Origin of the sequence: Pseudomonas sp. CCNWLW23 (assembly GCF_037095675.1) — a bacterium.
Lineage (GTDB): Bacteria > Pseudomonadota > Gammaproteobacteria > Pseudomonadales > Pseudomonadaceae > Aquipseudomonas > Aquipseudomonas atacamensis.
This window is the reverse complement of record NZ_JBAWKM010000005.1, coordinates 227,912-277,628: the sequence shown is the minus strand read 5'-3', so window position 1 is coordinate 277,628 and position 49,717 is coordinate 227,912. Positions and strand designations below refer to the sequence as shown.

The 49,717-nt window shown below is 60.9% G+C and carries 46 protein-coding genes, 4 tRNA genes and 1 pseudogene (1 of these 51 only partly in view); 38 read left to right on the top strand and 13 right to left on the bottom strand.

Features of this window, described 5'->3' with window-relative positions; genetic code table 11:
- Positions 1 to 364: 364 nt before the first annotated feature.
- The gene (locus V8J63_RS10115; RefSeq protein ID WP_125927963.1) at positions 365 to 1,426 is read right to left on the bottom strand and encodes an ATP-binding protein; all 1,062 of its coding nucleotides are present in this window, start codon (positions 1,424 to 1,426) and stop codon (positions 365 to 367) included.
- The gene (locus tag V8J63_RS10110) at positions 1,426 to 2,175 is read right to left on the bottom strand and encodes a response regulator (protein WP_024013950.1); all 750 of its coding nucleotides are present in this window, start codon (positions 2,173 to 2,175) and stop codon (positions 1,426 to 1,428) included. The genes V8J63_RS10115 and V8J63_RS10110 overlap by 1 nt, the downstream gene beginning before the upstream one ends.
- A 262-nt stretch (positions 2,176 to 2,437) precedes the next feature.
- On the opposite strand from V8J63_RS10110, the gene pyrF reads away from it, so the two are divergent.
- Positions 2,438 to 3,136, top strand: a complete 699-nt coding sequence (gene pyrF, locus V8J63_RS10105) for an orotidine-5'-phosphate decarboxylase (RefSeq protein WP_110601737.1) — start codon at positions 2,438 to 2,440, stop codon at positions 3,134 to 3,136.
- A gap of 125 nt (positions 3,137 to 3,261) precedes the next feature.
- On the opposite strand, the gene V8J63_RS10100 is transcribed toward pyrF, so the two are convergent.
- A complete protein-coding gene (locus V8J63_RS10100; protein ID WP_016773662.1) occupies positions 3,262 to 4,266 on the bottom strand; it encodes an NADP-dependent oxidoreductase in 1,005 nt (334 codons plus the stop codon).
- A gap of 237 nt (positions 4,267 to 4,503) precedes the next feature.
- On the opposite strand from V8J63_RS10100, the gene V8J63_RS10095 reads away from it, so the two are divergent.
- From V8J63_RS10095 to V8J63_RS27765, 4 genes and pseudogenes are all read left to right on the top strand, one after another.
- Positions 4,504 to 5,265 carry an SDR family oxidoreductase gene (locus V8J63_RS10095; protein WP_016773663.1) on the top strand — a complete coding sequence of 254 codons (762 nt, stop codon included), beginning with the start codon at positions 4,504 to 4,506 and terminating at the stop codon, positions 5,263 to 5,265.
- A 191-nt stretch (positions 5,266 to 5,456) separates the two neighbouring features.
- Positions 5,457 to 6,857, top strand: coding sequence for an aminotransferase-like domain-containing protein (locus V8J63_RS10090; RefSeq protein ID WP_336463959.1), 1,401 nt, complete (start codon positions 5,457 to 5,459; stop codon positions 6,855 to 6,857).
- 108 nt (positions 6,858 to 6,965) lie between these two features.
- A pseudogene (locus tag V8J63_RS27770) lies at positions 6,966 to 8,072 on the top strand (HAMP domain-containing protein); the annotation flags it as partial.
- Positions 8,052 to 8,933 (top strand): methyl-accepting chemotaxis protein, encoded by an 882-nt coding sequence (locus V8J63_RS27765; protein ID WP_442963516.1) that lies wholly within the window; start codon positions 8,052 to 8,054, stop codon positions 8,931 to 8,933. The pseudogene V8J63_RS27770 and the gene V8J63_RS27765, both read left to right, overlap by 21 nt.
- Before the next feature lie 255 nt (positions 8,934 to 9,188).
- On the opposite strand, the gene V8J63_RS10080 is transcribed toward V8J63_RS27765, so the two are convergent.
- Positions 9,189 to 9,947, bottom strand: a complete 759-nt coding sequence (locus tag V8J63_RS10080) for a hypothetical protein (RefSeq protein WP_039764159.1) — start codon at positions 9,945 to 9,947, stop codon at positions 9,189 to 9,191.
- A gap of 383 nt (positions 9,948 to 10,330) precedes the next feature.
- On the opposite strand from V8J63_RS10080, the gene V8J63_RS10075 reads away from it, so the two are divergent.
- From V8J63_RS10075 to V8J63_RS10060, 4 genes are all read left to right on the top strand, one after another.
- Positions 10,331 to 10,406 (top strand) — tRNA-Glu (locus V8J63_RS10075).
- Between the two features lie 2 nt (positions 10,407 to 10,408).
- A tRNA-Gly gene (locus tag V8J63_RS10070) sits at positions 10,409 to 10,484 on the top strand.
- A 104-nt stretch (positions 10,485 to 10,588) separates the two neighbouring features.
- A tRNA-Glu gene (locus tag V8J63_RS10065) sits at positions 10,589 to 10,664 on the top strand.
- A gap of 3 nt (positions 10,665 to 10,667) precedes the next feature.
- Positions 10,668 to 10,743 (top strand) — tRNA-Gly (locus tag V8J63_RS10060).
- Between the two features lie 137 nt (positions 10,744 to 10,880).
- Here the strand turns inward: V8J63_RS10060 and V8J63_RS10055 are convergent.
- The 4 genes from V8J63_RS10055 to V8J63_RS10040 form a co-directional block, all read right to left on the bottom strand.
- The gene (locus V8J63_RS10055; RefSeq protein WP_336463958.1) at positions 10,881 to 12,620 is read right to left on the bottom strand and encodes a dipeptidase; all 1,740 of its coding nucleotides are present in this window, start codon (positions 12,618 to 12,620) and stop codon (positions 10,881 to 10,883) included.
- Positions 12,621 to 12,806: 186 nt separating this feature from the next.
- On the bottom strand, positions 12,807 to 13,445 hold the full coding sequence (locus tag V8J63_RS10050) for a LysE family translocator (RefSeq protein ID WP_016773667.1): 639 nt from the start codon (positions 13,443 to 13,445) through the stop codon (positions 12,807 to 12,809).
- A 1-nt stretch (position 13,446) separates the two neighbouring features.
- Positions 13,447 to 14,217: a 2OG-Fe(II) oxygenase gene (locus V8J63_RS10045; RefSeq protein ID WP_122700212.1), complete on the bottom strand. Its 771-nt coding sequence runs from the start codon at positions 14,215 to 14,217 to the stop codon at positions 13,447 to 13,449.
- Positions 14,218 to 14,307: 90 nt separating this feature from the next.
- Positions 14,308 to 14,934, bottom strand: a complete 627-nt coding sequence (locus V8J63_RS10040) for an alanyl-tRNA editing protein (protein WP_130887874.1) — start codon at positions 14,932 to 14,934, stop codon at positions 14,308 to 14,310.
- Between the two features lie 89 nt (positions 14,935 to 15,023).
- Here V8J63_RS10040 and V8J63_RS10035 point away from each other — a divergent pair, with 89 nt between their 5' ends.
- Positions 15,024 to 16,022, top strand: a complete 999-nt coding sequence (locus V8J63_RS10035) for a LysR family transcriptional regulator (RefSeq protein WP_016773670.1) — start codon at positions 15,024 to 15,026, stop codon at positions 16,020 to 16,022.
- Positions 16,023 to 16,655: 633 nt separating this feature from the next.
- Here the strand turns inward: V8J63_RS10035 and V8J63_RS10030 are convergent.
- Complete coding sequence (locus V8J63_RS10030; RefSeq protein WP_016771014.1) at positions 16,656 to 17,063, bottom strand: PA2817 family protein; 408 nt, start codon at positions 17,061 to 17,063, stop codon at positions 16,656 to 16,658.
- 73 nt (positions 17,064 to 17,136) lie between these two features.
- Entirely contained in the window at positions 17,137 to 19,584 is a 2,448-nt protein-coding gene (locus V8J63_RS10025) for an acyl-CoA dehydrogenase (protein ID WP_130887875.1), read from the bottom strand.
- A gap of 247 nt (positions 19,585 to 19,831) precedes the next feature.
- On the opposite strand from V8J63_RS10025, the gene V8J63_RS10020 reads away from it, so the two are divergent.
- From V8J63_RS10020 to V8J63_RS10005, 4 genes are all read left to right on the top strand, one after another.
- Positions 19,832 to 20,491 carry a transglutaminase-like domain-containing protein gene (locus V8J63_RS10020; protein ID WP_071173232.1) on the top strand — a complete coding sequence of 220 codons (660 nt, stop codon included), beginning with the start codon at positions 19,832 to 19,834 and terminating at the stop codon, positions 20,489 to 20,491.
- A gap of 43 nt (positions 20,492 to 20,534) precedes the next feature.
- Positions 20,535 to 21,158, top strand: coding sequence for a glutathione S-transferase family protein (locus tag V8J63_RS10015; RefSeq protein ID WP_016771011.1), 624 nt, complete (start codon positions 20,535 to 20,537; stop codon positions 21,156 to 21,158).
- A gap of 133 nt (positions 21,159 to 21,291) precedes the next feature.
- Entirely contained in the window at positions 21,292 to 22,224 is a 933-nt protein-coding gene (locus tag V8J63_RS10010) for an ABC transporter ATP-binding protein (protein WP_073472242.1), read from the top strand.
- On the top strand, positions 22,221 to 23,000 hold the full coding sequence (locus V8J63_RS10005) for an ABC transporter permease (protein ID WP_039760202.1): 780 nt from the start codon (positions 22,221 to 22,223) through the stop codon (positions 22,998 to 23,000). Before V8J63_RS10010 ends, V8J63_RS10005 begins: the two co-directional genes overlap by 4 nt.
- Before the next feature lie 139 nt (positions 23,001 to 23,139).
- Here the strand turns inward: V8J63_RS10005 and V8J63_RS10000 are convergent, their stop codons facing one another.
- Complete coding sequence (locus V8J63_RS10000; RefSeq protein ID WP_016770668.1) at positions 23,140 to 23,658, bottom strand: DUF2062 domain-containing protein; 519 nt, start codon at positions 23,656 to 23,658, stop codon at positions 23,140 to 23,142.
- A 136-nt stretch (positions 23,659 to 23,794) separates the two neighbouring features.
- Between V8J63_RS10000 and V8J63_RS09995 the strand changes: the two genes are divergently transcribed.
- The 12 genes from V8J63_RS09995 to V8J63_RS09940 all read left to right on the top strand — a co-directional run bounded on the left by V8J63_RS09995 (position 23,795) and on the right by V8J63_RS09940 (position 35,263).
- On the top strand, positions 23,795 to 26,029 hold the full coding sequence (locus V8J63_RS09995) for a DNA internalization-related competence protein ComEC/Rec2 (RefSeq protein ID WP_336463957.1): 2,235 nt from the start codon (positions 23,795 to 23,797) through the stop codon (positions 26,027 to 26,029).
- A gap of 101 nt (positions 26,030 to 26,130) precedes the next feature.
- A complete protein-coding gene (locus V8J63_RS09990) occupies positions 26,131 to 26,766 on the top strand; it encodes a MotA/TolQ/ExbB proton channel family protein (RefSeq protein ID WP_016771007.1) in 636 nt (211 codons plus the stop codon).
- Positions 26,763 to 27,191, top strand: a complete 429-nt coding sequence (locus V8J63_RS09985) for an ExbD/TolR family protein (RefSeq protein WP_016771006.1) — start codon at positions 26,763 to 26,765, stop codon at positions 27,189 to 27,191. The genes V8J63_RS09990 and V8J63_RS09985 overlap by 4 nt, the downstream gene beginning before the upstream one ends.
- Entirely contained in the window at positions 27,191 to 28,201 is a 1,011-nt protein-coding gene (gene lpxK, locus V8J63_RS09980; RefSeq protein ID WP_130888443.1) for a tetraacyldisaccharide 4'-kinase, read from the top strand. Before V8J63_RS09985 ends, lpxK begins: the two co-directional genes overlap by 1 nt.
- 23 nt (positions 28,202 to 28,224) lie before the next feature.
- Positions 28,225 to 28,410: a Trm112 family protein gene (locus V8J63_RS09975; RefSeq protein WP_003179363.1), complete on the top strand. Its 186-nt coding sequence runs from the start codon at positions 28,225 to 28,227 to the stop codon at positions 28,408 to 28,410.
- Positions 28,407 to 29,171, top strand: a complete 765-nt coding sequence (gene kdsB / locus V8J63_RS09970; RefSeq protein ID WP_024013932.1) for a 3-deoxy-manno-octulosonate cytidylyltransferase — start codon at positions 28,407 to 28,409, stop codon at positions 29,169 to 29,171. The genes V8J63_RS09975 and kdsB overlap by 4 nt, the downstream gene beginning before the upstream one ends.
- Positions 29,171 to 29,635, top strand: coding sequence for a low molecular weight protein-tyrosine-phosphatase (locus V8J63_RS09965; protein ID WP_130888444.1), 465 nt, complete (start codon positions 29,171 to 29,173; stop codon positions 29,633 to 29,635). The genes kdsB and V8J63_RS09965 overlap by 1 nt, the downstream gene beginning before the upstream one ends.
- A complete protein-coding gene (gene murB / locus V8J63_RS09960; protein ID WP_130888445.1) occupies positions 29,632 to 30,651 on the top strand; it encodes a UDP-N-acetylmuramate dehydrogenase in 1,020 nt (339 codons plus the stop codon). The genes V8J63_RS09965 and murB overlap by 4 nt, the downstream gene beginning before the upstream one ends.
- A gap of 250 nt (positions 30,652 to 30,901) precedes the next feature.
- Positions 30,902 to 31,372: a (2Fe-2S)-binding protein gene (locus V8J63_RS09955; protein ID WP_041479453.1), complete on the top strand. Its 471-nt coding sequence runs from the start codon at positions 30,902 to 30,904 to the stop codon at positions 31,370 to 31,372.
- Complete coding sequence (locus V8J63_RS09950) at positions 31,369 to 33,690, top strand: xanthine dehydrogenase family protein molybdopterin-binding subunit (protein ID WP_336463956.1); 2,322 nt, start codon at positions 31,369 to 31,371, stop codon at positions 33,688 to 33,690. Before V8J63_RS09955 ends, V8J63_RS09950 begins: the two co-directional genes overlap by 4 nt.
- Complete coding sequence (locus V8J63_RS09945) at positions 33,690 to 34,670, top strand: XdhC family protein (RefSeq protein ID WP_122611447.1); 981 nt, start codon at positions 33,690 to 33,692, stop codon at positions 34,668 to 34,670. The genes V8J63_RS09950 and V8J63_RS09945 overlap by 1 nt, the downstream gene beginning before the upstream one ends.
- Complete coding sequence (locus V8J63_RS09940; protein ID WP_130888448.1) at positions 34,667 to 35,263, top strand: nucleotidyltransferase family protein; 597 nt, start codon at positions 34,667 to 34,669, stop codon at positions 35,261 to 35,263. Before V8J63_RS09945 ends, V8J63_RS09940 begins: the two co-directional genes overlap by 4 nt.
- Positions 35,264 to 35,453: 190 nt before the next feature.
- Here the strand turns inward: V8J63_RS09940 and rne are convergent, their stop codons facing one another.
- Complete coding sequence (gene rne, locus V8J63_RS09935) at positions 35,454 to 38,726, bottom strand: ribonuclease E (protein ID WP_336463955.1); 3,273 nt, start codon at positions 38,724 to 38,726, stop codon at positions 35,454 to 35,456.
- Positions 38,727 to 39,425: 699 nt separating this feature from the next.
- On the opposite strand from rne, the gene rluC reads away from it, so the two are divergent.
- From rluC to sppA, 3 genes are read left to right on the top strand one after another with little or no spacing between them, the layout of a single operon-like run.
- A complete protein-coding gene (gene rluC / locus V8J63_RS09930; RefSeq protein ID WP_016770994.1) occupies positions 39,426 to 40,385 on the top strand; it encodes a 23S rRNA pseudouridine(955/2504/2580) synthase RluC in 960 nt (319 codons plus the stop codon).
- Positions 40,372 to 41,034: an HAD-IA family hydrolase gene (locus V8J63_RS09925; RefSeq protein ID WP_016770993.1), complete on the top strand. Its 663-nt coding sequence runs from the start codon at positions 40,372 to 40,374 to the stop codon at positions 41,032 to 41,034. The genes rluC and V8J63_RS09925 overlap by 14 nt, the downstream gene beginning before the upstream one ends.
- Positions 41,035 to 41,058: 24 nt before the next feature.
- Entirely contained in the window at positions 41,059 to 42,048 is a 990-nt protein-coding gene (gene sppA, locus V8J63_RS09920) for a signal peptide peptidase SppA (RefSeq protein ID WP_151551091.1), read from the top strand.
- A gap of 86 nt (positions 42,049 to 42,134) precedes the next feature.
- On the opposite strand, the gene V8J63_RS09915 is transcribed toward sppA, so the two are convergent.
- Positions 42,135 to 42,713: a Maf family protein gene (locus tag V8J63_RS09915; RefSeq protein ID WP_336463954.1), complete on the bottom strand. Its 579-nt coding sequence runs from the start codon at positions 42,711 to 42,713 to the stop codon at positions 42,135 to 42,137.
- 105 nt (positions 42,714 to 42,818) lie between these two features.
- Here V8J63_RS09915 and V8J63_RS09910 point away from each other — a divergent pair, with 105 nt between their 5' ends.
- From V8J63_RS09910 to mltG, 9 genes are all read left to right on the top strand, one after another.
- The gene (locus V8J63_RS09910) at positions 42,819 to 43,346 is read left to right on the top strand and encodes a YceD family protein (protein ID WP_003204262.1); all 528 of its coding nucleotides are present in this window, start codon (positions 42,819 to 42,821) and stop codon (positions 43,344 to 43,346) included.
- 13 nt (positions 43,347 to 43,359) lie between these two features.
- On the top strand, positions 43,360 to 43,542 hold the full coding sequence (gene rpmF, locus V8J63_RS09905) for a 50S ribosomal protein L32 (protein ID WP_003179396.1): 183 nt from the start codon (positions 43,360 to 43,362) through the stop codon (positions 43,540 to 43,542).
- Between the two features lie 4 nt (positions 43,543 to 43,546).
- On the top strand, positions 43,547 to 44,557 hold the full coding sequence (gene plsX / locus V8J63_RS09900) for a phosphate acyltransferase PlsX (RefSeq protein WP_336463952.1): 1,011 nt from the start codon (positions 43,547 to 43,549) through the stop codon (positions 44,555 to 44,557).
- A gap of 123 nt (positions 44,558 to 44,680) precedes the next feature.
- Positions 44,681 to 45,619 carry an ACP S-malonyltransferase gene (gene fabD / locus V8J63_RS09895; RefSeq protein ID WP_024013921.1) on the top strand — a complete coding sequence of 313 codons (939 nt, stop codon included), beginning with the start codon at positions 44,681 to 44,683 and terminating at the stop codon, positions 45,617 to 45,619.
- A gap of 16 nt (positions 45,620 to 45,635) precedes the next feature.
- Positions 45,636 to 46,379: a 3-oxoacyl-ACP reductase FabG gene (fabG, locus tag V8J63_RS09890; RefSeq protein WP_016770989.1), complete on the top strand. Its 744-nt coding sequence runs from the start codon at positions 45,636 to 45,638 to the stop codon at positions 46,377 to 46,379.
- Positions 46,380 to 46,575: 196 nt separating this feature from the next.
- A complete protein-coding gene (acpP, locus tag V8J63_RS09885; protein WP_003175607.1) occupies positions 46,576 to 46,812 on the top strand; it encodes an acyl carrier protein in 237 nt (78 codons plus the stop codon).
- Between the two features lie 108 nt (positions 46,813 to 46,920).
- Positions 46,921 to 48,165: a beta-ketoacyl-ACP synthase II gene (fabF, locus tag V8J63_RS09880; RefSeq protein ID WP_038860467.1), complete on the top strand. Its 1,245-nt coding sequence runs from the start codon at positions 46,921 to 46,923 to the stop codon at positions 48,163 to 48,165.
- Positions 48,165 to 48,980: an aminodeoxychorismate lyase gene (gene pabC / locus V8J63_RS09875; protein WP_336463951.1), complete on the top strand. Its 816-nt coding sequence runs from the start codon at positions 48,165 to 48,167 to the stop codon at positions 48,978 to 48,980. Before fabF ends, pabC begins: the two co-directional genes overlap by 1 nt.
- A 3-nt stretch (positions 48,981 to 48,983) precedes the next feature.
- Positions 48,984 to 49,717, top strand: partial view of an endolytic transglycosylase MltG gene (gene mltG, locus V8J63_RS09870; RefSeq protein WP_016770986.1) — the 5' portion only. Its footprint extends 448 nt past the window's final position; 734 of the gene's 1,182 nt are visible here — the first part of the coding sequence; its start codon is at positions 48,984 to 48,986; its stop codon lies off the right edge, out of view.

Here is a 49,717-nt window from a genome sequence, read left to right as displayed (position 1 = left end):
AGGCGGCCTGGCAGCCCCCCATCTCTCTCTGAAACCACTCGATCCCTGTGGGAGCTGGCTTGCCAGCGATAGCGCCCTCACATCCAACCAATATCTACCGAATACACTCAGTTTCATTGTGGGAGCGAGCCTGCTCGCGAAGGCGGCCTGGCAGCCAACCCATCTCTCTCTGAAACCACTCGATCCCTGTGGGAGCTGGCTTGCCAGCGATAGCGCCCTCACATCCAACCAATATCTACCGAATACACTCAGTTTCATTGTGGGAGCGAGCCCGCTCGCGAAGAGGCCGGTACATTCTACAGATGCATTGAATCATCAGACGCTTTCGCGAGCAGGCTCGCTCACACTTCAAGTCGGCTGAGCCTCAGCCCCGTGGCAAGCGGACAATGGCAGTCAGCCCGCCACCCGGTGTTTCTTCCAGGTCCAACCGCCCACCCAACCGCTTCGCGGCTTCGCGGGCGATGGTCATGCCCAGTCCTACGCCGCCGGAGTTGCGGTTACGCGAGCCTTCCAATCGGTAGAACGGTTCAAACACGGCTTCACGCTGGTCCTCAGCAATCCCCGGCCCGTGATCAATCACCCGTATCAGCAATTCCTCACGCTGTTCCAGCAGTTCAATCCGCGCCTGTCCGGCGTAACGCAGGGCGTTGTCCAGCAGGTTGTTGATGCACGAACGCAGCGCCATCGGTTGTACTGGCAAAGGCGAGCAGTGGCCGCTGACCTGTACATCGGCGCCCTGGTCCTGGGCGTTTTCGCACAGCGATTCGACCAGCGCCTGCACGTCCAGCAACTGCAAGGCTTCGCTGGTGCGTTGTTCGTGCAGATAGGTGAGGGTGGCGTCGAGCATGCCGATCATGTCGCCCAGATCCTGGCGCATCTGGCTTTGCAGCTTGTCGTCGCTGATGTTTTCCAGACGCAGTTTCAGCCGTGACAGTGGCGTACGCAGGTCGTGGGAGACGGCGCCGAGCATGCGCGCGCGTTGCTGGACCTGTTCGCGGATGCGCCGTTGCATGAGGTTGAAGGTGTGCGCCGCTTGCCGGGCTTCGCGCGGGCCGGATTCGTCGAGGGGGTCGCTGTCGAGGTCTTCGCTCAGGCGCTCGGCGGCGTCGCTCAGGCGCTGGATCGGCCGGCTGAGCAGCTTGGCGCCGTACCAGGCGGCAATCATCAGAGTGATGAACTGAAAGGTCAGCGGTACCACCGGGCCACCGAACCAGGGGCGTGTTTGCCTCGGTGGGTAAGCGGCGTCGCGCATGGGCGGTTGGCCGTCGATGTTCGCTGAGAACTCGGGCGGTGGTGGGGGCGGTGGTGGGGGCGGAGGAGGGCCGTAGAGCCTGAACCAGGCGAAGGCCAGCAGGTGCGCCAGGACAATCGCCGCGAACAGCACCCCGAACAGGCGACCGAACAGGGTGTCCAAGCGCGCCTTCATCAACCGATGTCCCGTGCGTCGAACAGGTAACCCTCGCCGCGCACGGTCTTGATCAGTTGCGGGGCTTTCGGGTCGTCGCCGAGTTTCTGTCGCAGGCGCGAGACCAGCAGGTCGATGCTGCGGTCGAAAGCCTCGATCGAGCGACCGCGAGCGGCGTCGAGCAGTTGTTCGCGGCTGAGCACGCGGCGCGGGCGTTCGATGAAGACCCAGAGCAGGCGGAATTCGGCGTTGGACAAGGGCACTACCAGGCCATTGTCGGCGACCACTTGGCGCAGGACGCTGTTCAGGCGCCAGTTGTCGAAGCGAATGTTGGCGCGCTGTTCGCTGCGGTCGTCGCGCACGCGGCGCAGGATGGTCTGGATGCGGGCGACCAGTTCGCGCGGTTCGAACGGCTTGGCCATGTAATCGTCGGCGCCCAGTTCCAAGCCGATGATGCGGTCGGTGGGTTCGCAGCGGGCGGTGAGCATCAGGATCGGGATGTCCGATTCGGCGCGCAGCCAGCGACACAGCGACAGACCGTCTTCGCCGGGCAGCATCAGGTCGAGGACGATGACGTCGAAATGTTCGCCCTGCAGCGCCTGGCGCATCGCAGCGCCGTCGGTGACGCCGCTAGCGTGAATGTTGAAACGGGCGAGGTAATCGATCATCAGCTCGCGGATCGGCACGTCATCATCGACGATCAGCGCGCGGATGCTCCAGCGCTTGTCGTCTTTGCTTTCATCCGTCATGGTTGTCGGGGTGTTGTGCATGGGGCTGTTCACTACCAGGGGTGGTTTCAGCATAGGCGTCCGGCCGAGAGGCGGGAAGTGCTGTTGTAAGGGCGTATTGCGCAGGGCGAGGCTAACCCGGGTGGGTGTTGCCGGCGTGTCGGCTGTGTATCGAAGTCGACACAATAGCCGTGCGGGCTAAGCTGATAACCGCCAGCGCGACGATTTACCGATCATCGGGTGCCGCGCCGCCGCCGGTTCCGCTACAATGCGCGCCGTTTTCGACCAGCCTGAGAGCCCATCCATGTCCGCCTGCCAGACTCCTATCATCGTCGCCCTGGATTTCCCCACCCGTGACGCCGCACTGAAGCTGGCCGACCAGTTGGACCCGAAGCTGTGCCGGGTCAAAGTGGGCAAGGAACTGTTCACCAGTTGCGCGGCGGAAATCGTCGGCACCCTGCGTGACAAGGGTTTTGAAGTGTTTCTGGACCTGAAATTTCACGACATCCCCAACACCACCGCAATGGCCGTGAAAGCCGCTGCCGAGATGGGCGTGTGGATGGTCAACGTGCACTGCTCCGGTGGCCTGCGCATGATGGCTGCCTGCCGTGAAGAGCTGGACAAGCGCAGTGGTCCGCAACCGTTGCTGATCGGCGTGACCGTGCTGACCAGTATGGAGCGCGAGGATCTGGCCGGTATCGGTCTGGATATCGAGCCGCAGGAACAAGTGCTGCGTCTGGCGGCGCTGGCCGAGAAGGCCGGGATGGACGGTCTGGTGTGTTCGGCGCTGGAAGCGTCGGCGCTGAAAGCCGCGCACCCGTCGCTGCAACTGGTGACCCCGGGGATTCGCCCGGCAGGCAGCGCGCAAGACGATCAACGGCGCATTCTGACCCCGCGTCAGGCACTGGATGCCGGTTCCGATTATCTGGTGATCGGCCGTCCGATCAGCCAGGCGCCGAACCCGGCGCAGGCGCTGGCCGCGGTTGTAGCCGAAATTGCCTGAATCTTATTGACGATCCAACTGTGGGAGCAGCCTGCTCGCGAGGAGGGAGTGTCAGTCGGCATCATTACCGACTGATCCACCGCTTTCGCGAGCAGGCTCGCTCCCACATTGGTTTCTGAGTGGTTTTAGACTTTCAACACCAACTTGCCAAAGTTCTCGCCGTTGAACAGTTTCATCAGCGTCTCCGGGAACGTCTCCAGCCCTTCAACCACATCTTCCTTGCTCTTGAGCTGCCCGTTGGCCATCCAGCCGGCCATCTCCTGGGCGGCGCTGGCGAACTGCGCGGCGTAGTCCATCACCACAAAACCTTCCATGCGCGCGCGATTGACCAGCAGTGACAGGTAATTGGCCGGGCCTTTGACCGCTTCTTTATTGTTGTACTGGCTGATCGCGCCGCAGATCACCACGCGCGCCTTCATGTTCAAGCGGCTCAGCACCGCGTCGAGAATGTCGCCACCGACGTTATCGAAGTACACGTCCACGCCTTTCGGGCATTCGCGCTTCAGACCGGCCACGACGTCTTCGGCCTTGTAATCGATGGCGCCGTCAAAACCCAATTCGTCGATGAGGAATTTGCACTTGTCGGCCCCGCCGGCGATGCCGACGACGCGGCAGCCTTTGATTTTGGCGATCTGCCCGGCCACGCTGCCCACCGCACCGGCCGCGCCGGACAGCACCACGGTGTCACCGGCTTTCGGGGCGCCGACGTCGAGCAGGGCGAAGTAGGCGGTCATGCCGGTCATGCCCAGTGCAGACAGATAGCGTGGCAATGGCGCGAGTTTCGGGTCGACCTTGTAGAAACCGCGCGGCTCGCCGAGGAAATAATCCTGCACACCGAGGGCGCCATTGACGTAATCGCCGACGGCGAAGCCAGGATTGTTCGAGGCGATGACTTTTCCCACGCCCAGTGCGCGCATGACCTCACCGAGACCGACCGGCGGGATGTAGGACTTGCCTTCGTTCATCCAGCCGCGCATGGCCGGGTCGAGGGACAAGTATTCGTTTTTCACCAGAATCTGTCCCGCCTGTGGCTCGCCGACCGGTACTTCCTGATAAGTGAAAGTCTCGCGGGTCGCGGCGCCCACCGGGCGTTTGGCGAGCAGGAACTGGCGATTGGTCTGGTTGGTCATGACAGGCACTCGAATGGAATGAAGCCTTGTTGATAGCTCTTCAACGGCGATGTCGCAAGGTTGGCTGATACGGCGAATGCGAGTCGATCCAGTGCAGTGATGATTACGGGGCGGGTTTTATCACTGCAGCGCATGGGCCTGTAAACAGCGATTGCATAGTGCTGACGCGCTTTCGCTGCCCTTGGCTATGCTGCGACGCCAACATCTCCCATTTTTTTTGCATTCGAGGACATAGCCATGAGCATGACGTTTTCCGGTCAGGTGGTTGTAATCACGGGAGCCGCCTACGGCATCGGTCGCGCGACAGCCCTGGCGTTTGCCGCCGAAGGCCTGAAAGTGGTGGTGGCTGACCTCGACGCGGCTGGAGGCGAAGGCACGGTGGCGCTGATTCGTACCGCCGGTGGCGAAGCGTCCTTCGTGCGCTGCGACGTGACGGTGGAAAGCGATGTAAAAAATCTGATGGATGAGGTGATCAATACCTACGGTCGTCTCGACTATGCCTTCAACAACGCCGGGATCGAAATCGAGAAGGGCAAACTGGCCGACGGTACGCTGGACGAGTTCGACGCGATCATGGGCGTCAACGTCAAAGGCGTCTGGCTGTGCATGAAGTATCAGTTGCCGTTGCTGTTGGCGCAGGGCGGTGGCGCGATCGTCAACACGGCGTCGGTAGCCGGGCTGGGCGCAGCGCCGAAAATGAGCATCTATGCGGCGTCGAAACATGCGGTGATCGGCCTGACCAAGTCGGCGGCGATCGAATACGCGAAAAAGAAAATCCGCGTCAACGCAGTGTGCCCGGCAGTGATCGATACGGACATGTTCCGCCGTGCCTACGAAGCCGACCCGAAGAAGGGCGAATTCGCCAACGCCATGCACCCGGTCGGGCGCATTGGCAAGGTCGAGGAAATCGCCAGCGCGGTGCTGTATCTGTGCAGCGATGGCGCAGCGTTCACCACTGGGCACTCATTGGCGGTGGACGGCGGCGTGACGGCGTTCTGAAAGTTGCCGAAATACAAAGAACCCGCCTGCGTGCGGGCTTTTTTGTACCTCGCGGTCGGTCCCTGTGAATACCGTTAAACAATGTGTATCAAACCGTTAGAACTGCCGCATTTGGCGGTGTTGTCGCACAGCCTCGGCGGCGCGGCTGTGATTTACTGCTGCCAGCAAAACTGACAGGAGTTTGCGAGCTCATGGAACTGAGAATTGACCGACAGGCAATGGTGCCGGTCGTGCAGCAGATCGTCGACGGAATGACTGACTGGATTGTGCAAAGCGGCATCCCGCCGGCCACCCGGTTGCCCTCCGTACGGCAAATCGCCCGGGGTAATCTGCTCAGCCAGTCGTGTGTCGTCGAAGCCTGCGAGCGCCTGGTTTCGCAAGGTGTGTTGACTGCGCGTCAGGGCGCGGGATTCATCGTCGCGGCCTCGCCGCCGTTGCGCGAAACGGACTCGGAACTGGCAGTGTTCGAAGGCCGCCATGCGTGGTGCGATGAGCTGAGCGCTTCGTCGGGCCGCTTGGTCTTGGGGCAAGGAGGCTTGCCGCCGAGCTGGCGTGAGCCCGACGACCTCAGCTACGCATTACGCGAGGTGACGCGCACCGACATGGCCAGTCTGTTCAACTACAGCTCGCCGCTGGGCCTGCCAGCGTTGCGCGAGCAAATTGCCAAGCGTCTCAAACTGCTGAACATCGACGCTTGCAATACCCGGCTGATGAGTACCAGCGGTGCCAGTCATGCGCTCGATCTGATCGTGCGCACCCTGTTCAAGGCCGGCGACTGCGTGGTGGTGGAAACGCCCGGTTATGCACCGTTGTTTGACCTGCTGCGCCTGCACGGCGTACAGATGCTCGAAGTGCGTCGGACACCGAGCGGGCCGGACATCGACATGCTCGAGTCAGTGCTGCGTCAGTTTCGTCCCAGCGCCCTGTTCATCGGCAGTCATCACCACAACCCCACCGGCAGCTGCCTGACGCCTGCGGTCGCCCAGCGTATCGTGCAGTTGAGCAAGACCTACGACCTGCGCGTGATCGAAGATGACGTCTACGCTGATCTGCACACCGGCAGCGGTACACGGTTGGCGGCGCTGGACCATGGCGGCAGGGTCATTTATGTCGGCAGCTTCTCCAAGACCCTGAGCAGTTCGTTGCGGGTCGGCTTTGTTCTGGCTGACAGCGAACTGCTGAAGCGCCTGGCCGAGGTCAAGATGATCAGCGGGCTCGGCTGTTCGAGGCTGGCCGAGGCGGTGCTGGCCAGGCTGATGGCGACCGGCGCTTATCGCAAACTGGTGCAGCGCCAGCGCCAGCGCTTGAATGCCGATCGCGCGGCGGCCTTGCAGGCCCTGGAAGACGCCGAGTGGGAAGTGTTTGGCAAGCCGGTTGGCGGGCTGTTTATCTGGGCGCGGGCACGCTTGCGCGATCAGACGTCGGTGCGCAGGCAGGCCCAGCGTTGCGGGCTGGAGTTATCCGCAGCGGACGCCTTCAGTCCCAGCGGTGAGTGCGGTGACTGGCAGCGCATCAATGTGGCCTGTGCCTGCGACCCGCGGGCTCGGCAGTTTTTTCGCAATACTTGCGCGGATCGACCTCCAGCATTCTGAAAACGACGCGGGCGTAGCTTTTTGCCATTATTCCGACGCCAGAGTCTTGTGCTGGTTAGAGCCCGTTGCGAATCTTCGTTCACAGACTTTGGCAGGGGACTACGCGCAATGATTTCGGCCGTGCAAGGACGTTTTGCCAACCTCGGTATGGCGAAAAAACTGGGTATCGGATTTGTGCTGGTCTTGCTGCTGACTGCATTGGTGGCGGCGATCGGCGTCTGGTCGCTGCAAACCATCAGCCTGCGTTTCGACGGCTTGAAGCAGATGTCCGCGCTCAACAGCGGCCTGCTCAAGGTGCGCCTGCTCGAGCAGGAATACGCCCTGCGCGGCAATCCGAAGACCGCCGATGCCTTGCGCGAAGGCGTCGATGGGCTGATCGTTCTTGCCGGCGAGCTCAAGGCACATTCCCCGGCCAATGTGCCGGTGATGAGCGATGTCGAGCAAGCGCTGGGCGCTTATCGCAAGGCCTTCGATGAATTCGTCTCGCTGAGCCAGGCCAAGGACCTTGCGCTGGAGATGGCCAGTTGGTCGGTGTCGAGCGTGGCCAATAACCTTGACGTGTTGCAGAGCGGCCTGGCCGATGATGGCGCCTACACCTTGAAAGACACCGAGGGCAAGGACGGCGCGCAGTTCATCGAACAGGCGAATCAGGTCAGTCAGGTCTCGCGACTGATGCTGCAAGCGATGAACGAAGCGCGGGTGCGTCTGGATCAGAGCCGCAAGGGCGATACCGACAATGCCGGTCAGGGCAACATCGAGCAGGCCGCGCAAGCGCAGGAGCAGGCCGAGGCGCTGAAAACCACGGTCAAGGACGAGGGCTATCTGACTGTGCTCAACGAAGTGTCGGGGCATATCGCCGGATTCAACGAGAAACTGGCTGAATACACCGGGTTGCTGGCGCAAGAAAAAACGGTTTATGACCAACTGCATCAGCGTGCCGCGCAGGTGGTGGACCGGGTCAATCAGGCCTACGTCGCCGAAGACGCTTCGATGCAGGCGGAGCTGAAAAAGAACACGGTGTTGATCATTGGCTCTTCGGCGCTGGCCTTGTTGGTCGGATTACTTGCCGCGTGGGTGATCACGCGCCTGATCGTTGCGCCGCTGCGCAGTGTCATTCGTGTGGCGCAGCAGATTGCTGCGGGTGATCTGACGGCGAAGGTCGAGGTGACGCGCCGCGATGAAATGGGACAATTGATGTTGGCCATGCAGCAGATGGCTGCCGGCCTCGGCGCGATTGTCAGCGGCTTGCAGGCCGGCATCGAGCGCTTGGCCGGTTCCGCGCAATCGCTGTCGGCGGTGACCGAGCAGACCAATCTGGAGGTCAACAGCCAGAAGGAGGAAACCGAGCAGGTCGCCACCGCCATGAACCAGATGACCGCCACCGTGCATGACGTCGCGCGCAATGCCGAAGAGGCGGCGCTGGCGGCGCAGACGGCGGATGACAAGGTCGAGAGCGGCCAGCAGGTGGTGCGCCAAAGCATGGCGCGGATCGAGCAGTTGGCGGATTCGGCGACTTCGGCCAGTTCCAGCATCGAGAGCCTCAGTGCCGAAATTCAGAATATCGGCACGGTGCTCGAGGTGATCAAGAGCGTGGCCGAGCAGACCAATCTGTTGGCGCTGAACGCGGCGATCGAAGCGGCGCGGGCCGGCGAGCAGGGCAGGGGATTCGCGGTGGTGGCCGATGAAGTGCGTGCACTGGCGCGGCGCACGCAGCAATCGACCGAGGAGATCGAGCGCCTGGTCAGTGCTCTGCGCGCGGCGGCGCAGTCGTCGGTGCAGCAGATTCGCAGCAGTGGCGAGTTGGTCAAACTGGCGGTCAGTGATGCGTTGCAGACCGAAAGTGCGCTGGGGAGTATTGCCGCGGCGGTGTCGTTGATTCAGCAGATGAATCAGCAGATCGCGGCGGCGGCGGAGGAGCAGAGCTCGGTGGCGGAGGAGATCAACCGCAGTGTTACGCAGATTCGTGCGAGCGCGGATCACTCTTCCGTGGCCATGCGCGGGAATGCGGCTTCGAGTGTTGAGCTGGCGCAGTTGGGCGGGGAGTTGCGCTCGATGGTTGGGCATTTTCGGCTTTGAGTCTTGGCGGCCTTTGGGCCGGCCAGGCTCTCGGCTTCGCCGCGTGGGGATGGCCCGGGTTTGCTTTTGCTGTTCTGTGGGAGCTGGCTTGCCAGCGAAGGCGGCCTGACAGCCGACCGATTTTTACCTGAGAACACTGCTTCCCAATGTGGGAGCGAGCCTGCTCGCGAAAGCGGTCATCGATTCACATCCTCTTTCAAGTCGGCCACAAAAAAGCCACCAATAACGGTGGCTTCTCTCCCCAGCATTCCCGACTTAGTCGTAAATCACTTTCTTCTTCCAGTCCGCATCGGCTTCGACATCCTTCAAGCCGGCGGTCAGTTGGTTTTCTTCACCTTCCACCGGGGCGATCTTGTCCATGACCTGGGCGTTGGCTCGGGCGAGGAGTTTTTCCAGGTATTGCAGTTGCTCGGCATACATTTGCGGGTCCTGCTGTTTGCGCAGATATTGCACGCCGCGTTCGAAGGCGAGGCGGGCCTGGCCGGGTTGGTTTTGTTGCAGGGACTGTTGGCCGAGGTTGTTGAAGAATTCGATGTGCAGCAGCACGAGAATGTGGCGCACTTCGCGAATCCATTGTTTGGCTTCGTTCGGTGGCAGAAAGCCGTCGTGGGCGGCGCGGGTGATCTGGCCGTGCAGGGCTTCGAGGAGGAAGCGCACGTCTTTGGCTTTGGCTTCGGTCAGGATCGGCGCGGGCGGGTTGTTCACCGGGATCGATTCGCCCTGGGCAACGAGGGCGCTGAGTTCGGTGATGCGGGCCTTGGTCGTCGCGCTGGTTTTTTCCAGGTTGAGCAGGCGCTGGCAGACGTTGAGTTCCAGGCGGGTCAGCAGCAGCTTGAGCGCCGGGGTCATGAACTGGCCGGGGAAGGTTTCGGTCAGTTCGCCGCAGCGGCGCAGGCGGTCGTTGAGTTCGACTTTGGTGCGGGCCTTCTCCAGTTTGTTGTTTTCCACCACATGGTTCATGTAGCCAATGGCGATCAGAATTGCGATCCCGGCTACGACTAGCAGGGTGATCATGAGTGGTGTCACCGGTAAGACCTCTTTATAGGGTTCGCATGCGAGTGTAGTGGCTGGGCATTTAGGCGCCTAGCGCCGCTCGACGGGTTTGATCGGCTGCTGCAATCTGTATCGGCCGCCAGCTGTATAGATGAATGCTGGCGCTTGATGTGCAGATTGCCATCACTGTGCGGTGACTATAACGTCTTGGCGAGTGGCGGAATATAGGCGTCAGGTTTCGGACGACGGAAAAGCCCTACGCGGCCCGTAATCCAGGTCGAAGTCATTGATTTAAATAAATTTATATCAGGGGGTTGACGACCCCTCAATCCATCCATAGAATGCGCGCCACTTGCAGCGTAAAGCACACAGCGAAACGCGGCAGGGAGTGAATGTTGTAGTGTGTCCCCTTCGTCTAGTGGCCTAGGACACCGCCCTTTCACGGCGGTAACAGGGGTTCGAGTCCCCTAGGGGACGCCAATGCGGGAATAGCTCAGTTGGTAGAGCACGACCTTGCCAAGGTCGGGGTCGCGAGTTCGAGTCTCGTTTCCCGCTCCAATTTTAAACAGCAGTGCTTTCGGGCGGTGCTGAGTGAAACCAGAACCAAGTCTTCGGATGCGGATCTGGACACCGAAACACACACCATGTGTTCCGGGTAGCGTGTCCCCTTCGTCTAGTGGCCTAGGACACCGCCCTTTCACGGCGGTAACAGGGGTTCGAGTCCCCTAGGGGACGCCATTTGCGGGAATAGCTCAGTTGGTAGAGCACGACCTTGCCAAGGTCGGGGTCGCGAGTTCGAGTCTCGTTTCCCGCTCCAATTTCACAAAAACGCCGATCAGTGATGATCGGCGTTTTTGTTTGTGCGCGTTTTGTGGCGGCAATAAAAAAGGACCTTTTCACAGGTCCTTTTTTTATTTTGCGCCCGGTCATCAATGATCGGGCCCAGGCAGAGCTTTACAGCTTCGGCAACTGCCCGACACGCCCCATCATTTCCGTGACGATCTGCAGATCCAGCAGGAACTGGTCGACGGTCTTGAATTCGCCATCGGTGTGGCCGGTGTATTTGGCTTCAGGTCGCGCCAGGCCGAATTGCACGCCGTTCGGCAATTCGTGAACCGAAGTCGCGCCGGCGGAAGTACCGAATTCCGACTTCATGCCGAGGTTTTCGCTGGCTACGGCAAGCAGCGCCTTGACCCATTCACCTTCGGGGTTGCGATACATCGGTTCGGCCACTGAGTAGTCGAATGCCACGGTAACGTGAGTCTTTTTGCTCCAGGCATCCAGTTTCTCAGCGATCTCAGCCTTGAGCTTTTCCGGGGACTTGCCCTTCGGTACGCGCAGATTCACCGCCAGCTTGAAGGTTTTGTCATCCTCACCGACGTAGGTCAGCGAGGTGGTCAGTGGCCCCATGAACGAGTCGGAGAAGCCCACGCCGAGTTTTTTACCCAGGTAGTCCAGGCCCCAGTTGTCATCGGCATAACGCGCGGCGTCGGTGAACTGGTTGTGCTTGAGCGCGACTTTGCCGTCCAGGCTGTTGATGAAGCTCAGCATTCGCGCGACCGGGTTGACGCCGGATTCTGGTTCGGAGGAGTGCGCAGAAACCCCCGTCACGGTCAGTTTGACGTCTTTGCCATCAACCTTTGCCGCGACTTCGAAGTCGCCGCCGTTGGCCTTGGCATAAGCGTCGCCGGCTTTTTGCAGACTGGCGGCAAGCTCGGCTGGCTTGTCGGTTACCAGTGTGACCACCGAAGCGGACGGAATCTGGTTGGTCGCTTTGCCGCCAGTCATCGAAATGATTTCCGCGCCGTTGCCTTCACCTTTGCGTTTGGCAAAGTTGGCCATGACAGTGCCGTAACCTTTTTCGGCGATCACCACCGGATAACCGCCGTCCAGCGCCATGTTGTAGTTCGGCGTCGGGTTGCGTTCGAAGTAATAAGGAATAGCGTCGCCGCTGGTTTCTTCGGTGGTGTCGACCAGCAACTTGAAGTTGCGCGCCAGTGGCAATTTCTCGTCCTTGATCACTTTCATGGCGTACAGCGCCACGACGATAGCGTTCTTGTCATCCTCGGTGCCGCGACCGTACATGCGATCGCCAATCAGCGTGACTTTGAACGGGTCGAGTTTGGTGCCGTCCTTCAGCACCCAGTTTTCCGGCGTCACCGGCACCACATCGGCGTGGGCATGAATACCGACGACTTCGTTGCCTTTGCCGTCCAGAGAAATTTCGTAGACACGGTTATCGATATTGCGGAATTTCAAACCGAAGGATTCGGCGAGTTTCTGGATCTCGCCGGCAATCTTGATGAATTCCGGGTTGTCGTGTTGCTCCACGCCGTCCTTGCGGAAGGTCGGGATCTCGACGAGTTGGCGCAGGGTTTCCAGCGCGGCCTTGCCATATTTCACGCGGGTATAAATGCCCAGCAGACGGTGAATTTCATTCTGCTGTTCGGCGTTCAGGGTCTTGTTGTCGAGGAAGGCGCTGATGGACGGGTTGAGCTTATCCGTCTTGGCCAGGTCGCTTTTCGCCAGGCTGCCAAGAAAGCTACGGAAGTCCGTCAGATTCTTGCCGTCGAAGGATTTCAGAATCGCTGCACTTTGCTCGGCAGTGATGTTGGCTTGTGCGGCACTGGTGAACGCTGTGAGGCTGGCCATGACGAGCGTGGCAGCGGCCAGTTTTTTCAGGGAAAAGACCATGTAACAGGCATTCCTTTGCTAGAGATTGGGAAGATATGTCTGACGCTTGCGGCAGAAACATTTTGCAACCTACCACCATGAGCAGGTGAAGAGGGAGTCACAAACTTGATCTGTCGCACAGAAACGCAAAAGAGGCGCACAAATGAAAAAGTCCCGGCAACTGATGCCGGGACTTTTTTTTGCGAGTTACATCGACAGCATCAGGCGTCCGGCAAACAGAATGAGGATGACGCCCATGCTGCGCTCGAACCAGTGTCCAAGGCGCATGAACAGCAGGCGCACTTTGTTGCTGGAGAAAAACAGCGCGACGATCACGAACCACAGCGCGTTGACGAAGCACATCCACAAGCCGTAGAACGCCTGGATCTGTAGCGGTGTGCTGGCGCTGATGATCGTGGTGAAGATGGCCAGAAAAAACAGCGTGGCCTTGGGGTTGGTCGCGTTGGTCAGAAAACCGGTGCTGAATGCCTTGAACAGTGACTGTTCAACCAGCGGCTCATCGGCGGTTTTTTCGCCTTCGACGCTGCTCTTCGGTTTGCTGCGAATCAGGCTGACGCCCAGATAGAGGATGTACGCACCGCCGACCACTTTGGCGACGGTGAGCAGCCACGGCGTGGTGTGCATCAGGGCGCCGACGCCGAGCAGGGTATACAGCACGTGCACGGAAATCCCCGCGCCGATGCCCAGCGCAGTGCAGATGCCGACGAGCCGACCGAAGCGCACGCTTTGGCGGATGGTCACGGCGAAGTCCGGGCCGGGTGCAACCACGGCGAGAAAGTGGATGGTCGCCAATGCGAGAAACTCGCCCAGGTAATTGGAAAGCATGTCAGCTCCAGAAAGTCAGAGGGGAGGCATTGCCGCGATAGCCGACAAAGAACGACAGGCTCAAACGCGGATCGGCCACGCCCGGAGTCACCGAGTGCATGCGCCGCGAATTGAACATGATGAAATCGCCGGGCTGCGGTCGTACTTCGAGGGCGGGCGGCCCCAGCAGCGACGGCTCGATGCCATAACTGTCGCCGCGCATTTCGTCGAATTGATCCGGGGTGATGTGGTCATTCCACATCTGCAAGGCGCCACCCTCGGTGGGCATGTTCAGGTAGACGTTGCAGGCGAATTGCGCCTCGAGGCTGCGCGCCTGAAAACTGTCCGGGGCGTCCTTGGCGAAGATGTCGTGATGAGCAAGAAAGCACACGCCGGGTTTGACCACGCGCGACAAGCCGACATACATCTTGCGCCCGTAGAGATTTTCCAGATGCGCGCCAGCGGGCCAGGATTCGTCGAGCATGCAGCGCAACGTGTCGATCGGCGAGGAGTAGGGCGCGCAGCGCTGGCGCAGTTCGTCGATGTTGCGGGTGGCGCGTTCGAAGTAATCCTCGATCAGCAGCGGCTGGTTTTCCGCCTCGTAAAAGGCCATGCCGATGCGGCCGATACTCGGCGCGTTGATGTAGCCTTCAAAGCCTGGGGCGAGGATCTTGTCACCGATCTCAATCGCCAGCGGCTCGGGCAGAAAGCGTTTGACGCGGATGGCGAGGACTTCTTCGTTGGCCAGTTTTTTTATGCACGTCTCATCGAGACGCTCGACGTCTAGCATCATTTGTTTTAGGTCCATCTATCGATAGTCAACGGAACCGGCGAGTGCGGTTCCCCGGCGTCGGACGTTGCGCGACGGCAACGTCCGAAATGCTCAATCCACGCTGTAGTGGACGGACAGCGTGCCTTTCTTCTGCGAAAGCGACGCGATCGTGACTGTGCCCAGATCCTTCAGGCTGCGTACGTGGGTGCCACCGCAGCCATAGGCTGGCAGCTCACCGAAACTGATTTCCCGCGCGCCCTCGCGCAGTGAAGTCAGACGCGGCAGATCGTGTTCGATCCACTGCTCGATACCGGTTTGCACGGTTGGCGCATCGACTTCTTCCGCGCCATCGCCCGGTTTGAATTGCACCCGGCCTTCGTCCGGCCAGTGGTGCGCTTTGATCGGCATCCAGCCCATGGCCTGAATGAAATGACCGACCAGGTGCCCGGCCGAATGCATGCGCGTGTTGAAGCGGCGGCGTTCTTTGTCGATGCGGATGACGGTCATGCCCAGCGGCAGCGGGCGGTCGACGAAATGCACAATGCGCTCCGCTTCCTGCACCACGCGCGACACCCGGCTTTCACCGATCCAGCCGGTGTCGCAAGGCTGACCGCCGCCCTGGGGGTGAAACAGGGTAGCGCGCAGCACTACGGCGAATTCGTTCTCGTGGGGTGTGCAGTCGAGGACTTCGACATTCGCCTTGAGGTCGTCACTGTGAAAAAACAGGCGAAGCGTCATATTCCATGCCCTGATCGAAGTTCTGTTTTTATTATATGAATCGTGCAATAACGTGATAATCCGTTCGAACATCAAAGGACTTGTGCGTCGTGAGCATCAATCTTCCGCTGCCGCTGTTGGGTGAAATGGCGATTTTCGTCAAGGTTGTCGAGACCGGCAGCTTCTCTGAAGCGGCGCGGCAGATGGGTTCCTCGCCCTCGGCGGTCAGTCGCAGTATTTCCCGATTGGAAAAGGCGTTGGCCACGCGCCTGCTGCAACGCACCACGCGCAAACTGCGCTTGAGCGATGGCGGTGAGGAGGTGTTCAAGCGTTGCCAGGAAATGGTCAGCGCGGCCAGGTCGGTGATGGAAGTCAGCGGCCAGTTCACCCACGAAGCCGAAGGTCTGGTGCGGGTCAGCGTGCCGAAAGCGGTGGGGCGCTTTGTGATTCATCCGCACATGCCGGAGTTTCTGCGCCGCTATCCCAAGGTCGACGTCGAGTTGTTGCTGGAAGATCGTCAGGTCGATCTGATCGATGATCATGTCGATCTGGCGATTCGCATCACTGATCGTCCACCGGCCGGTCTGGTCGGGCGGCAGTTGCTGACCATCGATCATTTGCTTTGCGCCACGCCGCAATACCTGGCCGAACACGGCACGCCGACGCATCCGCACGATTTGCTCAACCACAGTTGTATTTATCTGGGCGAAACGCCGAGCGATGCGCGCTGGAAGTTCAAGAAGGGCAGCAAGGCGGTGACGGTCGGTGTGCGCGGACGCTATGCCGCCAATCACACGGGCGTGCGCTTGGGGGCGGTGTTGCAGCACATCGGCATTGGCAGTCTGCCGTATTTCACGGCGCGTTACGCATTGGAGCAGAAGTTGATTGTGCAGGTGTTGCCGGACTGGACGTTTCTTGCCTCTTACCATGGCGGGTTGTGGTTGCTGCATTCACCGACGCGTTATCTGCCGCCGAAGTTGCGGGTGTTTATTGATTATCTGGTGGAGTGTTTGCAGAAGGAGCCGACGTTGGGTAGACCCGGAAAATCTGCCGGTGGGAGCAATGCGGCTGTGGCGTATGAGCTGCCGGAGAGTGAGGGGTTGCTTTGAGGTTTTTTTGTGGGGGGCTTGGCGGCCTTTGGGCCGACCAGGTTCTTGGGGTTTTGGGTAAATATCCGTTTCTGCGGGTGCTGCGGCTGGCGGTTTCGCCCTTACGGCGAGTCACTTTTTCAGACGCCAAAAAGTAACCAAAACGCTAGCTCCTGCGTTCGGCCCGCTCGCTGGGGCTCGGGGTACCTTCGCTCCGGGACTGATCCGGGCGCAGCGGCTCCGGTTTGCTTCGCTGCACCTCCTTCCGCTGTGTACGACTGCGTCGTACGGTCGCTGCGCTCCCACGCCCGGATCAATCCCTACGCTCAGCCTTCCGACGTCGTTTATGGATCAAGATCAAGAGCGGTACTCGAGCTTGCGCTCATTGTTTTGAGTGGTGAAAAGCGTGTGGTCTGCTTTGGATCTTTGTTGGATTCGCCTCTCACCCCAGCCCTCTCCCCGAGGAGAGGTAGCTGATTTGTGTGCTTTTCAAATCCCGAGTTCAACTCGGACTTTCACATCGACGTAACTCGCCCAAACACCTCGGTCAGTCCCCTCTCCCTCCGGGAGAGGGCTAGGGTGAGGGTGTTTTTGATCTAGAAAAAAAGGCCCGCATGGAATCACCAGTGCGGGCCTTTCGATTACCTGTCGATATCAGTGCTTGCTGTCCTGCGCAGACATGGCCAGCAGTTGTTTTTCCTGGTTCCAGTCGAACGGTTCGTCGTTCTGTTCGGCTTCGTAGCGGCGTTCTTCGAGGGCCTGGTAGAGGTCGATTTCTTCGTCGGAGAGGTAGTGCAGGCAGTCGCCGGCGAAGAACCACAGCAGGTCGCGGGGGATCAAGTGGGCGATTTGCGGGTAGCGGCTGATGACTTGGGTGAGGATGTCCTGGCCCAGGTATTGGCTTTCGATAGGGTCGATCGGCAGGGAGGCCAGCAGTTCGTCGAAGCGCTCGAGGAACAGGGCATGGCTTTCTTCGGGCACTTGTTCGGCCTCACCTACGGCGACCAGGATAATGCGCAGGTGGTCGAGCAACACGAGATGATCGGCAACGACGTTGGACACGAGATAAGTCCTCAAGAGCAAAACGGGCGCGGGAGTATAAAGCCCTCGCGCCGTTTTTTCACATAAACCGGGATCAGCGGACTTTGCCCTCTGCCTGGGTCAGTTCTTCTTTGGCGAAATCATCGACGTCGATCACCTTGCGGCGGGCCGCTTCGGCGTCGCGCAGGCTTTGCGCTTCGACGGCTTGCAGTACGCCGGCTTCCAGTGCGGCATCGATGGCGTGTTCGCCGGCTGCCGGTTTGACCTGGCCGCTCTTCAGTGCGGTGTGCAGTTTCTTGTGCAGCGGTTGCGCGGCGTTAAGCAGGTCGCTGGCGTGTTGCAGTGCGCCCACGGCATCGTCCGCCGATTGCGGGCGGTAGCAGCCGGCGAGCAGTTCTTCCAGCGCCGGATCGCCTTTGGCGCGACCGATGACTGCAGCGACTTCGGCGCCGAGTTTGTCCGATGGGCCTTTGTGACGGCGACCAAACGGGAAGACGATGACCCGCAGCAGGCAGCCGAAGACTTTGTTCGGGAAGTTGCTCAGCAGTTCATCCAGCGCACGCTCCGACTGGCCGAGGCTTTCTTCCATGGCCCAGCGGAACAGCGGCTCCATGTACGCCGGCGAATCCAGGTCGTGATAGCGCTTGAGCGCGGCGGAGGCCAGATACAGGTTGCTCAATACATCGCCGAGGCGTGCCGACAGACGTTCGCGGCGTTTCAGTTCGCCGCCCAGGAGCATCATGCTGAAGTCGGCGAGCATGGCAAATGCGGCGGCCTGACGGTTCAGCGCGCGGAAGTAGCCCTGACTGATCCTGTCGCCCGGCGCATGTTCGAAATGACCGAGCCCGAGGTTCAGCACCAGTGTGCTGGCGGCATTGCTGACGGCAAAACCGATGTGCTTGAGCAACAGGCCGTCGAATTCCTTGAGTGCCTGATCCTTGTCCTCGCGACCGGCCAGGGCCATTTCCTTGAGCACAAATGGATGGCAGCGGATCGCGCCCTGACCGAAGATCATCAGGTTGCGCGACAGGATGTTCGCGCCTTCGACGGTGATGAAGATCGGCGCGCCGTTCCAGCTGCGGCCCAAGTAATTGTTCGGCCCCATGATGATCGCTTTACCACCATGCACATCCATGGCGTGGCTGATGCATTCGCGGCCGCGTTCGGTGAGGTGATATTTGAGGATCGCCGACAGCACCGATGGTTTTTCACCCAGGTCCACCGCGTTGGCGGTGAGCATGCGGGCGGCGTCCATCATCCACGCGTTGCCGCCGATGCGCGCCATGGCTTCCTGAATGCCTTCGAACGCGGACAGCGGTACATTGAATTGCTCGCGAATCTGCGCGTACTGGCCGGTGACCAGACTGGTGAACTTGGCCGCACCGGTACCGACGGCTGGCAGCGAGATCGAACGCCCGACTGACAGGCAGTTCATCAGCATCATCCAGCCCTTGCCGAGCATTTCCTGACCACCGATGAGGTAGTCAAGCGGAATGAACACGTCCTTGCCGGAGTTCGGGCCGTTCATGAACGCGGCGCCCAGCGGCAGGTGTCGACGACCGATTTCCACTCCTGCGGTATCGGTCGGGATCAGCGCCAGACTGATGCCGAGGTCCTCTTCCTCACCGAGCAGGTGATCCGGGTCATAAGCCTTGAATGCCAGGCCAAGCAGGGTAGCGACCGGGCCGAGGGTGATGTAGCGCTTTTCCCAGTTCAGGCGCAGGCCGATGACTTCTTCACCTTCCCACTGGCCTTTGCAGATGATCCCGGTGTCGGGCATCGCGCCGGCGTCGGAACCGGCCAGCGGGCCGGTGAGGGCGAAGCACGGGATATCGTCGCCACGCGCCAGGCGCGGCAGGTAGTGATTACGTTGTTCATCGGTGCCGTAATGCAGCAGCAATTCGGCCGGGCCGAGGGAGTTCGGGACCATCACGGTAGAGGCGAGGTCACCGCTGCGCGTCGCCAGTTTCATTGCCACTTGTGAGTGAGCGTAGGCCGAGAAGCCTTTGCCGCCGTATTCCTTGGGAATGATCAGGGCGAAAAAGCCATGTTCCTTGATGTGCGTCCAGGCCTCGGGCGGCAGGTCCATGGACTGGCCGATCTGCCAGTCGCTGACCATCGCGCAGAGTTCTTCGGTCGGGCCATCGATGAACGCCTGTTCTTCTTCAGTCAGTTGCACCTTGGGATAGGACAGCAGTTTGTCCCAGTCCGGACGGCCGCTGAACAGCTCGCCGTCCCACCATACGGTGCCGGCATCGATCGCGTCGCGTTCGGTCTGCGACATCGGTGGCAGGGTTTTCTGGAACCAGTTGAACAGCGGCGCGGTGAAGTGTTTGCGACGCAGGTCAGGCAGCAACAATGGCGCGGCCACTACCGCCAACAGGACCCAGAAGACAAACAGCAGCCAGCCCGGCGCGTGACTGAAAATCCCCATGGCGACCAGATAGGCCGCAACGATGCCCAACGCGGGCAGCGGGGCGATGCGTCGATGGGCGAGATACGCCACGCCGACGATCAAAACCAGTATCCACAACAACAGCATATTCAGTCCTCCGTGAACCAAGGCAAATCGACCCTCCAGAGCTTAGACGGCATCTGCAAATAAGGGTGGTCAGAGCATGGTGATTGAAATCGTGGGAAACCCCGGATGGTTTTCGTAGGTTCGGTGGGCAACACGTGTGGGAAATCGTTCGTTGCTGCGCAGCTTTGCTTTCAGGTTTGGCCGAAACGTCGTTATCTCTGTGCTCAAGCTGTCGCTAGACTCGTGACTCATCCAGGAGATTGCCGCCATGCACGAATATCTGAGCCCCGGCCGCTTCATCGATAGTGACCACCCGGCGGTGGTGGAGTTCGCCGAGCAGCACCGCGGTGCCAGTAATGATCCGCGTGAGCAGGCGATCAGTCTGTATTACGCCGTGCGCGAGGCGGTGCGCTACAACCCTTACACTTTCAGCCGTGATCCGCAAACCCTGCGCGGCAGTTACGCACTCGCAGCAGGGGAGAGTTACTGCGTGCCGAAAGCCACGCTGCTCGCCGGTTGTGCGCGGCATTGCGGGATCCCGGCGCGCATCGGTCTGGCCGATGTGCGCAATCATCTGTCGACGCCACGTCTGCTCGAGTTGCTGAAAAGCGATGTGTTCGCCATGCATGGCTACACCGAGCTGTTTCTCGACGGCCGCTGGGTCAAGGCGACGCCAGCGTTCAACCAGCAACTGTGCGAGTTGTTCAACGTCGCAGCGCTGGAGTTCGATGGCATCAATGACAGCGTTTTCCATCCGTTCAACCGTGACGGCGCGCAGTTGATGGAGTATCTGCTCGATCACGGCCAGTTCACCGACGTGCCGGAAACCTTCTTCTTCGAGCACCTGCAAAAGTGCTATCCGCATCTGTTCAGTGAGCAACTGCCGGTGCTGCTGGGCGATATGCAGGCCGATTTGAGTCGCACCTGATCCGGCGTATGCTGGCCGTCCACTCACTTGCAAAGAGGCGGTCATGCTGAAGATCTGGGGACGGAAAAATTCATCGAACGTCAGAAAGCCCTTGTGGGCTGCCGAAGAGCTGGGCCTGGCGTACGAGGCCATTGATGCCGGCGGCGCGTTCGGTGTGGTCGACACGCCCGAGTACCGCGCGATGAACCCGAATGGCCGGGTGCCGGTGATCGAGGATGACGGTTTCGTGCTGTGGGAATCCAACGCCATCGTGCGCTATCTGCTGGCTAAACACGCCCCGGACAGCGCCTGGTATCCGGCGGATGCGCAAGCCCGCGCCACGGCGGACAAGTGGATGGACTGGACCACTTCCAGTTTCGCCGGGCCGTTCCGCACGGTGTTCTGGGGTGTGCTGCGTACGCCTGCGGAGAAGCAGGACTGGAAGGCGATCAACGCCGCGATCAAGGAATGCGATGAACTGCTGAACATGGCCGACCACGCCTTGATCAGCCAGCCTTATCTCTCCGGCAATGACATCGGCATGGGCGACATTCCGCTGGGCAGCTTCATTTACGCCTGGTTCGAAATGCCCATCGAGCGCGCTCCGCAACCGCATCTGCAAGCCTGGTATGAACGTTTGAAGCAGCGTGCGGCCTATCAGAAGGCGGTCATGACCGCGTTGACTTGATAATTACTATCGACACACTTGACTGTACTTGTGCGGCGGCGGCAAGCACCATTGCGAACTTGCGCCGCGGTTGTTTCCCTCGCCGCCCGCCCTTATTTACTTCTTTCCTTCCTTCTTGGTGCGTAAATCCGATATGAGTTCCGCTCTGTCCATCCGGCAGCTAACCAAAACCTACGGCAACGGGTTCCAGGCCTTGAGTGGTATCGATCTGGACGTCGCCGAAGGTGACTTTTTCGCCTTGCTCGGCCCCAACGGCGCCGGCAAATCCACCACCATCGGCATCCTCTCGACCCTGGTCAACAAGACCAGCGGCACCGTGAATATTTTCGGCCATGACCTGGACAAGAACCCGGCGGCGCTCAAGCGCTCGATCGGCGTGGTGCCGCAGGAATTCAACTTCAACCAGTTCGAAAAGACCTTCGACATCGTCGTGACCCAGGCCGGTTACTACGGCATTCCGGCGAAAGTCGCCAAGGAACGCGCCGAGCAGTACCTGACCCAGCTCGGCCTGTGGGACAAGCGCGATGTGCCGTCGCGTTCGCTGTCCGGCGGCATGAAACGGCGTTTGATGATCGCCCGTGCGCTGGTGCACGAACCGCGCCTGCTGATCCTCGATGAGCCGACTGCGGGCGTCGATATCGAACTGCGCCGTTCGATGTGGACCTTCCTCACCGAGCTGAACCAGAAAGGCATCACCATCATCCTGACCACGCATTACCTGGAAGAGGCCGAGCAGCTGTGCCGCAACATCGGCATCATCGACCACGGCACTATCGTCGAAAACACCAGCATGAAACAGTTGCTGGGCCAGTTGCACGTGGAAACCTTCTTGCTCGACCTGAAGAACGATTTGCACGCCGCGCCGCAGTTGCTCGGCTACCCCGCCCGGTTGCTCGACGGCCATACCCTCGAAGTCCAGGTCGATAAATCCATGGGCATCACGGCGCTGTTCACCCAACTGGCGCAGCAGAACATCGAAGTGCTGAGCCTGCGTAACAAAACCAATCGCCTCGAGGAGTTGTTCGTGTCCCTGGTGGAGAAAAATCTGTCGAAGGTGGCGGTATGAGTTCCGAGTTCGGTCCCAACCTCGTCGCCCTGCAAACCATCGTCTACCGCGAGGTCAAACGCTTCATGCGGATCTGGCCGCAGACGTTGCTGCCGCCGGCGATCACCATGGTTCTGTACTTCGTGATTTTCGGCAACCTGATCGGCCGGCAGATCGGCGACATGGGTGGCTTCACCTACATGGAGTACATCGTGCCGGGTCTGATCATGATGTCAGTGATCACCAACTCCTATGGCAACGTGGTCTCGAGCTTTTTCGGCAGCAAGTTCCAGCGCTCGATCGAAGAGCTGATGGTTTCGCCGGTGTCACCGCACACCATCCTGATCGGCTTCACCATTGGCGGCGTATTGCGCGGTCTGGCAGTGGGTCTGATCGTGACGATTCTGTCGCTGTTCTTCACAGATTTGCAGGTGCATCACCTCGGCGTGACCATTCTGGTGGTAGTGCTGACCGCGACAATCTTCTCGCTGCTGGGCTTCATCAACGCGGTGTTTGCGCGCAACTTCGATGATATATCGATCATTCCGACCTTTGTGCTGACCCCGCTGACTTACCTGGGCGGCGTGTTCTACTCGATCACTTTGCTGCCACCGTTCTGGCAGACCGTGTCGCTGGCCAACCCGGTGCTGCACATGGTCAACGCCTTCCGCTACGGCATCCTTGGTGTCTCGGATATCCGTATCGGCATCGCCATCACCTTCATGCTGGTGGCGACCGTGGTGCTGTATCTCGGCTGTGCGCGGTTGCTGGTGAGCGGGCGCGGGATGCGTACCTGATCCCGACCGCAGCGCTTCCATCGCGAGCAGGCTCGCTCCCGCATTGGAATGATGTTCTCTGTGGGAGCGAGCCTGCTCGCGAAGGGGCCAGCACAGACACAACAAAAAACGGCCTCCCATAGCGGAGGCCGTTTTGCATTCACTTCTGCCGACTTTTCTTGCGCCGCCGCCATTGCCGCGCTACCCACCAGCGCCAGTACAGCATCACCAGAAAGTAGGCGAGGACGCCCAGCACCAGACCGACGACCACCGAGCCCAATAAAAACGGCTGCCACAATGTCGACAGCTCACCGCTGATCCATTCCCAGGTCAGCTCGTCCGGCAGATGCCGCGCCGGCACATCCATCAGGAACGCCCCGGCCTGGTAGGTGCAGAAAAACACCGCCGGCATGGTGATCGGATTGGTCAGCCAGACCAGACTCACCGCGATCGGCATATTGCCGCGCACCATCACCGCCAATGCCGCCGCCACCAGCATCTGTGCCGGGATCGGCAGGAATGCCGCAAACAGGCCGACCGCCATCGCCCGGGCGACCGAGTGGCGGTTGAGATGCCAGAGGTTCGGGTCATGCAGCAACGTGCCGAGAAAGCGTAAGGATTTGTGTTCCCTGATGCTCGTCGGGTCGGGCATGTAACGTTTGAATAAGCGCCGGGGCATAAGGCTTCTCGGTCGGTTAAGGCGGCAAGTATGTCTGGATTCTACGAACCGCCCATTCAGACTTTGTGACAATTGTTGACGACGGTGGTGCCGCAGGCCCGCTATGCCTAAGGAGGGAACTCTCAAGGACGGGCATATGCGCACAGGGATGATGGCGCTGGCAGTCGGTCTGCTGGCCCCGGTTTTATTGCCGGCCTTGCCGCCGGTCGGCTTGCTGGTAGTGCTGCCAGTGGTGGCGCTGATGCTGCTGCCGTTTCGCAGCTATCCATTGGCTTTTTTGCTGTTTGGTTTCACGTGGGCTTGTTTCAGTGCGCAGTGGGCGCTGACTGACCGCTTGCCACCGGGCCTGGACGGCGAGACCCGTTGGCTTGAAGGGCGAGTGGTCGGCTTGCCGCAACACAACGATGGCGTGGTGCGTTTCGAGCTGGCTGATGCGCGTTCACGCCACGAAAAGCTGCCGTCGCTGCTGCGCCTGGCCTGGTACGCCGGGCCGCCGGTCAACAGCGGCGAACGCTGGCGACTGGCGGTGAAGTTGAAGCGCCCGAGTGGCTTGCTCAACCCGGACGCTTTCGATTACGAGGCCTGGCTGCTGGCGCAACGGATCGGGGCGACCGGCACGATCAAGGATGGCCAGCGCCTGGCTGAGGCCCGGTATGCATGGCGCGACGGCGTTCGCCAGCGCCTGCTGGCGGCCGATGCGCAAGGACGAGAGGGCGCGCTGGCGGCGCTGGTGCTTGGTGACGGTTCAGGCCTCAGTCGCGAGGATTGGCAGGTGCTGCAAGACACCGGCACCGTGCATTTGCTGGTGATCTCCGGCCAGCACATCGGCTTGCTCGCCGCAGTGATGTATCTGCTGGTCGCCGGGCTGGCGCGTTTCGGAATCTGGCCGTTGCGCTGGCCATGGCTGCCGTGGGCGTGCGGCCTGGCCTTCACGGCGGCGCTGGGTTACGGCCTGCTCGCCGGTTTCGATGTGCCAGTGCAGCGCGCCTGCGTGATGGTGGCGCTGGTGCTGCTGTGGCGCCTGCGTTTTCGCCATCTTGGTGCGTGGTGGCCGTTATTGCTGGCGTTCAATGGCGTGCTGTTGTTCGATCCGCTGGCCAGTTTGCGTCCAGGTTTCTGGCTGTCCTTCGCGGCGGTGGCAGTGTTGATCTTCACTTTCGGCGGGCGGCTGGGGGCCTGGCGCTGGTGGCAGACCTGGACCCGCGCGCAGTGGCTGATCGCAATCGGCTTGTGTCCGGTGTTGCTGGCGCTGAGCTTGCCGATCAGCGTCAGCGGGCCGGTAGCCAATCTGCTGGCCGTTCCGTGGGTCAGCCTCGTGGTGCTGCCGCCGGCATTGCTCGGCACGCTATTGCTGCCCGTGCCTTATGTTGGCGAAGGGCTGTTGTGGCTGGCCGGTGGTTTGATCGACTGGCTGTTTATCGGGCTGGCGCTGATTGCCTGGCACTGGCCGGCGTGGATACCTGCCGCCATTCCACTCTGGGCGTTGATCCTGGGCAGCCTTGGCGCGATTTTATTGCTGTTGCCCCGAGGCGTGCCAATGCGACCGTTGGGCTGGCCGCTAATGTTGCTCCTGGCATTGCCGCCTCAAGAGCGAATAGAAGAAGGGCGGGCCGATGTCTGGCAACTCGACGTCGGCCAAGGCCTGGCCATCCTCATCCGCACCCGCCATCACGCGCTTCTCTATGACGCCGGCCCGCGTTTCGGCGAGTTCGATCTCGGCGAGCGAGTGGTACTGCCAGCGTTACGTAAACTTAATGTCCAAGCGCTCGACTTGATGCTGCTCAGCCACGCTGACGCCGATCACGCTGGCGGCGCCCGGGCGGTAATGCAGGGATTGAAGGTGCACCGCGTGGTCAGCGGCGATGCGCCAAACCTACCGCCGGAGCTGAACGCCGAAGTCTGCGCAAGTGGCGAACGGTGGCAGTGGGACGGCGTGCAGTTCCAGCTCTGGCAATGGTCGGCGGCCGATGACAGCAACCAGCGCTCCTGTGTATTGCAGATCGTGGCCAACGGTGAACGCCTGCTGCTCACCGGCGATATCGACATTCGCGCCGAGCGCGTTCTGCTCGACAGCCCGCTGGCCGTGCCGACGCAGTGGCTGCAATCGCCCCATCACGGCAGCCGCAGTTCATCATCGATGGCCCTGCTCAAAGCCTTGCAGCCCGAAGCGGTGCTGATCTCCCGTGGCCACGGCAACTCCTTCGGTCATCCGCATCCAACCGTGCTGGAGCGATACCGCAAGCAAGGTCTGCGCATCTACGACAGCGCCGAGCACGGTGCCATTCATCTGCAACTGGGCAGCTTCAAACCGCCGTGGACGATGCGTCAACAGCGGCGTTTCTGGCGCGATCCACCGGTGGCTGGCCGTTGATCGGTGCCAGCATGAGTGCCACCTCACGGTCGTCGGGGCGGCGACTCTTAATCGCGGATCGGTATGGTAAAGTGGCGCACTTTTTCGAGGGGACTGTCACTGTGTGGGAATTGGTCAAATCCGGCGGCTGGATGATGTTGCCGATCATTCTGAGTTCCATCGCGGCCATGGCGATCGTCGCCGAGCGCCTGTGGACACTGCGCGCCAGTCGCGTCACCCCCGAGCATCTGCTGGGTCAGGTCTGGGTCTGGATCAAGGACAAGCAGCTCAACAAGGAAAAACTCAAGGAATTGCGCGCCAACTCGCCGCTGGGGGAAATCCTCGCCGCAGGCCTGGCCAATTCCAAGCATGGTCGCGAGATCATGAAAGAGTGCATCGAAGAGGCCGCCGCGCGGGTCATTCATGAACTCGAACGCTACATCAACGCACTCGGCACCATAGCCGCCATGGCGCCGCTGCTCGGCCTGCTCGGCACCGTGCTGGGCATGATCGACATTTTCAGTGCCTTCACCGGCTCCGGCATGACCACCAATGCTTCGGTACTGGCCGGCGGTATTTCCAAAGCGCTGATCACGACCGCAGCGGGCCTGATGGTCGGGATTCCAGCGGTGTTCTTCCACCGGTTTTTGCAGCGCCGCATCGACGAGCTGGTGGTCGGTATGGAGCAGGAAGCGATCAAACTGGTGGAAGTAGTGCAGGGCGACCGTGATGTCGATCTGGCCGAGGGCAAAGCGTGAAATTCCGTCGCAAGCCCCGGGAAACCGTAGACATCAACCTCGCGTCGCTGATCGACGTGGTGTTCATTCTGCTGCTGTTTTTCGTGGTCACTACCACTTTCACTCGGGAAACCCAGTTGCGCGTGGATCTGCCGGAAGCGGTCAGCGGTTCGCCTGCCGAAGATCAGCAGGTCAAACAGCTGGACGTCGCGATCAGTGCCGAAGGCGTGTTCTCGGTGAACAACAAGATTCTGCCGAAGAATGATCTGGCGACGCTGATGGAAGCCATGCAGAAAGAATCCAACGGCGACACCAACATGCCGCTGTCGATCAGTGCCGATGGCAAGGCCCAGCATCAATCGGTGATCACCGCCATGGACGCGGCCGGCAAGCTCGGTTTCAGCCATCTGCGCATGACCACGGTCGAGGCGGCGCCGAAATCCTGATGAGCCTGTCCGATCGCCTGCTCGCCGCGTGGTATCAGGGGCATCCGGCCCTGACGCTGCTGCGGCCACTGGAAATGCTGTATCGCCGCGTGGTGATCAACAAACGTCAGCGCTTTCTCGACGGCGAAGGTGAAATCTACCAATCGCCGGTTCCGTTGATCGTGGTCGGCAATATCACCGTTGGTGGCACCGGCAAGACGCCGATGATTCTCTGGCTGATCGAACATTGCCGACGCCGTGGACTGCGCGTCGGCGTGGTCAGTCGCGGTTACGGCGCCAAACCGCCGCAACTGCCGTGGCGGGTTGAGGCCGAGCACAGCGCCGAGATTGCCGGTGACGAGCCGTTGCTGATCGTCCAGCGCACCGGCGTGCCGCTGATGATCGATCCCGATCGCAGCGCCGCCGTCAAAGTCTTGATTGCCAGTGAGCCACTGGACCTGATTCTGTCTGACGACGGCATGCAGCATTATCGTCTGGCGCGGGATCTGGAACTGGTGCTGATCGATGCCGCACGGGGCCTGGGCAATCAGCGCTGTCTGCCGGCCGGGCCGTTGCGTGAGCCGGTCGAGCGCCTGCAAAGTGTCGATGGCGTGCTGTTCAACGGTGCCCTTGATGATCGCGACGATGGTTTCGCCTTCCGCCTGCAACCCACCGCGCTGGTCAATCTGCGCAGCGGCGAACGTCAGTCGCTCGAGCATTTCCCGCCCGGGCAAGCGCTGCATGCGGTGGCCGGGATCGGCAATCCGCAACGTTTCTTCAATACCCTCGAAGCGCTAGACTGGCGGCCGATCGCCCATGCATTTGCCGACCACGCCGAGTACAGCGTGCAGGCGTTGAATTTCACCCCGTCATTGCCGTTGGTGATGACCGAAAAGGACGCGGTGAAGTGCCGTGCCTTTGCTGCTGCCGACTGGTGGTATCTGGCGGTCGATGCCGTGCCGTCGCCAGCCTTCGTGGCCTGGTTCGACACTCAGCTGATGCGCCTGTTGCCGGATCGTCTGCTGCCTTAACTCTTTTATTTCTGGGAATGTTCATGGACACCAAACTGCTCGACATCCTCGCTTGCCCCGTGTGCAAAGGCCCGCTCAAGCTCAGCGCCGACAAGACCGAACTGATCAGCAAGGGCGCCGGCCTGGCCTATCCGATCCGCGACGGCATCCCGGTGATGCTGGAAAGCGAAGCGCGCACCCTGACCACCGACGAGCGTCTGGATAAATGACCACAGCCTTCACCGTTGTCATCCCGTCGCGGTTCGCCTCGACCCGTCTGCCGGGCAAGCCGTTGCTGGATATTGCCGGCAAACCGATGATCCAGCATGTCTGGGAACAGGCGAGCAAAAGCAGCGCGACCCGCGTCGTTGTTGCAACTGACGATGCACGCATCGTCGAGGCATGCAAAAGCTTTGGCGCCGAAGTGGTGCTGACCCGTGAAGATCACAACTCCGGCACCGATCGTCTGGCCGAGGTCGCAGCGAAACTCGGTCTTGCGCCTGATGCGATCGTGGTCAACGTCCAGGGCGATGAGCCGCTGATTCCGCCAAGCGTGATCGACCAGGTCGCCGCCAACCTTGCTGCCCACACCGAAGCGCGCATGGCCACGCTGGCTGAGCCGATCGAAGACGTGGAGACCCTGTTCAACCCCAACGTGGTCAAGGTCGCCAGCGACATCAACGGCCTCGCGCTGACTTTCAGCCGCGCGACCTTGCCATGGGCACGCGATGCATTTGCCAAGAGCCGCGAGCAGCTGCCAGAAGGCGTGCCCTATCGCCGCCACATCGGTATTTATGCCTATCGCGCCGGGTTCCTCCACGACTTCGTGAGCTGGGGGCCGTGCTGGCTGGAAAATACCGAATCTCTTGAGCAACTGCGTGCCTTGTGGCACGGCGTGCGTATCCATGTTGCCGACGCGCTGATCGCGCCGCCGACCGGTGTCGACACCGTTGAAGACCTTGAGCGGGTTCGTCGCCTGCTGGGGGCCTGATGCGCGTTCTGTTTGTGTGCCTGGGCAACATCTGCCGTTCGCCCACCGCTGAAGGCGTGTTGCGTCACAAGTTGCGTGAAGCCGGGCTGGCCGATGTGGTCGAAGTGGCCTCCGCGGGCACCGGTGACTGGCACGTCGGCAACCCGCCGGACAAGCGCAGCCAGGCCGCGGCGAAAGTGCGCGGTTATGACCTGTCGACGCAACGCGCGCAGCAGGTCAGCCGGGCCGATTTCGCCAGCTACGACCTGATTCTCGCCATGGACAACAGCAATCTGCGCAACCTCAAGGCCTTGCAGCCGTCCACCGGCAGGGCCGAGCTGGATCTGTTTTTGCGTCGTTATGCCGGGCTGCTCGATGAAGTGCCGGATCCGTATTACGACGGTGATCAGGGTTTCGAGCAGGTGCTCGATCTGATCGAAGCGGCCTGCGACCAGTTGCTGATCGAAGTGAAGGGCCGTTTATGAGTTTGCAGGTGCAACCGCAAGTATCTTTGCAGGCCTTCAATACGTTTGGCGTCGATGTGCGCGCGCAGCTGTTTGCCGAAGCCCACAGTGATGACGATGTCCGCGAAGCGCTGGCCTATGCCGCGTCCCATGACGTGCCGTTGCTGGTGATCGGCGGCGGCAGCAACTTGCTGCTGACGGCGGATATTCCGGCGTTGGTATTGCGCATGGCTACGCGCGGCATCCGCGTGCTCAGCGACGATGGCAGTCGTGTGGTGGTCGAGGCGGAAGCGGGCGAACCGTGGCATCCGTTCGTGCAGCACACGCTGGCCGCGGGTTTTACCGGGCTGGAAAACCTCAGCCTGATTCCCGGCACCGTCGGCGCCGCGCCGATGCAGAACATCGGCGCCTATGGTGTCGAGATCAAGGACGTGTTTGCCGGCCTGACTGCGCTGGACCGCGAGAGCGGCGAGCTGCGGGATTTCAGCCTGGAGCAGTGCAATTTCGGCTACCGCGACAGTGTGTTCAAGCAGCAGCCGGGACGTTGGCTGATCCTGCGGGTGCGCTTCAAGCTTGATCGCGCCGCGCACCTGCATCTGGAATACGGCCCGGTCCGTCAGCGCCTGAGCGAGCAGGGCATCGAGCAGCCGACGCCCAGCGATGTCAGCCGCGCCATCTGCAGCATCCGCAGTGAAAAACTGCCGGACCCGGCGGTGCTCGGCAATGCCGGCAGCTTTTTCAAGAATCCGCTGGTGCCTGCCGCTGTGGTCACGCAGATCCAAGCGCAGCACCCGGATCTGGTGGCTTACCCGCAAGCCGATGGGCAGATGAAACTGGCCGCTGGCTGGCTGATCGAACGCGCCGGCTGGAAAGGCTTCCGCGACGGCGATGCCGGCGTGCACAAGTTGCAGGCGCTGGTGCTGGTCAACTACGGCACGGCCACCGGCCTGCAACTGCTCGACCTGGCGCAACGTATCCAGAAAGACATCGCCGAACGGTTTCATGTCGAACTGGAAATGGAGCCCAACCGGTATTGAGGCTACGCTTGCCTGACGCCATCCAAAGCCCTGCACTGATGAAAAAAGTGCAGGGCTTTTTTGTTAATGCTGGGTTAACTTAGCGACCTAACGATACCTACCATTTGCTCCACCCAAAGGCCCGGTGCAGACGTTCCCGTCGGCGCGAGAGAGCCTGATTAGCCTGAGTCGATCTGCGCGAACCCACCGCTGATTTTCCGGCGGCAGATTGCTCGACCCCATAACCACTAAAAAATATGCGGGCGTGCCCATGATTACCCTGAAACTCAACGGTCAAGACCACTCCCTCGATGTCACCGAAGACATGCCGCTGTTGTGGGCGATTCGTGACGTCGCCGGATACAACGGCACCAAATTCGGTTGCGGCATGGGCCTGTGCGGCGCCTGCACCATCCATATCGACGGCTTGCCGGCACGCAGTTGCATCACGCCGATCGGCTCGGTAATCGGCCAGAACGTCACCACCATCGATAATCTCCACGCCGACCCGGTAGGCAAGGTCGTGCAGCAAGCCTGGCTCGACAGCGCCGTGGCTCAATGCGGTTATTGCCAGGGCGGGCAGATCATGTCGGCCACCGCTCTGCTGAAAACCAACCCCAACCCGAGCGACGAGCAGATCGAAGAAGCCATGGTCGGCAATATCTGCCGCTGCGGTACTTACAACCGGATCAAAACCGCGATCCGCCAGGCCTCCACCCAACTGAAGGAGGTGAAGGCATGAGCCGCGTCCCGAATGATTTCGCCCTGAGCAACCTCAGCCGCCGTGGTTTTCTCAAAGGCGTCGGCGCCACTGGTGCGCTGGTCCTCGCCGCGAGCTGGGGCTGGCAGGATGCGCTGGCCGATGACGCGCCGAAGAAGTTCGGTGCCGACGGCATGCCCAATGGCTGGATCGACGACCCCAAGGTTTACGTGAGCATTGCTGCCGATGGCAGCGTCACCGTGGTGTGCAACCGTTCGGAAATGGGCCAGGGCGTGCGCACCAGCCTGAGCATGGTGGTTGCCGATGAACTCGAGGCCGATTGGGCGCAGGTCAAAGTGCAGCAGGCGCCGGGTGACGAAGTGCGCTTCGGCAACCAGGACACCGATGGTTCGCGCAGCATGCGTCACTGGTACGAGCCGATGCGGCGTTGCGGCGCCGCCGCGCGGACCATGCTCGAACAGGCCGCCGCTGCGCGGTGGAAAGTGCCGGTTGGCGAATGCCATGCGCAACTGCACAAGGTCATTCACAAACCGTCCGGCCGTGAATTGGGTTACGGCGAACTCGCCGCTGCCGCCAGTGCGCTGGCAGTGCCGGCGCGTGACAGCCTGCGACTCAAGCAGCCGTCGGAATTTCGCTACATCGGCAAGGAAGGCACCAAGGCCATCGACGGTGCCGACATCGTCAATGGCCGCGCAGTGTACGGCGCCGACGTGCATTTCGACGGCATGCTCTACGCCACTATCGCTCGCCCGGCAGTGTACGGCGGCAAGGTCAAAAGCCTCGATGACAGCGCCGCGCTGAAAGTCCCCGGCGTGCTAAAAGTCATGCAGATCGAAGGCCGGCCGTTGCCGTCAGAGTTCCAGCCACTGGGCGGCGTCGCGGTTGTGGCCAGCAACACCTGGGCGGCGATCAAGGGTCGCGAGGCGCTGAAGATCGAGTGGGACGACGGCCCGAATGCCAGTTATGACTCGATTGCCTATCGCAAGGAACTCGAAGCCGCGTCGCTGAAGGCCGGCAAAGTGGTGCGCAATACCGGTGATATCGACAAGGCCTTGAGCGGCGCTGCCAGCACTCTCGAAGCGTCGTATTACCTGCCGCATCTGGCGCAGGCACCGATGGAACCGATGGTTGCCATCGCCCGTTACAAGGACGGCGTCTGCGAAGCCTGGGCGCCGAGTCAGGCACCGCAGGTCACCCGTGAGCGCATCGCCGAACGCCTGGGCGTGCCGTTCGAAAAGGTCACCTTCAATGTGACATTGCTGGGCGGTGGTTTCGGGCGCAAGTCGAAACCGGACTTCGTCGTTGAAGCCGCGATCCTCGCCAAGGAGTTTCCGGGCAAGGCTGTACGGGTGCAGTGGACCCGCGAAGACGACATCCACAATTCGTATTTCCACACCGTGTCGGCGGAATATCTCAAGGCCGGCATCGACAAGAACGGCATGCCGTCCGGGTGGCTGCATCGCACCGTAGCGCCGAGCATCACCGCCTTGTTTGCGCCGGACATGAACCACGAAGCGGCGTTCGAGCTGGGCATGGGCTTTACCAACATGGCCTATGCGATTCCCAACGTCCGCCTGGAAAACCCCGAAGCCAAGGTACACACCCGCGTCGGCTGGTACCGCTCGGTGTCGAACATTCCCCACGGCTTCGCGATTCAGAGTTTCGTCGACGAACTGGCGCACAAGGCCGGGGAAGATCCGCTCAAGTACCAGATCAAATTGCTCGGCCCGGACCGGCAGATTGATCCTCGCACCTTGAGCGAAGAGTGGAACTACGGCGAATCGCCCGAGCGTTATCCGATCGACACCGGGCGCATGCGCACCGTGCTGGAAACCGCCGCCAAGGCAGCCGGATGGGGACGCAAACTGCCCAAGGGCCGTGGCCTCGGTCTGGCAGTGCATTACAGCTTCGTCACCTATGTCGCGGCGGTGATCGAAGTCGAGGTCAAGGACGATGGTTCGCTGATCGTGCACAAGGCCGACATCGCCGTGGACTGCGGGCCGCAGATCAACCCTGAGCGCATCCGTTCGCAGTTCGAAGGTGCGTGCGTCATGGGCCTGGGCAACGCCGTGCTCGGTGAGATCAGCTTCAAGGACGGTAAGGTCCAGCAGGACAACTTCCATATGTACGAGGTCGCGCGCATGTCGCTGGCGCCCAAGGAAGTCGCGGTGCATCTGGTGACGCCGCCGGGTGACGTGCCGTTGGGTGGCGTTGGTGAGCCGGGTGTGCCGCCGATTGCCCCGGCGCTGTGCAATGCGATCTTCGCCGCCACCGGCAAGCGCATCCGCAATCTGCCGGTGCGGTATCAGTTGCAGGGCTGGCAGAAGGCGCAAGCGTAATGGACAGCGTCGATCTCAACGTCCTGCGCAGCGTCCTCGAGTGGCGCCGCGCCGGACAGCGGGTGGTGCTGTTCAGCGTGGTGCAGACGTGGGGCACCGCGCCGCGCTCGCCCGGTGCCATGCTCGCCTTGCGCGAGGACGGCGTGGTGATCGGCTCGGTGTCGGGCGGCTGTGTCGAGGATGACTTGATCGCGCGGCTGCACGACGGCCGCATCGCCACCGACGGCCCGCCGGTGCAGATGATCACTTATGGCGTGACCCGCGAGGAGGCCGCGCGTTTCGGTCTGCCTTGCGGTGGCACCCTGCGCCTGACCGAAGAGCGCGTCGGTGACCCCGCGTGGGTGGCCGAGCTGCTGCAGCGGTGCGAAAACCACGAAATCGTTGCTCGGGAACTGAACATCGAAACCGGCGAGGTGCTGCTGGTTCCGGCGAGCAAGTCCGATTCGCTGGTGTTCGACGGCAAGATTCTGCGGGCGATTTACGGCCCGCGCTGGCGCTTGTTGCTGATCGGTGCCGGGCAGTTGTCGCGCTACGTCGCCGACATGGCGCGGCTGCTGGATTTCGAAGTGCTGATCTGCGATCCGCGCAGCGAGTTCGTTTACGGCTGGGAAGAGCAGCATGGCCGTTTCGTCGCCGGCATGCCGGATGAGGCTGTGCTGAACATCCAGACCGACGAGCGCACGGCGATTGTCGCCTTGACTCACGATCCACGCCTGGACGATATGGCTTTGCTCACCGCGCTCGACTCGCCGGCGTTCTACGTCGGCGCGCTCGGTTCGCGGGTCAACAGCCAGAAGCGCCGGGAAAATCTGGCTCAGCTAGGCTTGTCGCAAGCATCGATTGATCGCTTGCACGGGCCGATCGGCCTGCACATCGGCAGTCATTCGCCGGCAGAGATCGCCTTGTCGTTGCTGGCGGAAATTGTCGCGATCAAGAACGGTGTGGAGCTGAAACAGAAAAAACCGCTGGAGGGTGCATGAGCCAATCCATCGCAGTGATTGTGCTGGCGGCGGGCGAGGGCAAACGCTTTCGCCAGATCGCCGGCCCCGACAAAGACAAATTGCTCGCTGACTGCACCGGGCGTGACGGCGCGGTGCGCTCGGTCATCGAGCAGGTGCTGATGAATCTGCCAGCCAGTCTCGACAAGCGTGTACTGGTCACCACCGAAGCGCGACCGCAGGCGATGCGCATGGCCCAGGCTTATGGCTGCGACGTGGTGTCGATCGAATCGACCGGCATGGGCGACAGCATTGCCGCAGGTGTTGCCGCTTGCCCGGGCGCTGATGGCTGGTTGATTGTGCTCGGCGATATGCCGTTTATCCTATCTTCGAGTATCGAGCGAGTGCTCGCGGCGATGGCTGATGACGCGGTGAGCGTGCCGGTGGTGAGTGGCGAGTTTGGCCATCCGGTGGGGTTTGGTCGTTCGTTTGGCGCGCAGTTGCAGGCGCTGACCGGCGATCGTGGCGCAAGGCCGTTGTTTGCGCAGGGCAGGGTGGTGGAAGTGGCGGTGGATGATCCGGGGGTGTTGTGGGATATCGATGTGCCTGAATCTCTGGTATTTCCTCGGCCCTGAGCCGTGTTGTATCCCTTGTGGGAGCGAGCCTGCTCGCGAATGCGCTGGTTCAGTTACATGAATATTGTCTGACCCACCGCCTTCGCGAGCAGGCTCGCTCCCACAAAGGTTGTGGATGATGCCGGTATTTCAGGCAATAAAAAGCCCCGCCAGGCTTTCACCAGGCGGGGCTTTTTAATGGCTTCAGGAATTACACGAGTGGTTTAGGCTCGTGCTCTTTTTCCTGAGCTTCTTCGCGCTGTTCAACCGCGTCCTGAACGGAGCGTGGTGCTTCAGCGATCACCGATTCTACCGTTGCTTCTTCCGCGACCGGGGCAGGAGCTGCCTCGGTCACTTCAGCTGCAGGGGCCGGTTCGGCAGCCACAGGGGCCGCAGCGGCAGCCAGTTCGGCTTCCTTCTGCAGACGCTCGGCTTCACGCTTGCGACGACGCACTTCACGCGGGTCGTTTGGCGCGCGGCCGTTCGGCGTCAGGGCGCTGACCGGAGCCGGCGCTTCAACCACTGGCGCTGGCGCTTCGACTGCGGCTGGTGCTTCTTCAACCTGAGCTTCGGCAACCGGAGCTTCAACTACTGGTGTCGGCGCCGGCTCTGCTGCTGCAACTACTGGCTCGGAAACCATGGCTTGCGGCACTTCGGCTTCAGCGACTGGCACTGGGGCTTCGGTGACGGCTGGCTCGGCAACCCAGTTGAACGCAGTCTGCTCTTCGCGAACTTCACGCACGGTTTTGGTCACGTTTTCGCTGACGGTTTCTACCGCTGGCTCAGTGACGGCCGCTGGTGCTTCGACGACAGCTTCCGGTTCGGCAGTTGCTTCAGCCTGAGGTTGAGCTTCGCGGACCGGAGCGACTTCGATTTCCGGTGCAGCAGTCACTTCCACTGGTGTGGTGGCTTCGACAGCCGGCGTTTCGACTGGAGCAGTTTCCAGTGTGGCGGCGGTGGCGCGTTCAGCCTGCTCGTGGGCTTGGGCTTCTGCCGGAGCGCTGATGGTGCTGCTGGCAACGGCGGCGGTGACGGCCAGGCCAGCGGCCAGATCGGCAGTGCTTGGCTCGCCAGCGTTTTCAGCGGACTCGGATTCTTCCGAACCTTCGATCACGTTGCCGTTGGCATCACGTTGACGCTCGCGACGGTTGCTGCGACGACGCTGGCCACGGGAGCGACGACGTGGACGATCGCCTTCGGCGTTGTCCTGACCGTCTTCCGGCAGTTGCTCTTCGTTGTTGCTGTTCACTTCTTCTTCAGCGACGGCAGCAGCGGCCTGCTCGGCACGCGGTTGACGCTCTTCACGCGGTGGACGCGGAGCGCGTTCTTCGCGTGGCTGACGGGCCGGACGCTCTTCAGCGGTCACGGCAGCAACGGCTGCGGCTGCGGCTGGCGCGGCGTCCAGCGGCTCGCGCAGTTCACGCACGCGTTCTTCACGCTCGCCACGCGGCTTGCGATCTTCACGTGGGGCACGCGGTGCACGTTCTTCACGCGGGGCACGTGGTGCGCGCTCTTCGCGGGCTACCGGCGCTTCGCTGCGGGTTTCACGCGGCTCGCGGGCTTCACGTGGCTGGCGCTCTTCGCGCGGCTCGCGTGGTGCGCGCTCTTCACGTGGAGCACGTTCTTCGCGCGGCTTGCGTTCTTCATCGCGGCGACCGTTACGGTTGCGGCTCTGCTGACGACCGTTGCGGCGCTCTTCGTTGCGGGCAGGACGCTCGGTGGCAGCCGGTTTCGCAACCGCGACCGGTGCGGCTGGCTCTTCCTTGGTGGCGAACAGGCTGACCAGCGACTTCACCAGGCCCTTGAACAGGCTAGGCTCAGGTGCGGCAACCGGTGCAGGAGCAGGTGCGGCAGGGGCAACTTCAGTCGGCACCGGTGCATTGGCACGGGCCGGCGCGGTTTTCACTGCAGCTTCCTGGCGAACCAGAGTGCGAGTCGCAGCGGCTGGCTGGACTTCTTCGACTTCGGCAGCGGCGGCAGCGATTTCGTAGCTGGACTGGTTGGTCGCGGCTTCCGGGCTGTCGTCACGCAGACGCTGAACTTCAAAGTGCGGCGTCTCGAGGTGATCGTTCGGCAGAATGACGATACGGGCACGGGTGCGCAGTTCGATCTTGGTGATCGAGTTGCGTTTTTCGTTGAGCAGGAACGCAGCGACCGGGATCGGCACTTGCGCGCGAACTTCGGCGGTGCGGTCTTTCAGGGCTTCTTCTTCGATCAGGCGCAGAATGGCCAGCGACAGCGATTCAACGTCACGGATGATGCCGGTGCCGTTGCAACGCGGGCAGACGATGCCGCTGCTTTCGCCCAGCGATGGACGCAGGCGCTGACGGGACATTTCCAGCAGGCCGAAACGCGAGATGCGACCGATCTGCACACGGGCGCGGTCAGCTTCCAGGCATTCGCGGACTTTCTCTTCCACGGCGCGCTGGTTCTTGGCCGGGGTCATGTCGATGAAGTCGATGACGATCAGGCCGCCGATGTCGCGCAGGCGCAACTGACGGGCGATTTCTTCGGCGGCTTCAAGGTTGGTCTGCAGGGCGGTTTCTTCGATGTCGCTGCCTTTGGTGGCGCGCGCCGAGTTGATGTCGATGGACACCAGGGCTTCGGTCGGATCGATGACGATGGAGCCGCCGGAAGGCAGTTCGACGACGCGCTGGAATGCGGTCTCGATCTGGCTTTCGATCTGGAAACGGTTGAACAGCGGCACGCTGTCTTCGTACAGCTTGATCTTGCTGGCGTACTGCGGCATCACCTGGCGGATGAAGGTCAGGGCTTCGTCCTGGGCTTCAACGCTGTCGATCAGCACTTCGCCGATGTCCTGGCGCAGGTAATCGCGGATGGCGCGGATGATCACGTTGCTTTCCTGGTAGATCAGGAATGGCGCGGAGCGATCCAGCGAGGCTTCTTTGATGGCGGTCCACAGTTGCAGCAGGTAATCGAGGTCCCACTGCATTTCTTCGCTGCTGCGGCCCAGGCCGGCAGTGCGCACGATCAGACCCATGTCGGCCGGAGCAACCAGGCCGTTCAGCGCTTCACGCAGTTCGTTGCGCTCTTCACCTTCGATGCGACGGGAGATGCCGCCGGCACGCGGGTTGTTCGGCATCAGTACGAGGTAACGACCGGCCAGGCTGATGAAGGTGGTCAGGGCGGCGCCCTTGTTGCCACGTTCTTCTTTCTCGACCTGAACGATGACTTCCTGGCCTTCGCTCAGGACGTCCTTGATGTTGACGCGGCCTTCTGGGGCTTTCTTGAAGTATTCGCGGGAGATTTCTTTGAGGGGCAGGAAGCCGTGGCGCTCGGAGCCGAAATCGACAAAGGCAGCCTCAAGGCTTGGTTCGATGCGAGTGATACGGCCTTTATAGATGTTGGCCTTCTTCTGCTCGCGTGCACCGGATTCGATGTCCAGGTCGTAGAGGCGCTGGCCATCTACCAGTGCAACACGCAACTCTTCGGGTTGAGTTGCGTTAATCAGCATTCTTTTCATGTAGTACCGTCGGTTTCCGGGCTGCCGGAAACGGCGTTCGGCACACACGACTTCTCACGGTCGGTGTCAGGTGCGTCGGGAGTGGTTGGCCATTCCCGTGTCCAGCGATGTGCGGCCAATTGGGCCGATACCGCGACGTACGCGTCCTGCTTGCTGTGGCTACTTAAGCACTCAGTCAGGAGGAGGAATCAACCAGCGGCTGTGGACGAGATGAAGCGTCTTGATCAAAGCTTGTTGCTACACAGTCCGGCGGTTGTGCATCTCCACCCTACACGTATCCCTGATAATTCGGGTGCTGCCGCGCGCAGAATCCGCAGCGGGTTGGCATTTACCGTGAGCTCCGAAAGGGGAGGTCACGCATCATGGCTAATTCAGGCGATGTTTCCGAAGCAATCGCTCGGGGTCATTCGCAGTCGACTGCACTTTGTGAACTGGCCTTGAATGTTGCCTGCCGGGCGAGTGAGAACTCTGCTCGGCGGTGTAATTCAGGCCTCATGTCACCTGCGCTTGTTACAACCGCAAACTCCACCGTTACGTAGCGAAAGCCCCGTAGGACGGCCTCGCGCCCTGGTGAATTGCGTTGGTCAGGGCCGGTCTTTGACCGTGGTTCCGCTGTCCAGGCCGCTTTTGGCGGCGTTCGCGACTATAGCAGCAATGATTAAGTGCTTCAATTCCATAAAAATTGTTATCATCCGCGGCATGACAACTACTGCCCCTTCGACTCCAGGCGTTCAACTGCTTGAAGTCTCGCCGGAGTATGCCGGCCAACGAATCGACAACTTTCTTCTCGCCCGGCTCAAAGGCGTGCCCAAGACCTTGATTTACCGCATTTTGCGCAAAGGCGAAGTGCGCGTGAACAAAGGTCGGATCAAGCCCGAATACAAGCTGCAGGCCGGCGATATCGTGCGCGTGCCGCCGGTTCGCGTGCCTGAGCGCGACGAACCGGTGCCGCTGGCCCAGGGGCTGTTGCAGCGCCTGGAAGCCTCGATCGTCTTTGAAGACAAAGCCCTGATCGTGATCAACAAGCCCGCCGGCATTGCGGTGCATGGCGGCAGCGGGCTGAATTTCGGCGTGATCGAAGCCTTTCGTCAGTTGCGCCCCGACGCCAAGGAGCTGGAGCTGGTTCACCGTCTCGACCGTGACACCTCCGGCCTGCTGATGATCGCCAAAAAACGCAGCATGTTGCGCCATCTGCACGAGCAGCTGCGTGGCGATGGCGTCGACAAGCGCTACATGGCGCTGGTCCGTGGCAACTGGGCAACCTCGATCAAGCAGGTTCGCGCACCGTTGCTCAAGAGCAATCTGCGCTCCGGCGAGCGCATGGTCGAAGTCAATGACGAGGGCAAAGAAGCCCTGACGCTATTCAAGGTGCTGCGCCGCTTCGGCGATTTTGCCACCATGGTCGAGGCGAAACCGGTTACCGGTCGTACCCACCAGATTCGCGTGCACACCTTGCATGCTGGCCATTGCATTGCCGGTGACAGCAAGTATGGCGACGAGGATTTCACCAAGGAAATCCGCGATCTGGGTGGTAAGCGCCTGTTCCTGCACGCCTACATGCTGACCGTGCCGCTGCCCGACGGCGGCAAGCTGAATCTGCAAGCGCCCGTCGATGAAATGTGGGCCAAGACCGTGGAGCGATTGAGTGCGCCCATCTGATTACAAGCTGTTGATTTTCGACTGGGACGGCACCCTTGCCGATTCCATTCATCGGATCGTCGAGGCGATGCACTCGGCGTCCGGGCGTTCCGGTTTCGAGCTGCGCGATGACTTCGCCGTCAAAGGCATCATCGGTCTCGGCTTGCCGGAAGCGATTCGTACGCTGTATCCCGAAATCAGCGATGCAGAAATGCTCGCGTTTCGCGAGTACTACGCCGATCACTACATCGCTGCCGAAGCCGTGCCTTCGCCGCTGTTCGAAGGGGTGGTCGAGTCGATGGCATCGTTTCGCGAGCAGGGTTATCACCTGGCGGTAGCGACCGGCAAGAACCGTCGCGGGCTGGATCGGGTACTCAAGGCCAATGGCTGGGAAGATTATTTCGATATCACCCGCGCTGCCGATGAAACTGCCAGCAAGCCACACCCTCTGATGCTTGAGCAGATTGTCAGCCACTGCGGCGTACGCCCGGAGCAGGCGTTGATGGTCGGTGATTCGTCGTTCGATCTGCTGATGGCGCGCAACGCGGGAATGGATTCGGTGGCGGTCAGTTATGGCGCGCAATCGATCGAGTCCCTGCAACAGTTCGAGCCGCGTCTGTCGATCGACCGTTTTTCTGAATTGCACGCCTGGCTGGGTCAGCGGGCTTAATACGTTTTTGCTGGGGTAGATGGCATGACCGACGAATGGAAAGCACCGGCCAAGGCAAGTGCCGACGACGGTGACGCGAAAAGCTGGAAGCTGTTGGAAAAGACTTTGCTGGCCGGTGTGCAGGAGCAGCGCCGTTCGCGGCGCTGGGGGATTTTCTTCAAGCTGCTGACGTTTGTTTATCTGTTTGTTGCGCTGCTGCTGTTCACGCCGCTGATGGACATGGAAAAAACCGCCACCCGCGGCCCGAACTACACGGCGTTGATCGAGATCGATGGTGTAATCGCCGACAAAGAGCCGGCCAGCGCTGACAATATCGTTGGCAGTCTGCGCGCGGCGTTCGAAGACAAGAAGGTCAAGGGCGTAGTCCTGCGCATCAACAGTCCGGGCGGCAGTCCGGTGCAGTCCGGTTATGTCTATGATGAGATCAAGCGTCTGCGAGCTTTGCACCCGGAGATCAAGCTCTACGCAGTGATTTCCGATCTTGGTGCTTCGGGCGCCTATTACATCGCCAGCGCAGCGGATCAGATCTACGCCGACAAGGCCAGTCTGGTCGGCTCAATCGGCGTGACAGCAGCGGGTTACGGTTTTGTCGGCACCATGGAAAAGCTTGGGGTTGAGCGTCGCACCTACACCTCGGGTGAGCACAAGGCATTCCTTGATCCGTTCCAGCCGCAAAAGCCTGAAGAAACCGCCTTCTGGCAAAGCGTGCTCGACACCACGCACAAGCAGTTCATCAACAGCGTCAAGCAGGGTCGTGGTGATCGCCTGAAGGACAAAGAGCATCCGGAGCTGTTTTCCGGGCTGGTCTGGTCGGGTGAGCAGGCGCTGCCGCTGGGTCTGATCGATGGCTTGGGCAGTGCCAGTTCGGTGGCGCGTGATGTGATTGGCGAGAAGGAGCTGGTGGACTTCACCGTGCAGGAATCGCCGTTCGATCGCTTCTCGAAAAAGCTCGGCGCCAGCGTGGCCGAGCAGTTGGCGATGTGGATGGGTTTTCACGGGCCGTCGTTGCGGTAAGACGGTTCAAGATCGAAAGATCGCAGTCGGCGGCAACTCTTGCACGGATCGGTGTAGGAGCTGCCGAAGGCTGCGATCTTTTGCTTTTAAGGGATTTGCACGCCTTCGACCAACAACATGTCGATCAGGCGAATCAGCGGCAGGCCGATCAGGCTGGTGGCATCCGGGCCTTCGGTCGATTGAAACAGGCTCACGCCCAGTCCTTCGGCCTTGAAGCTGCCGGCGCAGTCGTACGGTTGCTCGATGCGCAGGTAGCGTTCGATGCGCGCCGGATCCAGCTGACGCATGTGCACGGTAAACGGCACGCAGTCGACCTGGCATTGCCCGGTCTGGCTGTTGAGCAGCGCCAGACCGGTCAGGAAGGTCACGCTCGCGCCGCTCGCCGCCATCAATTGCTCGCGAGCCTTCTCGAAGGTGTGCGGCTTGCCGATGATCTGTTCGCCGAGGACGGCGACCTGATCCGAGCCAATGATCAGATGAGCAGGGTGGCTGTCCGCCAGGGCGCGGGCCTTTTCTTCGGCGAGGCGTTTGACCAGGTCGATTGCGGACTCGCCCGGGCAATGGCTTTCGTCGATGTCCGGCGAGCTGCAGACGAACGACAAGTGCAGGCGGGCGAGCAATTCGCGGCGATAAGTCGAGCTTGAAGCGAGTAATAAAGGCAGCATGGACGTCTCCTGAGGCAGGTGCGGATTCTAGCGGAGGCGCGCAAGTGACGGACAGGGCACAATTTCCTTTGACATGGGTGGGTGCATCCCTATAATGCTGCGCCTATGTTGAATGACCCGATTCCACCTCACGTTGACCCGCGCAAATTGGCTGACCGTGGCACCACCCTTCAAGGTGAACTGCTGCTGGCCGATTTGAAGAGACTCTGCGACCCGCTTTCCGACGATGTCGGTACGGTGCAGGCCAAATTCGTTTTTGAACGAGATGAACGTAAGTCTGTGGTCATCCACAGCTTTATCGACACCGAAGTCAAAATGGTTTGCCAGCGTTGTCTTGAGCTGGTCACCCTGCCGATCCACAGCGAATGCAGTTACGCGGTGGTGAAGGAGGGTGCGAATACCCAGTCGTTGCCGAAAGGTTATGACGTGCTGGAACTGGGCGAAGATCCATTGGATCTGCAGTCACTGATCGAGGAGGAGCTTCTGCTCGCCTTGCCCATTGTGCCTGCTCATCATCCGGAAGAATGCCAGCAGCCGGCGGGAGCAGATGAGCCCGAACCGAGCGAGGACGAGGTAACGCGGTCCAACCCGTTCAGTGTATTGGCGCAGTTAAAGCGTGACCCAAACGTTTAGGAGTTAATCAATTATGGCTGTTCAGCAGAACAAAAAATCCCGCTCTGCCCGTGACATGCGCCGTTCGCACGACGCTCTCGAGGCTAGCACCCTGTCTGTAGAAAAAACCACTGGTGAAGTTCACCTGCGTCACCACGTATCGCCAGAAGGCGTATACCGTGGCCGTAAAGTGATCGACAAGGGCGCTGACGAGTAATCACTTGTCTGCTCAAGTCATCGCGATTGACGCAATGGGCGGGGACTTCGGTCCCCGCAGCATTGTTCAGGCCAGTCTCGCTTGCCTGTCTGCTACACCCTCGCTGCACCTGACCCTCGTCGGTCAACCCTCCCTTCTTGAAGAACTGATCCACGGCCAGTCGGCTGCCGATCGCGCGCGCCTGACGATTGTCGCGGCGAGCGAAGTCATCACCATGGACGAAAAACCTGCCCAGGCCCTGCGTGGCAAGCCGGATTCGTCGATGCGTGTGGCCCTCGGACTGCTGCGCGATGGCAAGGTGCAGGCCTGTGTCAGTGCCGGCAATACCGGTGCGTTGATGGCCTTGTCGCGTTTCGTGCTGAAGACATTGCCGGGCATTGATCGGCCGGCCATGGTCGCGGCGATTCCGACGCAGACCGGTTATTGCCAGCTGCTCGATCTGGGCGCCAACGTCGATTGCAGTGCCGAGCACCTGTTGCAGTTCGCGGTGATGGGTTCGGTGGCCGCGCAGACCTTGGGTATCGCCCGTCCGCGTGTGGCACTGCTGAACATCGGCACCGAGGACATCAAGGGCAATCAGCAGGTCAAACTGGCCGCCACGCTGTTGCAGGCTGCGCGCGGGATCAACTACATCGGCTTTATCGAAGGCGATGGCTTGTACCGCGGTGAGGCCGACGTGGTGGTGTGTGACGGCTTCGTCGGCAATATCCTGCTCAAGTCCAGCGAAGGTCTGGCGACGATGATTGCCGCGCGCATCGAGGCGTTGTTCAAGAAAAACTTGGCCTCGCGCGCTGTCGGCGCTCTCGCGCTGCCGTTGATGAAGCGTCTGCAAGCTGATCTGGCCCCGGCGCGACATAATGGCGCAAGCTTTCTCGGCTTGCAGGGCATCGTTGTGAAAAGTCACGGATCGGCAGGGGTGCAGGGCTTTCAGAGTGCCATTCAACGGGCGCTGATCGAGATTCAGGAGAACCTGCCCGAGCGTCTCCACGGTCGTCTGGAGGAACTGTTGTCTTAGGCGTTTTCGTCGGACAATGCTTAAATGTGACCGCCCGGTTCAAAGGGCCATCCAAACTGTCAGTTTCTGGCGTCCCCAACGGGGCGTTATTTTCCGACGACAAGATCATTAGGGGCTTGTTACATGTCTGCTTCCCTCGCATTCGTCTTTCCAGGACAGGGTTCGCAGTCCCTCGGCATGCTGGCCGAGCTGGGCGCGCAACATCCGCTGATCCTCGAAACCTTTCAAGAAGCCTCTGCTGCGCTGGGCTACGACCTGTGGGCACTGACCCAGCAGGGCCCGGAAGAGCTGCTCAATCAAACCGACAAAACCCAACCGGCCATTCTGACCGCTTCGATCGCCCTGTGGCGTCTGTGGCTGGCCGAAGGCGGCGCGCGCCCGGCATTCGTCGCCGGCCATAGCCTGGGTGAATATAGCGCGCTGGTCGCTGCCGGCAGCCTGAGCCTGGCTGACGCGGTCAAGCTCGTCGAGCGCCGTGGCCAGTTGATGCAGGAAGCGGTGCCGGCCGGGCAGGGCGGCATGGCCGCGATCCTCGGCCTGGAAGATGCCGACGTGCTGGCTGCCTGCGCCGAAGCGGCGCAAGGCGAAGTCGTCAGCGCGGTGAACTTCAACTCGCCGGGCCAAGTGGTGATCGCCGGTGCCAAGGCGGCCGTCGAGCGCGCCATCGAGGGTTGCAAGGCCCGTGGTGCCAAGCGCGCCATGCCGTTGCCAGTGAGCGTGCCGTCGCACTGCGAGCTGATGCGTCCGGCTGCCGAGCGCTTCGCCGAATCCATCGCCGCCATCGACTGGCAGGCGCCGCAGATCCCGGTGGTGCAGAACGTCAGCGCACAAGTACCGGCCGATCTGGAAACCCTCAAGCGCGATCTGCTCGAACAGCTCTACAAGCCCGTGCGCTGGGTTGAATCGGTGCAGACTTTGGCCGCCAAGGGCGCGACCAATCTGGTCGAATGCGGCCCGGGCAAAGTCCTCGCGGGCCTGAACAAACGTTGCGCCGAAGGCGTTTCGACTTCCAATCTCAATACCCCAGATGCCTTCGCTGCCGCTCGCGCAGCGCAGGCCTGAATCAGGAGAAACTTGCATGAGTCTGCAAGGTAAAGTTGCACTGGTTACCGGTGCAAGCCGCGGTATCGGCCAGGCCATCGCGCTGGAACTGGGTCGTCAGGGCGCCATCGTTGTCGGCACCGCGACCTCCGCGTCGGGCGCCGAGCGCATTGCCGCGACCCTGAAGGAAAACGGTATCCAGGGCGCCGGTTTCGAACTCAATGTCACCAGCGACGAATCGGTCAGCGCCGTGCTGGCAGGCATTCAGGAGCAGTTCGGTGCGCCGGTGGCGATTCTGGTCAATAATGCCGGCATCACCCGCGATAACCTGATGATGCGCATGAAAGACGACGAGTGGTACGACGTGATCGATACCAACCTGAACAGTCTGTATCGCCTGTCCAAGGGCGTTTTGCGTGGCATGACCAAGGCGCGCTGGGGTCGAATTATCAGTATTGGCTCGGTGGTGGGTGCCATGGGCAACGCCGGCCAAGTAAACTATGCAGCCGCCAAGGCCGGTCTGGAAGGTTTCAGCCGGGCGATGGCGCGTGAAGTCGGTTCGCGTTCGATTACGGTCAACTCGGTAACCCCAGGGTTCATCGACACCGATATGACCCGCGAGCTGCCTGAAGCACAGCGTGAAGCCTTGCAGACGCAGATTCCGCTGGGTCGTCTGGGGCAAGCTCAAGAGATCGCGTCCGTGGTCGCTTTTCTTGCATCCGACGGTGCGGCATACGTTACCGGGGCTACAATCCCGGTGAACGGTGGGATGTACATGTAAGTAAAATGTGACGGATTGCTTCAAAAAAATGTCATACGAGCTGTCTAAAATCCGTTATAAAGCTGCAATCTATTTATAGGCAGAGGGCCGCAGGGTTTGAGGAGTGAAGCTTTCAGTTGAAAAACTGAAAAGGCTTTCTATACACTTACCCACTGGCCAGCTGCCTGAATTTGTCCATTAGGAGTGAAAACAAGGTATGAGCACCATCGAAGAGCGCGTCAAGAAAATCGTTGCCGAGCAACTGGGTGTTAAAGAAGAAGAAGTGGTCAACACCGCTTCCTTCGTAGAAGACCTGGGTGCCGACTCCCTTGACACCGTTGAGCTGGTGATGGCTCTGGAAGAGGAATTCGAGACCGAAATCCCTGACGAAGAAGCTGAAAAGATCACTACTGTACAAGCTGCAATCGACTACGTTACCAGCCACCAGGCGTAACAGTTTGTAATCGTTGCTTGCTGTCATGGAAAAACCGCACTGCCATCATGGCGTGCGGTTTTTTCTTTAGGCCTGATGCAAAGTCGTCATTTGAAAAAGGAGAGTGCTGTGTCGCGTAGACGCGTCGTAGTCACCGGTATGGGTATGTTGTCGCCACTGGGCACGGATGTGCCGAGCAGTTGGCAGGGCATTCTGGCTGGCCGCAGTGGCATTGGTCTGATCGAACACACCGACCTTTCTGCCTATTCGACCCGCTTCGGTGGTTCGGTCAAAGGCTTCAATGTCGAGGAATACCTGTCGGTCAAGGAAGCGCGCAAGCTCGACCTGTTCATTCAGTACGGCCTCGCCGCAGGCTTTCAAGCCGTGCGCAACGCCGGTCTGGAAGTCACCGATGCCAACCGTGAACGCATTGGCGTGGCCATGGGTTCGGGGATTGGCGGTCTGACCAACATCGAAGAAACCAGCCGCACCCTGCACGAGACCGGTCCACGACGGATCTCGCCGTTCTTTGTGCCTGGCTCGATCATCAATATGATTTCCGGTTTCCTGTCGATCCACCTGGGTGCACAGGGGCCTAACTACGCCATCGCCACCGCGTGCACCACCGGTACGCACTGCATCGGCATGGCGGCGCGCAACATCATGTACGACGAAGCCGACGTGATGATTGCCGGCGGTGCGGAAATGGCCGCCTGCGGTCTGGGCATGGGCGGCTTCGGCGCGTCCCGTGCGCTGTCGACCCGCAATGACGAGCCGACCCGCGCCAGCCGTCCATGGGACAAGGGCCGTGACGGTTTCGTCCTGTCCGACGGTGCTGGCGCTCTGGTTCTTGAAGAACTGGAACACGCCAAGGCCCGTGGCGCTACGATCTACGCCGAGCTGATCGGTTTCGGCACCAGCGGCGATGCGTTCCACATGACCTCGCCACCCGCCGACGGCGCCGGTGCCGCGCGCTGCATCACCAATGCCCTGCGCGACGCGAAGATCAATGTCGATCAAGTGCAGTACATCAACGCCCACGGCACCTCGACCCCGGCCGGCGACCTTGCCGAAGCCAACGCGATCAAGTCGGTGTTCGGCGATCACGCCTACAAGCTGGCGGTCAGCTCGACCAAGTCGATGACTGGTCACCTGTTGGGTGCGGCGGGCGCGGTCGAGGCGATCTTCAGCGTGCTGGCAATCAACAGCCAAGTGGCGCCGCCGACCATCAACCTCGATGAGCCCGACGAAGGCTGCGATCTCGATTTCGTCGCGCACACCGCGCGTAACATGGACATCGATGTCGTACTGTCCAACTCCTTCGGTTTTGGCGGCACCAACGGCACGCTGGCGTTCCGTCGGTTCGCCGGCTGATGGACAGCTGGGTCGACGGTCAACCGGCTGACGTGCTGTCGCTGAAAGATCGCGGCCTGGCTTACGGCGATGGTCTGTTCGAGACCATTGCCGTGCGCAGTGGACAGCCGGTCCTGCTGGATCGACACCTGACGCGTCTGGCTGATGGCTGCGCGCGTCTGGCCATTGCGACCGATCTCGAGCTGGTTCGCCATGAGCTGCTCAGCTATGCCGCTGCGATGGGCGAGGGCGTGCTCAAGCTCATCCTCACGCGTAGCGACGGCTTGCGCGGTTATGCGCCCGATCCTGCGGCGCAGGGCCGACGCATTCTGCAAGGCAATCCGCCGGCGGCTTATCCTGCTGCCCATGCCGAGCACGGCATCCGCCTGTTTCCCTGCAACACGCGTTTATCTACGCAGCCGTTGTTGGCCGGGCTCAAACATCTGAATCGACTGGAACAGGTGCTCGCCCGCGCCGAATGGCAGGACAGCGAGCATGCCGAAGGCTTGATGCTTGATCAGGCCGGGCGCGTCGTCGAAGGTGTGTACAGCAATATTTTCCTGGTGCGCGACGGTGGCTTGATCACGCCCGACTTGAAGCGCTGCGGCGTCGCTGGGGTGATGCGCGCGGAAATTTTGTTTCAGGCCGAGTCACTGGCTATCTCCACGCAAATCGCCGATATCAGCCTCGAACAGCTGCAATGGGTTGATGAAGTGTTTGTCTGCAACAGCGTTTATGGCGTCTGGCCGGTACGCGCCTGTGCTGCACTGAGCTGGCCGGTTGGCCCGCTCACCCGTAAACTGCAAACCATTGCCCGCGCGCTACTGGATGCTTGATTCGTGAGACGTAAACTTTTGCTGCTGCTGGAAACCGGACTGGTTCTGGCAGGGCTGCTGTTGGGCGCCAGCGCCTGGAAAATTCATTCGGCGCTGGAACAGCCCCTGAACATCCCGCAGGAACAACTGCTGGATGTGCCGAAAGGCTCTACACCGACCCGTACCTTCCTTGAACTCGAAACCGATGGCGTCATCAAGGACGCGTTCTGGCTGCGCGTCTACTGGCGCTTCAATCTTGCCGGCACGCCGATTCACAGCGGCGAGTACCGCATGCAGCCGGGCATGACCGTCAACGGTCTGATCGATTCGTGGAAGCGCGGCGACGTGGTTCAGTACAGCCTGACCCTGGTCGAAGGCTGGACTTTCCATCAAGTGCGCGCCGCCCTGGCCAAGGACGACAAGCTCGAGCAGACCCTCACCGGCCTGAGCGACAGCGACGTCATGGCGAAGATCGGCCACAAAGGCTTGTTCCCGGAAGGCCGGTTTTTCCCGGATACCTATCGCTTCGTGCGCGGCATGTCCGATGCCGAGCTGTTGAAAAAAGCCTTTGATCGTCTCGATGAGGTGCTCGCCAAAGAGTGGGCGCAGCGTTCTGCCGACGTGCCTTACAGCGAACCTTATCAAGCGCTGATCATGGCCTCGCTGGTCGAGAAAGAGACCGGCGTTCCGCAGGAGCGCGGGCAGATTGCCGGCGTCTTTGTACGGCGCATGGCGCTGGGCATGCAGTTGCAGACCGA

What these genes read in the sequence shown, in the direction of transcription:
- V8J63_RS10115 (WP_125927963.1), bottom strand. Translation starts at nt 1,426, where the DNA reads ATGAAGGCGCGCTTGGACACCCTGTTCGGTCGCCTGTTCGGGGTGCTG.
- V8J63_RS10110 (WP_024013950.1), bottom strand. Translation starts at nt 2,175, where the DNA reads ATGCACAACACCCCGACAACCATGACGGATGAAAGCAAAGACGACAAG.
- pyrF (WP_110601737.1), top strand. Translation starts at nt 2,438, where the DNA reads ATGTCCGCCTGCCAGACTCCTATCATCGTCGCCCTGGATTTCCCCACC.
- V8J63_RS10100 (WP_016773662.1), bottom strand. Translation starts at nt 4,266, where the DNA reads ATGACCAACCAGACCAATCGCCAGTTCCTGCTCGCCAAACGCCCGGTG.
- V8J63_RS10095 (WP_016773663.1), top strand. Translation starts at nt 4,504, where the DNA reads ATGAGCATGACGTTTTCCGGTCAGGTGGTTGTAATCACGGGAGCCGCC.
- V8J63_RS10090 (WP_336463959.1), top strand. Translation starts at nt 5,457, where the DNA reads ATGGAACTGAGAATTGACCGACAGGCAATGGTGCCGGTCGTGCAGCAG.
- V8J63_RS27765 (WP_442963516.1), top strand. Translation starts at nt 8,052, where the DNA reads ATGTTGGCCATGCAGCAGATGGCTGCCGGCCTCGGCGCGATTGTCAGC.
- V8J63_RS10080 (WP_039764159.1), bottom strand. Translation starts at nt 9,947, where the DNA reads ATGATCACCCTGCTAGTCGTAGCCGGGATCGCAATTCTGATCGCCATT.
- V8J63_RS10055 (WP_336463958.1), bottom strand. Translation starts at nt 12,620, where the DNA reads ATGGTCTTTTCCCTGAAAAAACTGGCCGCTGCCACGCTCGTCATGGCC.
- V8J63_RS10050 (WP_016773667.1), bottom strand. Translation starts at nt 13,445, where the DNA reads ATGCTTTCCAATTACCTGGGCGAGTTTCTCGCATTGGCGACCATCCAC.
- V8J63_RS10045 (WP_122700212.1), bottom strand. Translation starts at nt 14,217, where the DNA reads ATGATGCTAGACGTCGAGCGTCTCGATGAGACGTGCATAAAAAAACTG.
- V8J63_RS10040 (WP_130887874.1), bottom strand. Translation starts at nt 14,934, where the DNA reads ATGACGCTTCGCCTGTTTTTTCACAGTGACGACCTCAAGGCGAATGTC.
- V8J63_RS10025 (WP_130887875.1), bottom strand. Translation starts at nt 19,584, where the DNA reads ATGCTGTTGTTGTGGATACTGGTTTTGATCGTCGGCGTGGCGTATCTC.
- V8J63_RS10020 (WP_071173232.1), top strand. Translation starts at nt 19,832, where the DNA reads ATGCACGAATATCTGAGCCCCGGCCGCTTCATCGATAGTGACCACCCG.
- V8J63_RS10015 (WP_016771011.1), top strand. Translation starts at nt 20,535, where the DNA reads ATGCTGAAGATCTGGGGACGGAAAAATTCATCGAACGTCAGAAAGCCC.
- V8J63_RS10010 (WP_073472242.1), top strand. Translation starts at nt 21,292, where the DNA reads ATGAGTTCCGCTCTGTCCATCCGGCAGCTAACCAAAACCTACGGCAAC.
- V8J63_RS10005 (WP_039760202.1), top strand. Translation starts at nt 22,221, where the DNA reads ATGAGTTCCGAGTTCGGTCCCAACCTCGTCGCCCTGCAAACCATCGTC.
- V8J63_RS10000 (WP_016770668.1), bottom strand. Translation starts at nt 23,658, where the DNA reads ATGCCCCGGCGCTTATTCAAACGTTACATGCCCGACCCGACGAGCATC.
- V8J63_RS09995 (WP_336463957.1), top strand. Translation starts at nt 23,795, where the DNA reads ATGCGCACAGGGATGATGGCGCTGGCAGTCGGTCTGCTGGCCCCGGTT.
- lpxK (WP_130888443.1), top strand. Translation starts at nt 27,191, where the DNA reads ATGAGCCTGTCCGATCGCCTGCTCGCCGCGTGGTATCAGGGGCATCCG.
- V8J63_RS09975 (WP_003179363.1), top strand. Translation starts at nt 28,225, where the DNA reads ATGGACACCAAACTGCTCGACATCCTCGCTTGCCCCGTGTGCAAAGGC.
- kdsB (WP_024013932.1), top strand. Translation starts at nt 28,407, where the DNA reads ATGACCACAGCCTTCACCGTTGTCATCCCGTCGCGGTTCGCCTCGACC.
- V8J63_RS09965 (WP_130888444.1), top strand. Translation starts at nt 29,171, where the DNA reads ATGCGCGTTCTGTTTGTGTGCCTGGGCAACATCTGCCGTTCGCCCACC.
- murB (WP_130888445.1), top strand. Translation starts at nt 29,632, where the DNA reads ATGAGTTTGCAGGTGCAACCGCAAGTATCTTTGCAGGCCTTCAATACG.
- V8J63_RS09955 (WP_041479453.1), top strand. Translation starts at nt 30,902, where the DNA reads ATGATTACCCTGAAACTCAACGGTCAAGACCACTCCCTCGATGTCACC.
- V8J63_RS09950 (WP_336463956.1), top strand. Translation starts at nt 31,369, where the DNA reads ATGAGCCGCGTCCCGAATGATTTCGCCCTGAGCAACCTCAGCCGCCGT.
- V8J63_RS09945 (WP_122611447.1), top strand. Translation starts at nt 33,690, where the DNA reads ATGGACAGCGTCGATCTCAACGTCCTGCGCAGCGTCCTCGAGTGGCGC.
- V8J63_RS09940 (WP_130888448.1), top strand. Translation starts at nt 34,667, where the DNA reads ATGAGCCAATCCATCGCAGTGATTGTGCTGGCGGCGGGCGAGGGCAAA.
- rne (WP_336463955.1), bottom strand. Translation starts at nt 38,726, where the DNA reads ATGAAAAGAATGCTGATTAACGCAACTCAACCCGAAGAGTTGCGTGTT.
- rluC (WP_016770994.1), top strand. Translation starts at nt 39,426, where the DNA reads ATGACAACTACTGCCCCTTCGACTCCAGGCGTTCAACTGCTTGAAGTC.
- sppA (WP_151551091.1), top strand. Translation starts at nt 41,059, where the DNA reads ATGACCGACGAATGGAAAGCACCGGCCAAGGCAAGTGCCGACGACGGT.
- V8J63_RS09915 (WP_336463954.1), bottom strand. Translation starts at nt 42,713, where the DNA reads ATGCTGCCTTTATTACTCGCTTCAAGCTCGACTTATCGCCGCGAATTG.
- V8J63_RS09910 (WP_003204262.1), top strand. Translation starts at nt 42,819, where the DNA reads ATGTTGAATGACCCGATTCCACCTCACGTTGACCCGCGCAAATTGGCT.
- rpmF (WP_003179396.1), top strand. Translation starts at nt 43,360, where the DNA reads ATGGCTGTTCAGCAGAACAAAAAATCCCGCTCTGCCCGTGACATGCGC.
- fabD (WP_024013921.1), top strand. Translation starts at nt 44,681, where the DNA reads ATGTCTGCTTCCCTCGCATTCGTCTTTCCAGGACAGGGTTCGCAGTCC.
- fabG (WP_016770989.1), top strand. Translation starts at nt 45,636, where the DNA reads ATGAGTCTGCAAGGTAAAGTTGCACTGGTTACCGGTGCAAGCCGCGGT.
- acpP (WP_003175607.1), top strand. Translation starts at nt 46,576, where the DNA reads ATGAGCACCATCGAAGAGCGCGTCAAGAAAATCGTTGCCGAGCAACTG.
- pabC (WP_336463951.1), top strand. Translation starts at nt 48,165, where the DNA reads ATGGACAGCTGGGTCGACGGTCAACCGGCTGACGTGCTGTCGCTGAAA.